Below are 57,671 nucleotides of genomic sequence, written 5' to 3' on the forward strand. Positions count from 1 at the left end.
GAGAGTCGTCTCATTAAACACGAACTACAGGGGTGTAGCTCCAATTGGCAGAGCAGCGGATTCCAAATCCGCGTGTTGGGAGTTCGAATCTCTCCACCCCTGCCATATTTAAAGCCTCAGTCGAAAGACTGGGGCTTTTTTACGTTTGTAAAATGGCAAAATTTATTCTTTGTGAACTCAAGTTCCCAAATAGGCGATTCTAGGCGCGTAGCTAATGGTAGCTAAGTCTGAACTGCCCTAATCTCTTATCTACTTTCCCTACATAAAGAACAGCAGATTTCCAGCGGGATTGATATCTAGCCGCTAGTGATCCCTTGTCGTTGAATGTCACTGATTGGAATCTCAAGCTCTTGTTGATATTTATTAGCGTTTTTCTGGGTATTTTTAAGAACGCGTCTAGTTGTTGTTGGGATGATTAGCGTTGTTGTTCCTGTTATCATCTTAGGACAATACAAATATAGGATTAACCTTATGCCACATCTACGATTTCGCGCTGTAGAACCTCAAGCAGTACAAGCTTTGTCAAAGCCACTGACTGACGAGCTCCAGCCACTAATGAATAGTCCACGAGAAGATTTTACTTTTGAGTACATCTACACAACTTTCTTTAGTGAGGGCGAGGTAAGTCCTGCTTATCCTTTTGTTGAAGTTTTGTGGTTTGATCGAGGACAAGAGACCCAAGACAAGGTGGCGAAAGTAATTACACAACAAGTTCGTGGTGTAGTCGGTGAAGATATTGATGTAGCAGTCATTTTTTCTGCACTATCGCCAAATGCCTACTATGATAATGGTGAACATTACTAAAGGGGATGTATGATGCGGCTGAGTCTTTCTTTTTATTTCAGTTTATTTGTCTCAGCTCCTCTTTATGCTACGCCATGGGAGCAAGTTAGTGCTCCCACTCATAATATGTCCTCTTCTATTGGTAGTTACGCGAACGGCTGCTTAGATGGGGCCTCCCCCCTGCCTTTAGAAGGTACAGGTTATCAAGTGTTACGTAGTCGAACGAATCGCTACTATGGGCACCCTAACACTATAGATTTTGTTGAAAGCCTAGCTTTAAAGGCGAATCAAAAGTTAAAAACTACTTTACTAATTGGCGACCTTTCTTTACCTCGTGGCGGCCGTTTTTCATCTGGTCATTCAAGCCATCAAACGGGGCTGGATATTGATATCTGGTTGCGTTTAGCTGACTCTCCTCTCTCCTATAACGAACTTCAATTGCCGAAACCGATGAGTGTGGTTGATCTGCAAGACTACTCGATATTAAATCATCGATGGGATAAGAGGCATTTTGAACTCATCCGTTATGCTGCTAAGAGCGATGAGGTGGCTCGTATCTTTGTTCACCCTGTTATCAAGGAGCAACTGTGTGCTCAGGAAGGGGGAAAAGATCGTTCTTGGCTACGTAAAGTTCGTCCTTGGTGGGGACATCATTATCATTTTCATGTGCGCTTATCATGCCCTGACTCAAGCTCTAATTGTGTCGATCAAGCACCTCCTCCTTCTGGTGATGGGTGTGGTTCGGAGTTAGCGAGTTGGAAGCCAAAAGCAGTTGTCCCTGCGAAGCCCCAGCCAGAAAAAGTAGCGGCTAAACCTAAAAAGAAAAAAGCGATTCCACCACAATGTCAGCCACTTATCGTCAGTAAATAACGTCTTATCTTTGTTCTTGTTTCGGCTCAGGTATCTCTTTTATGAAACTGGAGAAACATCATACTTTTGTCTACAGTGAATAATACCAATACAAAAACTAACCCAACTCGTTTGGGTGACATATTATAGAAATCTTAAATAAACAACGGGTTGTATGTATTGTTGAGTGGTAACGACTCTGTTTTGAAAGATCTTTCGTCACGATACTCTGATTTCTGAACAATATGTCTGTCGGTTGGTAAGTAAAATAGGCAACGCAGACAAGGTATTGAGGCGGGGTTGTGGAGTGACCTGCCGTAGAATGAATCAAGGACAAAACCATGACTATGATTTGTGCAAAAGAATTTGCAGAGTGGTTAAGACACAGATTTAGCAGTGATCCCAAGGGAGTTTTATTGACTCGTGAAGATGTTAATCACCTGACGGGACGTCAGCGTCTCGATCCGGGATTTGTTAATGATGTGCATTACGAGCTAATGCAATATGGAATGGCTTTCGTTACAGATACGAGCAGGGAAAACTTCTATTTAATTCCTGTATCTCAAGCTGAAAATTGGCGTGAAAGACTCGAGTATCACTTTGAGAAAGAGTTGTTTTGCAATATCTATCCAATCGAAAAATCAGGATAAAAAAAGGTTCAACTTTGTTCGCAAAGTTGAACCTCATTTTATTTAGGCGAGTCCCTGAATCACCACAAACTTTTCAAGCAATTGCTCTTCTGTCTCAATGTGGTTTGGATCAGTAATAATACATTTTGTTATTGGACAAACTGACTGACAGGTAGGCTTTTCGTAATGACCTTTGCACTCAGTACATAAGTTAGGGTCGATTTCGAAGATGCTGTCTCCCATGCTGATCGCGCCATTCGGGCATTCCGGATCACACATGTCGCAGTTAATGCATTTGTCAGTGATGAGTAACGCCATGATTACTTACCAGTAGGGTTACGAGTGTCCTGGCCTGCGTTTAGATTGCGCATCAACAGACCGTATTCTAGGTCCATGTCTTCAGGAACAGGAATGAATACGAAGTGGCCGTTACCTTTTGCGTCTTCAATTGACTCTGATTTGCGGTTTTCCATCGCTTCTAGAGTGAAAACAACGTTACCTTTTGGTGTCATTAACTCCAGGCTGTCACCTACAACGAATTTGTTTTTCACTTCAACTTCTGCCATGTCGCCACGACGTTTACCTGTGAACTCACCGACAAATTGTTGTGCGTCAGAGACTGAGTAACCGTAGTCGTAGTTTTGGTAAGTATCGTGTGTATGACGACGTAGGAAACCTTCTGTGTAACCACGGTGAGCTAGGCTTTCTAGTGTACCCATTAGGCTTTCATCGAATGGTTTACCTGCAACTGCGTCGTCGATCGCTTTACGGTAAACTTGCGCTGTACGTGCGCAGTAGTAGAACGACTTAGTGCGGCCTTCGATTTTTAGTGAGTGAACACCCATCTTAGTTAGACGCTCTACGTGCTGAACCGCGCGTAGGTCTTTTGAGTTCATGATGTAAGTGCCGTGTTCATCTTCGTAGGCAGCCATTTTTTCTTCTGGACGATGCGCTTCAGAAAGCAGAACCACTTCATCCGTTGGTTTACCACGACCGATAGTGGTTTCAGGGCGCTCGTCTTGAACTTCAACAGGCTGTGCTTCAGTTGGGTCAAACTTCTCAACGATGTCGCCAGCGTCGTTTTCTTTGCCTTCTTCAACTTTGTATTCCCAACGACATGCGTTAGTACATGTACCTTGGTTAGGGTCACGCTTGTTAATGTAACCAGAAAGTAGGCAACGACCAGAGTAAGCCATACATAGTGCACCGTGAACGAATACTTCTAGTTCAGTTTCAGGGCAATGCTCACGAATTTCTTCGATTTCTTCTAGAGAGAGCTCGCGAGAAACGATTACACGTTCAACGCCATTCGCTGCCCAGAACTTAACGGTTGCCCAGTTTACAGCGTTTGCTTGTACAGAAAGGTGAATTGGCATTTCTGGGAAAGCTTCACGAACCATCATGATTAGACCAGGATCTGACATGATCAACGCGTCAGGGCCCATCTCAACGACTGGTTTAAGGTCACGAATGAAGGTTTTTAGCTTCGAGTTATGTGGTTGGATGTTGCATACCACGTAAAGCTTTTTGCCTAGGGCATGTGCTTCATCGATACCGATTTTTAGGTTCTCGTGGTTAAACTCGTTGTTACGTACGCGAAGGCTGTAGCGAGGTTGGCCAGCGTAAACTGCATCTGCGCCGTAGGCGAATGCGTAACGCATATTTTTCAGGCTGCCCGCTGGAGACAGTAGCTCAGGTACGAATGCTTTCTCAGTTGTCATTGCTCAATTCTCTTTTATCTGATCACAAGTCAGGCCAATTCCACCTTATGGAAATGGGGCGCAAATTTTACGTCAAAATGTGAACTGTGACTAGGAGAATTGTGCTTTAGATGAACAAACGCCCTACAAAAAGTGAGGGCGTATTTATTAAAAAGTAGGGTTATCTTATGCGTTAGGGTTAGGCAGGCCGCCTAGCGCTTCATATAGATTTGGTAGGAAAGCGCTGAATTCACCGCACATTAGTGAGAAGTCAGCATCAAAGCGAGCCGCTTGATCTTCACGTGGGATATCGTCGTTTTGATCTTTCAACTCATCTGAGAATTTTAGACGTTTGATGCCGGAATCTTCAGCTATGATGAACTCGATTCGGTCTTGCCAGTTAAGTGCAAGTTTCGTCACGACTTTGTCAGCTGCGATGTGATTGCGGATTTCATCTGTGGTCAGCTCTTGCTTCTTACAGCGAATCACGCCACCTTCTTCAAGTACCGATTTTAACTCAGCTTCGTCCATCATGGTGATGCCTTGCGGTGTGTTACCTGTTTTAACCCATTCAGTTAGCGTGGTTTCAATTGCTACTTCTGGAATCGCAGGAACAACAGGTAAGCTACCCATGGTTTTACGCAGTAGCGCTAATACGTCTTCTGCTTTTTTGTAGCTGCTTGCATCGACAAGGATGAAGCCTTCTTTTGGCATAATCAACACGTGAGTGTGGCTGCTGCGGCTAAAGGCACGAGGCAGCAAGTCCATCACGATGTCATCTTTTAAGTTGTCTTTCTCTTTCTTCTTCAGAGGGCGACCTTCTTGCGCTTCCATAGCGTCTACTTTTGCATTCAGAGACTCTTTAATCACAGAAGCAGGCAGCATTTTCTCTTCTTTTTTTGCACAGATCAGAATGCGGTTTTCTGACACGTGCGTCATCATGTCGCCATGTCGACCCATAGCACTAACCCAACCAAACTTTTGTTTATCTTGGCTACCACAAGGGGTGAATCGAAACTCAGCGAGTTGAGTTTCTAGTTGATCGGCGTTGAAGTTAACCTCGCGGTTAACGCGATATACCAGACAGTTTTTAAACCACATAAATCTTCTCTAGGCTTGATGACAAGGGAGTAATCATAGGGAATTTTTGAGCTGATGTCTTAATAGAAATGAAAAATATCAGGATGAACCCCAAAAGAAAGTTATATGAAAATTTGTTTTCAAAGGTCACAAAAGTGTCATAATTGGTAGTGATAATGCTTATGCATCGAGGGGCGCTTTGTCTCTTAAATTCATTAGCTCAACAAACATAAGGTTACTCAATTATGTCTAGAAGGATTCTGGTTGTTGAAGACGAAGCTCCAATTCGTGAAATGCTTTGCTTCGTGCTTGAACAAAAAGGTTACCAGGCGGTAGAGGCGGAAGATTACGATACTGCTGTAACCAAACTGGCTGAACCCTTCCCTGATTTAGTATTACTGGATTGGATGTTACCTGGCGGTAGTGGCATTAACTTTATCAAACACATGAAACGTGAAGAGCTTACACGCAACATTCCTGTTGTGATGCTGACTGCTCGCGGTGAAGAAGAAGATAAAGTTCGCGGTTTAGAGGTTGGTGCAGATGACTACATTACCAAACCGTTTTCTCCTAAAGAGTTAGTTGCTCGCCTTAAAGCGGTTATTCGCCGTGTTACGCCGACCGCATTAGAAGATGTGATTGATGTTCAAGGTCTTAAACTCGATCCTGTTTCTCACCGTGTTACTGCGAATGATGAAGCGGTTGATATGGGGCCTACCGAGTTCAAGATGCTGCACTTCTTTATGACCCATCAAGAGCGTGTTTACAGCCGTGAGCAGCTGCTAAATAACGTGTGGGGCACCAATGTTTATGTTGAAGACCGTACTGTTGACGTTCATATCCGTCGTCTTCGTAAAGCACTGGAAGCTGCCGGTCACGACAAACTGATTCAAACCGTTCGTGGCGCTGGTTACCGCTTCTCAACAAAGGCTTAGATTTTTACGCAGCTTATCAATGCCATTTCTGGAGTAATGAGTGGTTGAAAGATTAACGTGGAAAAAGCTGGCCTGGGAGCTGGCTTTTTTTTACACCCCTTGGGTGATAGTGGGGTGGATATTCGGTTATATGCCGTGGTTGCTTTTGGCTGCCACGGCTTTACAGCTTGTGTGGCATTTGCATAACCAAGTGCGCTTGTCTTCTTGGTTATGGGATGAAAAACGCCTGACTCCGCCGTCTGGCAGTGGTAACTGGGAGTCTCTCTTTAACGGTCTCTATCGTTTGCAACAGCGCCAACGTCGTAAACGCAAAGAGCTCACCAATCTGATCCGTCGCTTTAGAAACGGTGCCGAATCATTGCCTGATGCCGTCGTAGTATTTCGCGCGGAAGGCAACATTGTTTGGTGTAACCGATTAGCTCAACACCTGTTAGGCTTCCATTGGCCAGAAGATTCCGGTCAACCTATCTCGAACCTGATTCGAACTCCAGATTTCATAAAGTACCTCAATAAAAAAGATTTCTCCGAACCGCTAGAAATGCGCTCGCCGTTGAATGTCGAACGTATGTTAGAACTGCGTATCGTGCCTTACACGGAAGGTGAACACCTGATGGTGGTGCGTGACGTGAGCCAACTTAAGCAACTCGAAGGAATGCGTCGTAACTTCTTCGCCAACGTTTCTCATGAGCTACGCACTCCGATGACCGTACTACAAGGTTATCTGGAGATGACGGAAGACCCAGACATGATCGTCGGCCCGATGTGGACTAAAGCGCATGGGGTGATGACGGAGCAGCTTAACCGCATGAACAGCTTAGTGAATCAACTTCTTACCTTATCTAAGATTGAAGCCGCGCCGATGCATGAGTTGGAAGATGTCGTTAATGTGCCAGCAATGCTTGAAGTCTTAGAGAAAGAAGCGATCAGCTTAAGTGGTGATGACCAACATAAACTCACGTTTGATGTCGATACTAGCCTTCGCGTGCTTGGAGATGATGACCAATTGCGCAGCGCGATCTCCAACCTTGTTTACAACGCAGTGAAGTACACTCCTCCGGGAGCCAATATTCATGTTCGTTGGTATCAAACCGCACAAGGTGCGTGCCTTGAAGTTGAAGACAGTGGTGATGGCATTGAGCCACAACACTTGCATCGACTGACTGAGCGTTTCTACCGAGTTGATAAAGCACGTTCACGCGATACGGGTGGCAGTGGTTTAGGATTGGCAATTGTGAAACATGCGTTGAGCCATCATGACTCACACCTGGAAATTCAAAGTGAAGTCGGTGTAGGCAGTAAGTTCTCGTTCGTACTTCCAAGTCGTTTGGTGGTGAAATAATGGGACGTCGAGTCAGTAGAGCCATCGCTTGTATCGCGCTTACTTGTTCGAGTATGGCGGTTGCTCAAGATAAGCCATTACCGAACTACCATAAAACCACTGGCATTGTTGGTAACTTGCTCTCGGTAGGCTCAGACACTTTGGCGGGGATGACCACACTTTGGGTGGAAGAGTTTAAATCCATTTACCCGAACATCAACGCGCAAGTTCAAGCTTCAGGTTCGTCAACGGCGCCACCTGCTTTAACAGAGCAAACGGCGCAGTTTGGTCCAATGAGCCGCCCGATGCGTTTGAAAGAAATCGAGGCGTTCGAGCGACAGCATGGCTACAAACCTACAGCATTGCGCGTTGCTATTGATGCTATTGGTATTTTTGTGCATCAAGACAATCCCATTCAAGGTTTGAACTTTAATCAATTGGACGCAATGTTTTCCGCTACGTTGCGTTGTGGAGAAAGTCAGTTCATCACTAACTGGCAGCAACTAGGTTTAAAAGCCGAATGGGCGAAGCGCAACTTGCAGTTGTTTGGGCGTAACTCTGTGTCCGGGACGTATGGTTACTTCAAAAGCAATGCGCTGTGTGGCGGTGACTTCAAAACCCGAGTGAATGAACAACCGGGCTCGGCTTCTGTGGTGCAATCTGTGGCATCGACCATCAGCGGAGTTGGTTATTCTGGCGTTGGTTATCGAGTGGCTGGCGTAAGGTTGGTTCCCATCGCTAAAAAGGGGGTTAACTATGTTAGCCCGACTCGTACAAATATTGTCTCAGGTAAGTACCCACTATCACGCTACCTTTATGTGTACGTGAACAAGCATCCTGATTACCCGTTGTCTCCAATAGAAGCCGAGTTTATTCGTTTTATGTTCTCTGCTCAGGGACAAGCGTTAGTCGAAAAAGATGGCTATGTGCCGATCACTGCAGATTTCGCAGCGGAAGAGTTAAAAAAAGTCGGCCTTTAAGCCGACTTTTTTCATTGTACCGAAAACTAAAAAGTGAGTGTCCACTTCGCACTTGCCCATCGATCTTGTTCTTCCAGCAAATCGGCATGCAGCAACTTATTATTATCTAACCATGCTTCATCGGTACAAGCGAGCATCCATTCATCGCCTTTGATCGATAAAGTGATGTCAGGTAGTGGGTCGTCGTTGCGTTGCCCATTAAGGACTATGGACAGACGAAGAATCTTAATCAGGCTTAACACATCACTTTGTTTGTAGAGGTTGAACTCTGGCAACTCATTGAGCCTTAGCGCTTTGCGTTGAAAGCGTGCAAGCGTCGCCAAGACGAGTTGTTGCTCACGGTTAAAACCTTGCAGGGTTGAATGCAGAAGAATATAAAACGAGTGGCGATGGAAGCTGCGTAGGTTGATGCTTAGCCCAACTTCATGCAACAGAGCGGCCCATTCTAATAAATCAAACAGTTCGCTTTTCTTTTTAATCCCAAGCTCAGAATGTACTTGTTCAAGCATCTCGCGTGCGTGACCTTTTACGCGTGCAGCGTGCTCGAGATCCACACGATGTTTTTGTGCTAGGTTTTCCGTGGTACGCATGCGAATGTCAGAGCGAGCAAACCGCTCTTCCATTTCATATAACAAGCCTTCTCTTAATGCTCCATCAGAGAAAAACATCTGGTCGATTTTTAGTGCCTGAAAAATCGCAGCTAAAATCGCCACACCAGCGGCAAATACCGGTTTACGTTCATCGGTCAAGCCAGTCAACTGAATATCATCAATTGATGCGAACTCGTTTAAAGTATCAATGAGCTTACTCAGACGCTTTGCTGTGATTAACCCGTCTTCAAAGCCCAGCCCAATCAATACCTCTTGAATCGCTTTGATGGTGCCTGATGAGCCGAGTGCAATATCCCAACCTTTCTTGCGGTATTTGGTCGCGATGGACTCTAGTTTTTGTTCGGCAGCGAGCATGGCTTTGCTGAAGTTTTTGCTCGATAACTTGCCATTTTTGAAGTACTGCTGTGTAAAGCTGACGCAGCCCATCTGTTTGCTATTAAGCAGTTCTGGTTCGAACTCTTGTCCGATGATCATCTCGGTGCTGCCACCGCCAATATCGACCACCAGTTTAGAGTTAGATTCCACTTGAGTGTGTGCGACACCCAAGTAAATTAGGCGCGCTTCTTCCTCACCCGGAATAATCTCTATCGGGAACGGCATGACTGCTTTTGCTCGTTGGATAAACAAATGCGCGTTTTTCGCTCTTCTTAGCGTGTGTGTAGCAGCAATGCGCACATTGGATTCCTCAAAGCCTTGCAGCCTCTCTGCGAACATCGCAAGACACTCCAACGCTCGCTCCATGGAGGCGTGACTTAAATTCAATTCACTGTCTAGGCCAGAGGCTAAACGAACCCTCTGTTTATGGCGACTGATGAGCTGTAGGTCGCTGCCGACCACTTTCGCCACCACCATGTGGAAGCTATTAGAGCCGAGATCGATCGCGGCAATATAGCGTTCATCTTGTTCAAGTATATGAGACATCTGACTTTTGTCTTCTTGTTTGCTTTTCTATATTTTTAAGATAGTCGTAGATGGCAACTTGTGAGCGAACTTTTTTACGGTTTCCGCGCGGTACATAGCTATTGCTCATCTCTTTGTCTATCAAACGTGCCTTTACTGTATCGGTAAAGTGGATGTTAGTTATATCAATAATTCTCTGTTTCAAACGTGGATCACGAACAGGAGCGGCAACTTCGATACGATGATCGATGTTTCGTGTCATCCAATCGGCAGATGAAATGTAGACTTGAGGATCCCCATCATTGTGCGTGATCACTACGCGTGGGTGTTCCAAAAAGCGATCAACGATACTGATGATTCGAATGTTTTCGCTGACGCCTTCAATTCCAGGAACCAACGCACACATGCCGCGGATGATCATGTTGATCTTTACCCCCGCGTTGCTTGCTGCGTAAAGACGGGTGACGATGCCTTTATCGACGAGGTTGTTGACCTTTATGGTTAATCCTGCCTTTTTGCCCGCCTTTGCATTGGCGATTTCATTGTCAATCAGGCGGTAAATTTGGGTGCGCGAATTACGCGGAGAAACCATCAAGTGATTGAACTTCACTGGGCGATAAGGGTTCTCAATGTATCCAAACACGTTGCGCACTTCATTGGTGATTTCTTGGTCTGCGGTGAGCAGCGAAAAGTCGGTATAGATTCGAGCGGTTTTTTCGTGGAAGTTACCCGTGCCAATGTGCGCGTAGCGAATAATATCGTCACCTTCACGGCGACTGATCATCAATAACTTTGAGTGAATCTTTAAACCGGGCGCACCAAAGATGACGTGCACGCCAGCTTCAGTCAGAACTTTTGACCATTCAATATTTGCTTCTTCATCAAATCGCGCCTGCAACTCAACGACAACAGTAACGTTTTTGCCGTTATGCACTGCATCAATCAAAGAGTTCATCAAGCGAGAGTCTTTGGCTACGCGGTAGATATTAATTTTGATGCTGAGCACTTTCGGGTCAAAGGATGCCTGGCGAACCAATTCACCAATATGGTCAAAGGTGTGATAAGGGTAGTAGAGCAGAATGTCTTTGGCTTTGATGGCTTCGAAACTGTTGGCGTAACCTTCAAAGTCTGCACACTTCATTGGTGGCATAGGTTTGTTTTCGAGGTATTCTCGCCCGACGTTTGGAAAAGCGATGAAATCTTTGAAGTTGTGGTAGCGTCCACCTGGAATTAGGTTGTCGTAATTGGAAATTCTTAGTTTGCTGCACAAGAAGTCGAGCATCTCTTGCGGCATTTCACGCTCATACACAAAGCGTACTGGCATGGCGGTTAAACGTTGGTTTACACCTGCTGACATTTGCTCTAGCAAGCTGTATTCGATTTCATTACGCAAGTCGTATTCTGCATCACGCGTCATTTTCATCGCGTAGCCTGCGAGCTCATCATAGTCGAAAAATCCTTTAAATAGCTCGTCTAAACAGTATCGGATGATGTTATCAAGCAGGATGATGGTCTTACGGCGTTTGCCTTTTTGCTCTGGCACCATCACGAAGCGTGGCAGGTGGTCGGTTGGAATTTCGATGAGAGCGTATTGAGAGTGGTCTTCTTTGCGCAGTTCGACGGCGATGTAAGCGTATTCGTCTTTGAGGAATTGCAGCACGTCGATTTCATCTTTCATCAACAAAGGCGTGATATGTGGCATGACTTCTTTGCGGAAGTATTTGGTGATCCACTTTTCCTGCGCTTCATCGAGTTGATGCTCATTGACCAAGAAAATGCGACGCCGTGCCATTTCTCTAATTAATTCACTGTAAAGTTCGTCGAATTGTTCGTTAAGCTTAAGGGCTTTGGCTTGCATCTTACTCAACAGACGCTTGGAGTTGTCACTCCCTCCTCGCTCTTGGTTGATCAAAATACGACGTTTCACATCAGCGAAGCGCACTTTGTAGAATTCGTCGAGGTTGTTGGAAAAGATCCCAAGAAAACGAATACGCTCGATCAACGGAACGGTTTTGTCGGCCGCTTCTTGTAACACTCGTTCATTGAAAGATAACCAACTAAGCTCTTTTTCTATATATAGTTTTTCTGCGCTCATAACCTTACCTAGCCTAAAGTGAAGTAATCGTACTGATCATGGGGATAAACAGACGAGTGAAAACATTATGAGATTTTTGTTACAGATATATTTCATACCACGCATTGCATAAGAGTTGTATTCTTTTCAGGTGTTTAATGTGATCTGTAATATAATTGTCATCTTAACGACATATTCTAGTACTAAGTCAAAAAAGGTAGAGAGATAAATGGCCCAAGCCGAGTTTTCATTGCAGGAAAAAGATAAGAAACGGCTGATTAAAGATCGTTTAGTTCGACTTGCAGTGACATCTGGTGGCGTGGGTGTGCTCGCTGCCCTTATTCTGATCTTCGTCTACCTTGCGATGGTGATCATTCCTCTGTTTTCTGATGCAGAGATCAAACCTAATCACGCGACTCGAACCACGCAAGTGGGCATGCCTCTGGCCATTTCTGTCGATGACTATTCACAACTTGCTTTCGTTTTAACGCAAAGTGGTGAGATTCAATATTTATCGATGGACGCACCTGACAAGCCCGCCATTTATACTCAACAGTTAGCGACTAACCCGGTATCTTTTTCTCAATCGGCTCCTGGCCTTGGTTGGTATGGATTAGTGGATGATCAAGGTCTAGCTCATATCTTCAAGCCAGAATTCAACGCGACGTTGAGAGAAAATACTCGCCCGCCAGAAGTGGTGGCGCTGTCGACGGATATGAATTTGACGCTCACCGACGCGCAAGATCCTGTGACTCAATTTGTCTTCAGTGCATCAACGCAAACTCCAACTATTGTTTGGCAGACTCGCAGCGGGAAAGTCAAAGCGCGTTGGCAAGAGAAGTCTGCGCTAGGCGTCGCTCCAACCACGATTGATTTCTCCTTTTCTGCGGGCTTTGACGCTCCCCAACAGATGCTCTTAACACCGGATGGTGAAACGCTTTATTTACGTGATGGTTCGGAGTTAATTGTTCTGACCAAAGCCGCTCAAAAGTTTACGGTGCGCGAAGTTATTGATCTTACTCAAGGGGATAAAAAGCATTCTGTAAGAACGATTGATTTGCTTGCGGGCGCATATTCCCTGTTGGTGACGCACAATGATGGTCGCGTTTCGCAATGGTTTGATACTTTGCAAAATGATAAGCGAACCTTAACTCATATTCGTGACTTCAAATTAGCGTCTGAACTTAAATACTTATTGCCGGATTCACACCGCAAAGGATTTTACAGTTTCTACACTAACGGTACACTTCAGAGTCATTACACGACCAGTGAAAAACTGGTGTTGTTTAAGCGAGCTTATAAACAAGCGCCTGCGATGGCGGCAATGTCGAACAATGAACGCTATCTGATTACTTGGAATGATGACTCGTTAAAGGTGGCGGAGGTCGATAACTCTTACCCTGAAGTCTCGCTTTCTTCACTGTGGCAGAAAGTGTGGTACGAAGGCTATCCAGAGCCTGAATTTGTATGGCAATCTACATCGGCCAGCGATAACTTTGAAGCCAAATTTAGCTTGGTGCCGATTGCGTTCGGCACGATAAAAGCGGCTATGTTTGCGATGCTGTTTTCAGTGCCTTTGGCGGTGCTAGGCGCTATTTATACGGCGTATTTTATGTCGCCACGCATGCGTCGAGTGGTTAAGCCGTCCATTGAATTGATGGAAGCACTGCCGACCGTCATCATCGGTTTCCTTGCCGGGTTATGGTTTGCTCCGATAGTCGAAGACCATCTGATTACTGTCGTGGTGATGTTGTTTGTGTTGCCATTGAGCACCATGGTCATGGGGGGCTTGTGGGCTCTGATACCTCAATTTCTGCGTAATCGTCTACCTAATGGATGGCATGCGCTGGTTCTTATGCCAGTGATTTTACTGTTGATTGGTATCGGAGTTTGGATTTCTCCAAGTATTGAACAAACCTTCTTTGGTGGCGACATGCGTTTGTTTTTGACCAATCACGGGATTGGTTTTGATCAGCGTAATTCTTTGGTGGTTGGCCTTGCGATGGGCTTTGCAGTGATTCCTACCATTTTTACCATTGCGGAAGATGCCATTTTCTCTGTACCAAAGCACTTGTCTGATGGTTCGTTAGCGCTTGGGACCACTCCTTGGCAAACCTTGATTTACGTCGTGCTCCTTACGGCCAGCCCAGGAATTTTTTCCGCCATTATGATGGGGCTTGGACGTGCGGTTGGTGAGACGATGATTGTCTTGATGGCGACTGGTAACACGCCTTTGATGGACTGGAACATTTTAGAAGGACTTCGCAGCTTATCGGCTACCATTGCGGTGGAGTTGCCAGAGTCTGAAGTTGGCAGTTCGCATTATCGTTTGTTGTTCCTCGCTGCGTTGATTTTGTTTGTCTTCACCTTTGCTGTGAACGCGTTGGCAGAGTTGGTACGTCAAAGATTGAGAGATAAATACCGTGCGTTGTAGTTTAGAACAGGAAAAAGAGCGAGTTACTGAATGTTAAATTGGATTCGTTCTGGCGCACCGTGGATATGGCTAACAGGCGGTGCGGTCAGCATCAGTTTGTTATCGGTGTTAGGGCTATTGCTCCTCATTGGTTGGAAAGGATTAACCTATTTCTGGCCTGCGCCATTATATCAATGGAACGTAACGTCGTTAACGCCGGTGCAAGGTGAAGTGCTGCATGAAAACACCATTTTGATTGGTCAGATTTACGAGCGCAGTTTTGTTCCGAGAAGCTATCTTCCAGTGGATGCCGTCAAGAAGTTAGACGAAGATGAGGACTTCGCGACTCGATTGAACATCAAAATTGCGAATCGCGAGTTATATCCGGCCGATTTTATTTCCGTATTGCAGATGCAGCTGGATGAGCCAACCACACCCAAAGAGTGGGCGGTGATTGAGCGCAGCAGCGGCGGATATTTTTTTGGTAAGCTGGTGGCGTTTCAAGATGGCGACAAGCTCTATCAAACTGATATCCAAACGGTGTTGAACAAAAAACTTGATGACGCAGAAACGCTGCGCCACGAGATTGATTCTTTGGTCGTCGACCAACTGAAAGACCTGGGTTGGAAGCTTGAGCAATTGCGTTTAGACAAGCGCAAACATGAGCTCAACAATACCCTAACGGAAGATTTTTTAGCGCAGAACTTGCAACAAAAAGAGCAAGTGGAACAAGAGCTGGCGAAGTTGGACTTACAACTGGATGGCTTGCGTTTACAGCTTTCTGGCTACGCACTAATTGTTGAGGACATGACGGGTTCTCATGTTTCGATTCCCCTTGAAGACATATTGGACTACTGGTACCCAAACCAAATGTCGTTACCTGACAAAGTGATGCATTGGGGTAAACAGGTCTGGAAATTCTTATCCGAAGATCCAAGAGAATCGAACTCTGAAGGCGGCGTTTTTCCTGCAATATTCGGAACCGTTTTCTTGGTGCTTATCATGTCGATTATCGTGATGCCGCTTGGGGTGGTTGCTGCGATTTATTTGCATGAATACGCGAAGAACAACGCACTTACGCGAATTATTCGAATTGCGGTCATCAACTTGGCGGGGGTTCCTTCGATCGTGTATGGCGTGTTCGGGTTGGGGTTCTTTGTCTATACCATCGGCGCATCCATCGATAACGTGTTTTATGCCGAGCGATTACCAGCGCCAACTTTCGGTACGCCGGGTTTGTTGTGGTCGGCTTTGACATTAGCAGTATTAACACTGCCCGTGGTTATTGTTACGACAGAGGAAGGCTTAACACGTATTCCGAGCTCAGTACGCCACGGCTCTTTGGCGCTTGGCGCGACGCAATTTGAAACGTTGTGGCGCGTGGTATTACCAATGGCAACGCCTGCGATTATCACTGGTTTGATTCTGGCGATTGCGCGTGCCGCAGGGGAAGTCGCGCCACTAATGCTAGTGGGGGTTGTGAAACTGGCGTCCAGTTTGCCTGTTGATGGTCAGTTCCCTTACGTGCATTTGGACAGAAAGTTCATGCACTTAGGTTTTCATATTTACGACGTTGGATTTCAAACCTCCAACATTGAAGCGGCGCGCCCGCTGGTGTATGCCACTTCCTTCTTACTCGTTACCGTGATTGTCGGACTAAACTTAACAGCAATCAGCATTCGCAATAATTTACGAGAAAAATACAGAACGTTAGGACAAGATTAAGTATGTTTAATTTCGATAATACATTAGGTTATGAGCCACCACTGGACGTCCATAACTTAACGGATGAGCAAACGGCGATCTCGATAGAGAACCTTAATCTTTTCTACGGTCAAGCGCAGGCATTACACGATATTTCGATGCGTATCCCAAAAGGGCGAGTGACAGCATTTATCGGCCCGTCTGGTTGTGGTAAATCGACATTGTTGCGCTGTATCAATCGTATGAACGACTTGGTGGAAGGATGTAAAGTCACCGGAAAAGTTCGTTTGCACGGTAAGAACGTCTATCACCCGAATGTCGATGTAGCAACGCTTAGGCGTCGCGTTGGAATGGTTTTTCAGCGTCCCAACCCATTTCCTAAGTCGATTTATGAGAATGTGGTTTATGGCTTACGCTTACAAGGTGTCAAGAACAGTCGCACATTAGATGATGCGGTTGAGCGTTCACTTCGCTCTGCTGCGTTGTGGGATGAAGTGAAAGATAGATTGCACGAAAACGCATTTGGACTTTCGGGTGGTCAGCAGCAACGTTTGGTTATTGCACGTGCGGTAGCAATTGAACCAGAAGTGCTGTTATTGGATGAGCCAACATCGGCACTGGATCCAATATCAACTTTAACTATTGAAGAACTTATCAACGAGCTTAAGACTCAATATACTGTCGTGATCGTTACCCACAACATGCAGCAAGCTGCGCGAGTGAGTGACCACACCGCATTTATTCACATGGGGAAGTTGATTGAATACTCCGACGCAGACTCAATCTTCACATCGCCAATGAAGAAACAGACAGAAGACTACATTACTGGTCGATACGGCTAAGGCTCGACCAAACACGGAATAAGGAAAATCATGCACTTTGGACGTCATATTTCAGGACAATTTAACGTAGAGCTAGAATCGATTCGTACTCATGTGTTGACCATGGGTGGCTTGGTGGAACAGCAGCTTTCGTATGCTATTCAAGCCTTGCATAAAGAAGACATTGAGCTCGCGCGAAAGGTTGTGCGTGACGATCATAAAGTGAATGCGATGGAAGTATCGATTGATGACGCGTGTACTCGAATCATCGCCAAACGTCAGCCGACCGCGAAAGATTTGCGCTTGATTATGGCGATCATCAAGACCATTACTGATCTTGAACGCATTGGGGATGTCGCGACACGCATTGCTTATGTCGCTATCGAAAGCCCGTCATCGAAAGAACGCCAATTCCAAGTTTCATTAGAACCTCTCTGCCGTCAGGCGATTCAAATGTTGCATCAGGTTTTGGATGCATTCGCTCGTATGGATGTTGAAGCCGCAGCAGAGGTTCACAAACTTGATGATAAGCTGGATGCCGAATACGAAGCGGTGATCCGTCAGCTCATGACTTACATGATGGAAGACCCAAAAAATATTCCGCATATTCTTCAGGTGATGTGGTCTGCTCGCGCTATTGAACGAGTAGGGGATCGTTGCCAAAACATTTGTGAATACATTATTTACTTTGTGAAAGGTAAGGACGTTCGTCACCTTGGTGATCAAAGCATTGATGATGCGTTGAAGTAATGCTTAGTATGAATGAAAAAGACCAGCGAACGCTGGTCTTTTGGATCTTAGAAGCCGAGATCAGTACTTATCCGGTACAAACGTTTGATCGTCTATTGGCGCTCTGACGTAGCCCTCTTTATTGATCTCTGGTAACTCAATTGGTGGGTACTCTAGCGCTTTGTATTCAATTTGGCTGAGTAGATGACTAATGCAATTTAAGCGCGCTTTTTGTTTTGAATCTGAAGGTACAACCCACCAAGGACAGTTTTTGGTGTCGGTGTAAGCGAACATCTTGTCTTTTGCTTCAGAATACTCAGCCCAGCGGTGTCGAGATTCTAGATCCATCGGGCTGAACTTCCAGCGCTTTATCGGCGTGTTGAGGCGCCCTAAGAAGCGTTTTTCCTGCTCCTCGTCGGAGACCGAAAACCAGTACTTGAGCAAAATAATGCCTGAGCGTTGCAGCATTCTCTCGAATTCAGGGCAAGAGCGTAGAAATTCTTCATATTCATCTGGCGTACAAAAGCCCATGACTTTTTCGACGCCAGCTCGGTTATACCAACTGCGGTCAAACAAGACGATTTCACCGGCGGATGGCAGGTGCGCGACATATCGTTGAAAGTACCATTGTGTCTTTTCTTTTTCAGTCGGGGCGGGCAATGCCACTACGCGGCAAACACGGTGATTTAACTTTTCCGTAATTCTCTTAATTACGCCGCCTTTGCCTGCGGCATCACGGCCTTCAAACAGAACGACGACTTTTAGTCCTTTGTGTTTAACCCATTCTTGCAGCTTTACCAATTCGACCTGCAGCTTTTTAAGCTCTTGTTCGTATTCCTTTTTCTTTAGCTTAGACATTATTCGTTCCTCACTCCTTGATGCTCAATATGTTAGCACTCAACGTAGGAAGTGGGGATTTCGAATGTGTTATTTGAGAGCTGCTGCGACGTTGGCGATGGCTTGAGTACTGGTAATAGGAATCGCAAAATCATCGACATCTGAAGCGCCCATTTTGCTTTGTTCAGCAATAAAGGTCATTTGGCTAGGGCGTGTGGTCTTGCCTGAAAGATGGACTTCTTGCACGTTCGTGTTTTTGACTAAATGACGGACGTTGTCTGCATTCACTCCCGCCCCGGCCATGATCGCAATGCGCCCTTGGGCTTGTTCCACAAGAGATTTAAGTACGCTCTCGCCTGCTGGTGCAGATGGAGCGAGGCCTGAAGTCAGAATACGTTCGCAACCTAAATGGATGATATCTTCCAACGCTTGTTCTGCATTGCGACATTGATCAAACGCACGATGAAACGTGATGCCAAGACCCAGTGCTTGTGCAAACTCGCACAATGCGGTGGCAAACGGCATGTGGATATCACCTTCTTGGGTCAGTACGCCTAGCACCACTCCATCTAAACCAGATTGATGGGCGGCTTCGATGTCCCAACGCATCATGTCTAGCTCCTCTTCGTTATAGAAAAAGTCGCCTTGGCGTGGACGAATCATGGCATACACTGGAACAGAAGATTGTTTGGCCGCTTGCTGCATAAAACCGTAGCTTGGCGTTAAGCCACCCAATGCGAGAGATGAGCAAAGCTCAATACGAGTTGCGCCACCAGCAATGGCGTAATGAAGAGATTCAATATTATCAATACAGACTTCTAGATGAGTAACCACTTTGATTCATCCTACTAACGTTACAGTAAGTGTTATGGCTAAGATATTAGCAGGGCCAACAGGCAGAATCTGTATGATGTCGATGGGAAATAGAGGTAAAGTTTTCGCTTAGGCGTTACCTCATTTGAGTGCATTTATTGAAGATAAAAGAAAGCCCAGAGCATATACTCTGGGCTTCGATAGGACTTTACTTAGACTGATTGGCGTTTGCGGTTTTCCCGCTATAGCTTTTTGCTTTATATATACATCCAACCATCACACCCGTTGAGCTTGGGTGAAGGTCTATTATTTTTTGCCTAGGTCAGCTGCGTGCTCAGATAGGAACGCTGCAACACCTTTTGGAGATGCGTCCATACCTGCTTTGCCTTCTTCCCATTGTGCAGGACATACTTCGCCGTGCTTCTGGTGGAAGTTTAGAGCATCAACCATACGTAGCATTTCGTCGATGTTACGGCCTAGAGGTAGGTCGTTAACTACTTGGTGACGTACAACGCCTTCTTCGTCGATTAGGAAAGAACCACGGAAAGCAACACCTGCTTCTGGGTGCTCAACGTCGTAAGCTTTACAGATTTCATGCTTAACGTCAGCAACTAGTGGGTACTTAACTTGACCGATACCGCCATCTTCGATAGCAGTGTTACGCCATGCGTTGTGAGAGAACTGAGAGTCGATAGAAACACCGATAACTTCAACACCTTTAGCTTGGAAATCAGCTAGACGGTTGTCGAATGCAATTAGCTCAGATGGGCAAACGAAAGTGAAATCTAGTGGGTAGAAGAAAACTACTGCTTTCTTACCTTTAGTGAACTCTGCAAAGTTGAAGTTTTCAACGATTTCACCGTTACCTAGAACAGCTGCTGCAGTAAAATCAGGGGCTTGACGACCTACTAGTACCATTTTTTTGCTCCTAAAAAGTATGGTTAGTTCCAAACCGAATACAGTAATGTCGGTTTGGTCCGTGTTTGTTCGAGACAAACTATAGTACAGATTGTAGTATTGAAAAAAGCGAAATAAATAGATTGAGTTAATCGAAAAAAGCGATAACAACAAAACTATTAACTCGATCACTGGAACAGCGGTAGATACAAATACAATTATGAATAAATGGCCCAGTCTGAAGCAGTTACATTATTTAGTGACACTGCATGAAACTCGACATTTTAGCGAGGCAGCAGAACGCTGCTTTGTCAGTCAATCAACGTTAAGTAAAGGGATTCAGAATCTTGAAGAGTTGATCGGTTGTCCGCTTTACGAAAAGAAAGACAAGAAAAGCCCGTTGGTTTTTACCCAGACGGGAGAAATGGTCGTAAAGCAAGGTCGAGAGCTATTGGCCAAAGGACAAGATTTAGTAGAACTTGGCCGATTATGCCAGGGCGATGATATGAAAGGCCAGTTGAAGGTTGGGTGTATTCCGACGATTGCGCCGTTCTTATTGTGTGACCTCGTCCAAGAGGTGAATTATCGATTCCCTCAACTAAACCTTCTATTAAGAGAAGACACCACCACCAATTTGTTGCAAGCACTGCGTCATGGTGAGTTAGATGTATTGATCTTAGCGTTGCCTGTTGAAATCGATGGTATGGAGAGTCGCGTCGTCGGCAAAGATCCGTTCCGTATGGTGATCAGTGCAAACCAAGTCGATTCGATTCCTGTACCGATCCGTTATGACGATCTGCCGGATGAGTCGGTGTTCCTATTAGAGAAAGAGCATTGTTTAACTGAACATGCAGTTTCAGCTTGTAAACTGACCGATAAAGAGAAAATTAACCCGTTTACGGCAACCAGCTTACATACCTTGGTGCAGATGGTCGCGAACGGCTTAGGTACCACTTTTATTCCTCAAATGGCAATCGAACACGGCTTGTTACACAACCAAAATTTGGTGGTGATCGACCCTCCTGGCCAGCAAGCGTATCGCGAAATTGGTTTGGTTTGGCGCCCTAGTTCATCAAGAACAAACACTTTTAACCAACTTGCAGATGTGGTTTCCGAACTGCTTTAGCTATTAGTATTAGCCTTTACTTCCTCACTATTTCTCTAAAAGCGCACTGGAAACGGTGCGCTTTCTAGTATTTTATTCTGTCGGTGAACTTTGACTTGTAAAATTTCACAGCTTTATTTTCGTGAAGCTTTCATAAAATTGTGAAATTTCACAATGTTAATTTTACACAATTGGCTGCGCATTGTGTTTAACCTCCGTTTAAATTCCTTACGCTAGACCTTATGAGTACAAGGTTTTCTCGCTTGCCTCTATATTCATACACCTGTTTTAAATCATATTTCATTGTAAAATTTAATGTAATTTAATTACGTAATAACTTACAAATTGGCATCCAAAATCAGTGCTTTGTTTGGTGCCGAATAAAACTTCGAATTTTGTGTTTTGTTTGTCTAGGGGGTTTCGTTAAACCCTTTGTTGATATAGCTTATTTAAAGGCTGCTAAGACTTATGTCTAGATTGAAAAAGCACTCAGGCTTAAGCAATCTATGAACACGGCCACACAGATTGAACACAAAGTTAAAGGATGTATTTTGTTGTTCATAACTTACAAATGTAGCTTTACGCTGACTGCCCAAGATAGATAAAGCGCGTTAAGGATGAATGATTATGCTTGCTCAGACAGAACAAAAAACACAACCATCACAGCAAACCCAAGGCATGCTTGAGGTGACTGGAGCACTTGCTCCGGAGCATCAAGCTATTTTCCCTGTTGAAGCCCAAACCTTTTTATCTCTGCTGTGTGAAAAATTTGCTGGGCGTGTTGAAGAGTTGTTGGAAGCGAGAGAAGAAAAGCAAGCACGCATCGACGCTGGGGAGTTGCCAGACTTCCTGCCTGACACGCAAGATATTCGTGAAGGTAGCTGGAAGATCTTAGGTATTCCTCAGGATCTACAAGATCGCCGTGTTGAGATTACAGGCCCAACGGATCGCAAAATGGTGATCAACGCTTTGAATGCAAATGTAAAAGTATTCATGGCGGATTTCGAAGACTCTATGTCGCCAGCTTGGGACAAGGTTCTCGATGGTCAAGTTAACTTGCGAGATGCCGTTAATGGCAACATTAGCTACACCAACCCTAGCAATGGCAAGCATTATCAGCTGGTGGACGACCCAGCGGTGTTGATCTGCCGTGTTCGCGGCCTTCACTTAAAAGAAAAACACGTGACGTGGCACGGTCAGATCATTCCAGGCGCGCTTTTTGATTTCGCACTGTATTTCTACAACAACCATAAAGCATTGCTTCAAAAAGGCAGCGGTCCATATTTCTATCTTCCTAAACTGCAGTCTCATCATGAGGCGAAGTGGTGGAGTGAAGTGTTCCATTTCACAGAAGAATATTTTGGTTTAGAGACTGGCACGATCAAAGCGACCGTGCTGATCGAAACGTTACCAGCTGTGTTTGAGATGGATGAGATTTTGTTCTCACTTAAAGAGCATATCGTAGGGCTGAATTGTGGTCGTTGGGATTACATTTTCAGTTACATCAAAACACTGAAGAAACACCCAGATCGTGTTCTGCCGGATCGCCAAGTCGTCACCATGGACAAACCATTTTTGAACGCCTATTCGCGTTTGCTGGTTCGTACTTGTCACAAGCGTGGTGCTTTCGCGATGGGAGGAATGGCCGCCTTTATTCCCGCGAAAGACCCGCAAGAAAACCAGAAAGTGTTGGATAAAATTCACAACGATAAGTCACTTGAAGCGAATAACGGTCACGACGGTACGTGGGTTGCTCACCCGGGGCTCGCCGATACTGCTATGGAAGTATTCAGTGCGGCACTTGGAGAGCGAACAAATCAACTAGATGTTAGTCGCTCCGAAGATGCGCCAATTACCGCAGCCGAGTTGCTAGAACCGTGTGACGGTGAACGTACAGAAGAAGGCATGCGCCACAACATTCGCGTTGCGCTGCAATACATCGAAGCTTGGATTTCTGGAAACGGCTGTGTACCAATCTACGGATTAATGGAAGATGCTGCGACTGCTGAGATTTCTCGCGCCTCAATCTGGCAATGGATTCAGCACGGTAAGTCACTCGACAATGGTCAACAGGTGACAAAAGCGCTGTTCGAAACCTACTTGCAAGAAGAAGTAGAAGTAGTGAAACAAGAAGTGGGCGAAGAACGTTATCAAGCCGGGCGTTTTGAAGAAGCCGCACAATTGATGGCGAAGCTAACAACTAGCGATGAGCTAACCAACTTCTTAACCGTTCCTGGTTATGACTACCTAGACTAAGAATTCTTAACTGTAATACCAATAACGTGAAAACTTTCGAGGCAGATAGGGATGTACTGCCTGAGAACGGAAACTCAACGCACAAACAAAAGTGCAAATAATAAAGAGGGATAGACCAATGACATTGACTCGCCGCCAACAAATTGAAGCTCTGGAAAAAGACTGGGCAACGAATCCACGCTGGAAAAACGTAAAGCGTACTTATACTGCAGAAGAAGTCGTAGAACTGCGTGGCTCGATGGTACCAGCAAATACAATCGCACAACGTGGTGCTGATAAGCTGTGGTCACTGGTCAACGGCAGTGCGAAAAAAGGTTATGTAAACTGTCTTGGTGCACTGACAGGTGGTCAAGCCGTACAACAAGCGAAAGCGGGTATCGAAGCGATTTACCTATCAGGCTGGCAGGTAGCGGCAGATAACAACACTGCATCGACTATGTACCCGGATCAGTCGCTATACCCAGTGGACTCAGTGCCTTCAGTGGTTAAGCGCATCAACAACTCTTTCCGTCGTGCTGACCAAATTCAGTGGGCGAATGGCAAGTCTCCTGAAGATGAAGGTGGTATTGATTACTTCCTACCAATCGTAGCGGACGCAGAGGCGGGCTTTGGTGGCGTGCTAAACGCATATGAACTGATGAAGTCGATGATCGAAGCCGGTGCTGCTGGTGTTCACTTTGAAGACCAACTCGCTTCGGTTAAAAAATGTGGTCACATGGGCGGTAAAGTACTGGTTCCGACGCAAGAAGCGGTACAAAAACTGGTAGCTGCGCGTCTTGCTGCAGACGTTTCTGGCACAACAACGCTAGTTATTGCACGTACTGATGCGAACGCGGCAGATCTGCTAACTTCAGATTGTGACCCATACGATAAAGACTTTATTGAAGGTGAGCGTACTCAAGAAGGCTTCTACCGTGTACGTGCAGGTATCGACCAAGCGATTTCTCGTGGTTTGGCTTACGCACCATATGCAGACTTGATTTGGTGTGAAACTGCAACGCCGTGTCTAGAAGAGGCGCGTAAGTTCGCAGAAGCGATTCACGCTGAGTACCCAGATCAACTGCTGGCATACAACTGTTCGCCATCGTTCAACTGGGAGAAAAATCTCGATGCAGAAACCATTGCGAAGTTCCAGCAAGAGCTTTCAGACATGGGCTACAAGTACCAGTTCATCACGCTAGCGGGTATCCACAACATGTGGTTTAACATGTTTGAATTGGCACACGCTTATGCGCAAGGTGAAGGTATGCGTCATTACGTTGAGAAAGTTCAACGTCCTGAATTCCAAGCTGCAGAGAAAGGCTACACCTTTGTGGCTCACCAACAAGAAGTAGGTACAGGTTACTTCGATAGAATGACGAACACCATCCAAGGTGGTAACTCATCTGTCACTGCGCTTACCGGTTCGACCGAAGAAGACCAATTCTAATTGGCACTGCAACACTTCCTTAATCAGCGTCAGTAATGGCATATTTTGAGCGGCATCCCGGCCGCTCTTTTTTCATCTTTATAACGCTTCTTCATCCGGTTCAATTTCTTCTGGCTCAACCTCTTCTTGCAGTTCAAGCAAGTTGATCGCGATCGTAACGAAGTCCGTGTCAGTAATGATTCCAACCAGATGCCCTTTATGCACGATAGGCAAGCAGCCCACTTTGTGCTTTTGCATGTAAATGGCGCTCTCTTTTAGACCTGCTCTTGGCTCTGCAGTCATGATGTTAGTGTGCATCATTTCGTAGAGAGGCGTATCGAGGGTAAAAGATTGCTCAGCGTCATCTGGGTGCAAACAGGATTCTTGAGCAGCAAGAATATCACGTTGAGTCACCAAGCCTTGTAAGTGATGATTGGCGTCAACAACCGGAATATGTCGAATATCCAACGCGTCCATCATGCTCTTTGCATCGCGCAAGGTATGCGTGCGTAGCAAGGTATGAGGGTTGCGAGTCATCATGTCTTCAACCTTGATCATAGAGACCTCCAGCGGCATTGTCCTTTCTTTAAATATAGAGAATATTTTGCCGTATATCTGGGAGCCAACTCGTTTTTCATCAATTAAATAGCACAATGCTCTTGCACCTCTTTTTTACTGCGTAATCTGTGTGTTATCGATGTTTTTATTAATTTGAATAAGTCGGTTTGCGTGCGAGTCAGTTGGCATTTTTGATTGATATTGAATGTGTACCCAAGGTAATCCAATGAATTGAATCGCACATTTTTATTCGTTGGATTTTCCAAGATTCGTCTCTCGAAGAAGATACGCTCAGGCTTACCAAATTGAAGACGATTATGTACAAAAAATTATTTGCACTGATGGCTGCTGCAATGAGTGTCCAATCCGCTCAGGCCATCGTTTTGGGCAGTGTGGAGTCAAACCCTGCAGATCGCGTTGCGATTCGAGCCAGTAACATGGCGGAATTTCAAAACTGTGGCGGCACTATGGTCACTGACCAGTGGGTAATGACTGCGGCCCACTGTGTCGTAATGGGGCAAGGTTCGAACGAAGCGAGCTATTACGTTACCCAACCGGGTGAACTGTCTATCACCGCTCGTGTACATAATCTTCACGATACGAGTATCGACAACTACTACACCGTTTCGCATGTCGTCGTGCATCCAAACTACACTCGTATCTCGAAAGCGGATGTTGACAGCAAGGGGAATGTGAAGCCTATTCAAACGGCGCTCGATAATGACATTGCGCTGCTTTACCTTACTCGCCCAGTTACTGGGGTGAATGTGGCTGACCTCGCCACGAAAGAAGACATGATCAGCATTGAGGCACGATTAGCTGCGGATTGGAACGATAACTACGACACCAACCAGCGAACTGAAAATGTTCAGGTTTATGGATGGGGAACAACAACGCCAATGGCATCGGAGGCTTCTCCTTTGTTACAAACCACTCAGATCGGTTTTCTTCCGATAGACAAGTGTTATGAGCGTCTGGAAATTGGCAATAGCTATCCGGGGTTGATTAACTCTAGAACCAACGCGACTAAGATCTGTACAGTGCCCACATTCAATAGGATTTTAGAGCCAAGCAGCAGCACTCAATATGGTAACTCTGCTTGTAAAGGGGACAGCGGTGGCCCGCTGCTGGACATTGCGACAGGCAAGCAAATTGGGGTCGTGAGTGGTGGTCCTTTGGTATTGCCGACTTGTGGCTCGCTGACCATTCCAAGTTTTTACACGAAGGTCAGTAACTACTACGATTGGGTTCAGTCTTACATTACTGCCGACACACCACCAAACCGTTACATCACTGAACCAAATTTTATCATCAATGCTAGAGAAGAAGCGGGCAAAGAGTGTCACGATGGTATTGCAACCAATAATTGTGATTTCAAAGGTTCCGATGACGATGGCGGCAGTCTAAATCTCTGGTTGTTGGCTCTGTTCGCTCCTTTAGCATGGTGGCGCAGACGCGAAGCGTAATCACGTTAACGATGTTGAAAGAAACGAGCAGCGCACGTCGCTGCTCGTTTTATTGTTAGGTCGGTGCTGTATAAATGGCGATGAGTGCGTCGTCAAAATGAATGTCCTTACGCCATGTAAGAATATTGCCAAGTGATCGCGGATTTTCACGTTTTATTACACTCTTCACCATGGCTTTTACAGCGATATTCTGGGGATTTGCTTGCTATTGCAGCATGTAAACATATACTAGTCTGCTGCGAAAAACTCGTCGCAATTTAATCGTCTTCTTTGACGTGATTTGACCAATATATAAGACAAGTAACATGCAAGTATCAGATTTCCATTTCGACCTTCCAGATGAACTCATCGCTCGTTACCCTCAACCAGAGCGTACCGCAAGCCGACTACTACAAATGGACGGCAATACTGGCGAGCTTATAGATGGCACATTTACCGATGTGTTAAACCAAGTTCAAGCTGGTGACTTAGTGGTTTTCAATAATACCCGTGTTATTCCAGCGCGTATGTTTGGTCGTAAAGAATCTGGCGGTAAGTTAGAGGTGCTAGTGGAGCGCATGCTAGATGAGAAAAGCATTCTTGCGCACGTTCGCTGCTCTAAATCACCAAAACCAGGCACTACTATTATTGTGGGCGAGAATGACGAATACTCAGCGGAAATGGTGGCTCGTCACGACGCCCTATTCGAACTGAAATTTAACTCTGATAAGACGGTATTAGAAATCCTTGAAGAAATTGGCCACATGCCACTTCCTCCATACATTGACCGCCCAGATGAAGACGCAGATAAAGAGCGTTACCAAACTGTATATAACCAAAAACCAGGCGCAGTAGCAGCACCGACTGCTGGCCTGCACTTTGATGACGTTCTTTTAGATAAGATCAAAGCCAAAGGCGCTGAGTTTGCTTACGTTACACTACACGTCGGTGCAGGTACGTTCCAACCAGTAAAAGTAGATAACATCAACGATCACCACATGCATGCAGAGTATGTAGAAGTACCGCAAGAAGTGGTGGATGCCATCAATGCAACCAAAGCTCGCGGTGGTCGTATCATCGCAGTGGGTACAACATCAGTACGTTCACTCGAAAGTGCTGCGCAAGATGCATTGAAGAAAGGCACAGAATTGGTTCCATTCTTCGGCGATACTGAAATTTTTATCTACCCTGGTTACGAATACCAGCTGGTGGATTGCTTGATCACGAACTTCCACTTACCAGAATCAACATTGATCATGTTGGTGAGTGCGTTTGCTGGCTACGAGAACACCATGAATGCTTACAAGCATGCGGTGGAAAACAAATACCGCTTCTTCTCGTACGGTGACTCAATGTTCATCAAAAAGAAAACGATTTAGTAAAAAATAAGATTTACGAGTGCTAGCAGTAAGCTAGGAAATAAAGCATTCATTGCTTTGTCTCTCGCAAGGAAAAGCGACCGCTCCTTAAAGTAGGGCAAAGCCCTAAACACTCAGTCAGACTGTTTCTCTGACATTCGGAGGCATCGTGAAATTAAAATTCGATCTTAAGAAGAAAAACGGCAATGCGCGTCGTGGTCAACTGACTTTCGAACGCGGCACTGTCCAAACTCCAGCGTTCATGCCAGTCGGAACCTACGGTACGGTTAAAGGCATGACACCAGAAGAAGTAAAAGGCACAGGGGCAGAAATTCTGCTAGGCAACACGTTCCACTTGTGGCTGCGTCCTGGTCAAGAAGTGATGAAAATGCACGGTGACCTGCACGATTTCATGAACTGGCACGGTCCTATTCTTACCGATTCAGGCGGTTTCCAAGTATTCAGCCTAGGTAAGATGCGTACTATCACAGAGAAAGGTGTTCACTTCCGTAACCCTGTGAATGGCGACAAGATTTTCATGGATGCAGAAAAGTCGATGGAAATTCAAAAAGATCTAGGCTCTGACATCGTAATGATTTTCGACGAGTGTACGCCATACCCTGCGACACATAACGAAGCGAAAAAATCGATGGAAATGTCGCTACGTTGGGCTCAACGCTCACGTGATCACTTCGATAAGCTAGAAAACCCGAACAACCTATTTGGTATTGTTCAAGGTGGTGTTTACGAAGACCTTCGTGATGTATCGGTAAAAGGCCTAACTGAGATCGGTTTTGACGGCTACGCAGTGGGTGGTTTGGCGGTTGGTGAGCCAAAAGAAGACATGCACCGTATTCTTGAGCACACTTGTCCACAACTTCCAGAAGATAAGCCACGCTACCTAATGGGCGTAGGTAAACCGGAAGACTTGGTAGAAGGCGTTCGTCGCGGTATCGACATGTTTGACTGTGTAATGCCTACGCGTAACGCACGTAACGGCCACCTATTTGTGACTGGTGGTGTGATCAAGATCCGTAATGCGAAACATAAAACGGATACAACGCCGTTAGATCCGCATTGTGACTGTTACACTTGTCAGAACTACAGCAAGTCGTACCTTCACCACCTAGAGCGTTGTAACGAAATTCTAGGTGCTCGTCTGAATACGATCCACAACCTGCGTTACTACCAGCGTCTGATGGAAAGCATTCGCAAGGCGATTGATGAAGACCGTTTCGATGAGTTTGTTCAAGAGTTTTACGCTCGTCGTGACCGCGAAGTGCCACCACTAAGCAAAGCTTAAAAGAATTAAAGCCTTTGGCATGTCGCCAGAGGCTTTTGCTAATAAAGTAGGCTAACGCACGTTATTTTTGAGAGAGCGATCTCTATTAGTCACTCTCAGACTTGAATCTAAATTGCGAAAGCCCAACTTGTTGGATTATCAATAAAATATAATGAGGATGTTTTAATGTTTATTTCTCAGGCTCACGCAGCAGCAGAAGGCGCGCCAGCTGGCGGTGGTTTCGAAATGCTAATCATGCTTGGCATGTTCGCAGTGATTTTCTACTTCATGATTTACCGCCCACAAGCGAAACGTGTTAAAGAACACAAGAACCTAATGTCTTCTATGGGCAAAGGTGATGAAGTTCTGACCAGCGGCGGTCTAGTGGGTAAAATCACTAAAATCGCTGAAGACAACGACTACATTTCAATTGAGCTTAATGCGAACAATGAAGTTGTAATCAAGAAAGACTTCATCACTGCAGTGCTGCCAAAAGGTACGCTTAAGTCTCTATAAAACAGCTAAAGGGTCCTCGCTGTGCTAAACCGTTACCCATTATGGAAGTACTTGATGGTGTTTTTTGCCATCATCACCGCTGCATTGTATGCACTTCCAAATATCTACGGTGAAGATCCGGCTATTCAAGTTACAGGGGCGCGTGGCGCCTCTGTAGATATGTCAACGCTGGATGCTGTCACCACTGCTCTTGATAAAGAGCATCTCTCTCATAAATCCATTGCTCTCGAGAATGGATCAATTCTTGTTCGTTTCAATGACACTGATACTCAAATTAGTGCTCGTGATGTCATCAGCGAAGCGCTTGGCAAAGACAAAATTGTTGCACTTAACCTTGCTCCTTCTACTCCAGATTGGCTAGAAGCAATTGGTGCGTCGCCACTTAAACTAGGTCTTGACCTACGTGGTGGTGTTCACTTCTTGATGGAAGTGGATATGGACGCAGCAATGGAAAAGCTTGTTGGTCAACAAGAGGAAGCTTTCCGTAGTGAACTTCGTGACGCTAAGATTCGTTACCGTGCAATCCGTCCTTCTGGCAAAGAAGGGGTGGAAGTGCTGCTACGTGACGAAGAGCAACTGGCTGAAGCGAAGCGCACGCTAACGAAGAATCATCCTGACATGAACTTTGTCGAGTCTGATTCGAATGGTCGTTACGCTCTTATCGCCACTTTTACTGAGCAACGTTTGCAAGAGATTCGTAACTACGCTGTAGAACAAAACATCACGATTCTACGTAACCGTGTAAACGAGCTGGGTGTTGCTGAGCCGCTTGTGCAACGTCAAGGCGCTAGCCGCATCGTTGTTGAGCTGCCAGGTGTTCAAGACACAGCTCGTGCGAAAGAAATTCTCGGTGCTACGGCAACTCTTGAATTCCGTGAAGTTGATGATAAAGCTGATTTAGCTGCGGCGGCGAATGGCCGTGCACCTGCGGGCAGTGAAATCAAACAAGATCGCGATGGTCGTCCTGTTGTACTTAAAAAGCGTGTCATCCTAAGCGGCGCTAGCATCACGGATGCAAGTTCTAGTGTGGATGAATACGGTCGCCCTCAAGTTAACATCTCGCTAGACAGCGAGGGTGGTAACAAGATGTCGGCGTTCTCGAAGAAAAACATTGGTAAGTTAATGGCTACCGTGTTTGCTGAGTACAAAGATAGCGGTCGTAAAACGCCTGAAGGCAAAGTTATCCTGACTAAGCACGAAGAAGTGATTAACCAAGCAACGATTCAATCTGCACTTGGCCGTAACTTCCGTATTACAGGTATCGACTCTGCTGCTGAAGCGCACAACCTCGCACTTCTATTACGTGCTGGTGCACTTATCGCACCGATCTCTATCGTTGAAGAACGTACCATTGGTCCGTCAATGGGTCAGCAAAACATCGACATGGGTATCCAAGCGTGTGTTTGGGGTATGGTAGCTGTAATGCTATTTACTCTGCTTTACTACCGCGGCTTTGGTCTGATTGCCAATATTGCGTTGATGGCTAACTTAGTGTTGATCATTGGTGTGATGTCGATGATTCCAGGGGCAACGATGACGCTGCCAGGTATTGCCGGTATCGTATTGACTGTGGGTATGGCCGTCGATGCTAACGTACTGATCTTTGAACGTATCCGTGAAGAGCTGCGAGATGGACGTAGTCCACAACAAGCGATTCACCAAGGTTACGCCAACGCATTTAGTACCATTGCCGATGCGAACATCACGACGCTTATCACTGCAATCATTCTGTTTGCTGTTGGTACAGGTGCAGTGAAAGGTTTCGCAGTTACTCTATCTATCGGTATCTTAACTTCAATGTTCACCGCCATCATTGGTACACGTTGTATCGTGAACCTACTGTACGGTGGCAAACGCGTTGATAAATTGTCGATCTAAGGCTGGGAATTAATATGTTTCAAATTCTAAAAGCAGAGAAGTCGATCGGCTTTATGCGTTGGTCAAAAGTGGCGTTCGTATTCTCAATCTTTATGATTGCCGCTTCTATCTTCACATTATCAACCAAATGGCTGAACTGGGGTCTAGACTTCACGGGCGGTACGCTAATCGAAGTTGGTTTTGAAAAACCAGCTAACCTTGAAGAAATCCGTACAGCACTTGATGCAAAAGGTTTCGGAGATGCGACAGTACAGAACTTTGGTAGTGCTCGCGATGTGATGGTGCGTCTTCGTCCTCGTGACGACGTTTCTGGCGAAACGCTAGGTAACCAAATTATCGGTGCGATCAAAGAAGGTACTGGTGAAAGCGTAGAAATGCGCCGTATTGAGTTTGTTGGTCCAAACGTTGGTGATGAACTAACTGAAGCCGGCGGTCTGGCGATCCTAGTGTCGCTCATCTGTATCCTGATTTACGTATCAATGCGATTTGAATGGCGTCTAGCGGCAGGTGCTGTAATGGCGTTGGCGCACGATATTATTATCACGCTGGGTGTATTCTCATTCCTACAGATTGAAGTGGACCTAACTATCGTGGCTGCGTTGCTAACGGTTGTTGGTTACTCGCTCAACGATACCATCGTAGTATTCGACCGTATTCGTGAAAATTTCCGCAAGATGCGTAAAGGTGATCCTGCGGACATCATGGATGCTTCGATTACACAAACATTGAGCCGTACGTTGATTACTTCTGGTACAACGTTGTTTGTAGTTATTGCACTGTTTGTACAGGGCGGGGCAATGATCCACGGTTTTGCAACGGCACTGTTGTTAGGTATCACGGTTGGTACTTACTCTTCTATCTACGTAGCATCTGCACTTGCTCTAAAACTGGGTATCCAGAAAGAGCACTTGATGCCACCGCAAGTAGAAAAAGAAGGCGCAGAATTCGACGAGATGCCATAAGGCTGATTGAGAATCGAAAACAAAAACCGCTGAACTCTCAGCGGTTTTTTGTATCTAGACTTTGAGCAAAGAAGTAGAGTGTTTTGCGGCCATCAAGTTTTTATAATCTAGCCCAAGTAGCCCAAGTAGCCCAAGTTTTTAGAATCTAAACAATGTGGGTTTGGATACAAAAAAGCCCCGCTCGTTGAGCGGGGCTTCTTAAAGTCATCAGCGTGACGGGCTAAATTGACTTTTAAATCTTACTTAAGGATCGCGCTGTTACCATTTTCGCGAATATGCTTAAGCATAGATTTCACGCCACGAGCGCTTGAAGCAACAATGTTACCAGACTTCATGTACTCAGTGCCGCCAGCAAAGTCAGTTAGGATTGCGCCAGCTTCACGAGCAATAAGCTCACCTGCAGCCATATCCCAAGGTTTTAGACCTAGCTCGAAGTAACCATCAACACGGCCAGCAGCCACGTAACATAGGTCAAGAGCAGCAGAGCCGCTACGACGGAAGTCAGCACATTCAGTGAATAGAGAACCAACGATCTTAATGTAAGACTCTGAGTGTTGCTTCTGCTTGAATGGGAAACCTGTTGCTAGAACAGTACCTTGAAGGTCTTTCAGCGGAGTAACACGAATACGTGCACTGTTTAGCTGAGCACCAGCACCGCGTTGTGCAGTAAATAGTTCGTTTTGCATTGGATCGTAAACACAAGCAACTTCAGTTTTGCCTTTGATACGAACAGCGATAGAAACCGCGAAGTGTGGGTAACCTTTTACAAAGTTAGTAGTGCCATCCAGTGGGTCGATGATCCATTGTACGTCTTTATCTTTACCTTCGATAAGACCTTGTTCTTCAGCAACGATGCAGTGCTCTGGGTAAGACTGCTTGATAGTATCGATGATGATGTATTCTGCTTCTTTGTCTACGTTAGTGACAAAGTCATTAGTGCCTTTAAGTGTAGATTCTACTTTATCAGTGTTTTCTAATGATTTAGCAATATGATTGCCTGCTTTTCGCGCAGCGCGAATAGCAATGTTTAGCATTGGATGCATACAAATTTCCCAACGGATGTTAAAGAACGAATAAAAGCGGCGGCGAGTATACCAAAGATAAACGAAAAAGGAAGTGGTTATTTTTTAGACGTTAATGAATGGTGTCATCTTTGATATCGCGTCATACAACACAACAATTGATGAGAATGCGAATAGAAGTCAGCTTCTCCCTAGGGTGTGTTAAAAAACTATGGTAACATCCTGCGGTTTTAATTTAGGTAGCAATCATAGATGTTGGATCAAGTAAAAGTCGTACTCGTAGGTACCTCACATTCTGGCAATATTGGCTCAGCAGCCCGAGCAATGAAAGTGATGGGTTTAAGCCAACTTGTATTGGTCGATCCACAATGTGAAGTGGATGAACAAACGCTAGCACTGGCCGCTGGTGCCGCTGATATCGCTCAGAATGCTCAAGTCGTAAGCACACTGGAAGAAGCTATTGAAGACTGTGGTCTTGTGGTAGGTTCAAGTGCTCGCTCTCGCACATTAGAATGGCCAATGCTTGAGCCACGTGAATGTGGTGAAAAGTTTGCAGTTGAAGGCCAAAAACATCCGGTAGCTTTAGTGTTTGGGCGTGAAAGAACAGGCCTAACTAACGAAGAGCTACAAAAGTGCCACTATCATGTATGCATTCCTGCTAACCCTGAATACAGTTCCTTGAACTTAGCGATGGCGGTTCAAACGCTAAGCTATGAAGTTCGTGTTGCTCATCTTAATCTTGAGCAGAAACAATTCTCACCAGTTGAAGTCGAAGAGTACCCTCGTCATAAAGAGCTAGAAATGTTCTTTGACCATCTTGAAAAGGTCATCGTAGAGACCCAGTTTATAAACAAAGAACAACCTGGCCAGGTGATGAATAAATTGCGTCGTCTTTTCTCTCGAGCACGACCAGAGACTCAAGAGTTGAATATTCTTCGCGGTATTTTGACCTCGATTGAAAAGAAGCTCTGAATAAAGAATAACCTTTTTAGGTGTAAGGATGAATACCTGAGTAATTTAGTCAAATAAATACTTGACCATTTTACTCGGGTATGGAAAAATCTTAACCATTACAAACCATGTGGATACGGTGTGGTATGAAACTTACATCTAAAGGAAGATATGCGGTGACAGCCATGCTGGATGTGGCACTGCATTCGCAACAAAACCCTGTACCTCTTGCTGATATTTCAGAACGTCAGGGGATCTCGCTCTCTTACTTAGAGCAGCTTTTTTCTAAATTGCGTAAAGCAGGTCTCGTTGCCAGCGTTCGTGGTCCTGGTGGTGGTTACCGACTTGGTGCCGACGCACATAGTATCGCTATCGGTACTGTGATTGCGGCCGTTGATGAGTCAGTTGACGCAACCAAATGTCAGGGCAAAGGAGATTGCCAAGGCGGGACTCGTTGCTTAACTCATACGCTATGGCGTGACCTAAGTTCTCGCATTAGTGACTTCTTGAATAACATCACTCTTGGTGAGTTGATGACAGACAATGAAGTGCTAGAAATTTCTGATCGTCAGGATATTGATCTGGCGGTAACTCATGGGCTTTCAAACAAAAATACAACCGCCGCGCCCATCGGTGTAAACGTCCGCTCTTAGCGGTCAGCATTTTACATTGGAGTAGAGAATGAAACTGCCGATTTATCTTGATTATTCCGCTACATGTCCAGTTGATCCACGTGTTGCTGAAAAAATGGTTCAGTACATGACAATGGATGGCACATTTGGCAACCCAGCTTCACGTTCGCACCGTTACGGCTGGCAGGCAGAAGAAGCGGTAGATACTGCTCGTGAGCAAATTGCTGACCTTCTAAATGCAGATCCTCGCGAAATCGTATTCACATCTGGTGCGACAGAGTCTGACAACCTTGCGATTAAAGGTGCTGCGCACTTTTACTCGAAAAAAGGCAAGCACGTAATCACGTGTAAAACAGAGCATAAAGCGGTGCTTGACCCATGTCGTCAGCTAGAACGCGAAGGCTTTGAAGTGACTTACCTAGAGCCTGAATCAAATGGCCTTATCGATCTTGAGAAGCTGAAAGCGGCAATGCGTGATGACACAGTGCTTGTGTCTATTATGCACGTAAACAACGAAATTGGTGTAATTCAAGACATCGCAGCAATCGGCGAACTATGTCGTGAGCGCAAGATCGTGTTCCACGTGGATGCAGCTCAGTCTGCTGGTAAATTGCCAATCGACGTTCAAGAAATGAAAGTTGATTTGATTTCATTGTCAGCGCATAAGATTTACGGTCCAAAAGGTATCGGTGCACTTTACGTACGTCGTAAACCTCGTATCCGCCTTGAAGCACAAATGCACGGTGGCGGCCATGAGCGTGGTTTCCGTTCTGGTACGTTAGCAACTCACCAAATCGTAGGTATGGGTGAAGCTTTCCGCATTGCAAAAGAAGAGATGCAGAAAGATTACGACCACGCACTAGCACTTCGTAACCGCCTTCTTAATGGTGTGAAAGACCTTGAAGCGGTCACAGTGAACGGTGACCTAGAGCAGCGTGTACCACAAAACCTAAACATCAGTTTTGCTTTCGTAGAAGGTGAATCTCTGCTGATGTCGCTAAAAGATCTAGCGGTATCTTCAGGTAGTGCATGTACTTCTGCGAGTCTAGAGCCTTCTTACGTACTTCGTGCCCTAGGCATGGATGATGAGTTGGCTCACAGCTCGGTTCGTTTCTCATTCGGTCGTTTCACGACAGAAGAAGAAATTGATTACGCAATTGAACAAATCCGCGTTGCAGTGACTAAGCTACGCGACATGTCTCCTCTATGGGATATGTACAAGGAAGGGGTTGATCTGAGCACTGTTGAATGGGCTCACCATTAATCTCACGGACTGAATAGAGGATTCGAGGTAATTTATCATGGCATACAGCGAAAAAGTAATTGATCACTACGAGAACCCGCGTAACGTTGGTTCATTTGACAAAGAAGACCCATCAGTAGGTAGCGGCATGGTTGGCGCTCCAGCTTGTGGTGACGTAATGAAACTGCAAATCAAAGTGACACCGGAAGGTATCATCGAAGATGCGAAGTTCAAAACTTACGGTTGTGGTAGTGCAATCGCGTCAAGCTCACTAGTAACAGAGTGGGTAAAAGGCAAATCAATTGATGAAGCGGCTGCAATTAAGAACTCTGAAATTGCAGAAGAGCTAGAACTTCCACCTGTGAAAGTTCACTGTTCAATTCTTGCTGAAGACGCAATCAAAGCAGCGGTTGCTGACTACAAGAAAAAACACCAAGAATAATTATTCCGTAATATAATGGGAGCCTTTAACGCTCCCATTCCAATCGTAATTTAGACAGACTAAGGTGCAGTATGGCCATCACAATGACAGAAACAGCGGCAAGTCGCGTAAAAGCATTCCTAGATAACCGAGGCAAAGGTATCGGTTTACGTCTTGGAGTGAAGACGACAGGTTGTTCCGGCATGGCTTACGTACTTGAGTTTGTTGACGAGCTAAACGAAGAAGATGAAGTGTTTGATTTCTCAGGCGTGAAAATCATCATCGACAAGAAAAGCTTGGTGTACTTAGACGGTACCGAATTGGATTACGTGAAAGAAGGGTTGAATGAAGGTTTTGAATTCAACAACCCTAATGCAAAAAGTGAATGTGGTTGTGGTGAAAGCTTCAACGTCTAATTGATTGTCCTTCTGGGCAAGCGAGTCCGGAAGGCTTTACTAGGACCCGATCTTAATGAATCACTTTGAATTATTTGGGCTACCAAGTCAGTTTCAGCTGGATGGTAGCCTTCTTTCTTCTAAGTTCCGAGAACTACAAAAGCGCTTCCACCCGGACAACTTTGCTACCGCTTCTGAGCGAGACCGCTTGATGTCGGTGCAAAAGGCTGCGCAAATTAACGATGCGTACCAAGTCCTCAAACATCCTATCTCTCGTGCGGAGTACATCTTGGCAGAGCAGGGAATGGAAATCCGTGGTGAGCAACAAACCATGCAAGATCCGATGTTCCTGATGGAACAAATGGAACTGCGCGAAGAACTAGAAGATATTGCTGACTGCTCTGATCCTGAATCGGCGCTTTTTGACTTCGATTCTAAGGTCAGCAAAATGTATAAGCAGCATTTGGCAAGCGTTGAGCAAGAGCTTAACGATGGTCTTTGGGCTGAAGCCGCAGACCGAGTTCGTAAATTGAAATTCATTGCCAAACTAAAGAACGAAATTGAACTGGTCGAAGATAAGCTTCTCGGCTAGTTAGCGTGACAAGGACCAATCATGGCACTACTTCAAATCGCAGAACCGGGCCAAAGCTCGGCACCTCATGAGCATAAGTTAGCGGCTGGTATCGACTTAGGTACTACCAACTCTTTGGTCGCTTCTGTACGCAGTGGCGATGCCACCACATTAAATGATGAGCAAGGTCGTAGCATTTTGCCATCGGTGGTGAATTACTCAGCAGAATCAACAGTGGTTGGTTACGATGCGAAAGCCAAAGCAGAGTTTGAACCTGAGAACACCATTATCTCAGTGAAACGCTTGATTGGCCGCTCGCTAAAAGACATTCAATCTCGCTACCCATCATTACCTTACCGTTTTAAAGAGAGTGATAATGGCTTACCAGTACTGCAAACTGCTCAAGGGGATAAAAACCCGATTGAAGTTTCTGCAGATATTCTAAAAGCGCTAGGTAAACGCGCAGAAGAAACTCTAGGTGGAGAGCTTGCGGGCGTGGTAATTACCGTTCCTGCATACTTCGATGACGCGCAACGCGCGGGAACTAAAGATGCGGCTAAGCTAGCGGGTTTACATGTACTGCGTCTTCTTAATGAGCCAACGGCAGCGGCGATTGCCTACGGTCTGGATTCAGGTCAAGAGGGCGTGATTGCAGTTTACGATTTAGGTGGCGGTACGTTCGATATCTCTATCCTACGTTTGTCGAAAGGCGTATTTGAAGTATTAGCAACAGGCGGCGACTCTGCACTTGGCGGTGATGACTTTGACCACCTATTAGCGGATTACCTAATGGAGCAAGCTGGCCTAGAAGCGCCGCTTTCTGCTGAGAAAAACCGTGCATTACTGAACATTGCAACGGCGACCAAAATTGCTTTCTCTGAGCAAGACAGCGTAGAAGTTGACGTGTTTGGCTGGAAAGGCACTGTAACACGCGAGCAGTTCGAAGATCTGATTCGCCCACTCGTGAAGAAAACTCTGATGTCTTGTCGTCGTGCACTGAAAGATGCTGACGTAGAAGCGGAGGAAGTACTTGAAGTGGTGATGGTTGGTGGCTCAACTCGTACCTTGCTTGTCCGTGAAATGGTAGGCGAATTCTTTGGCCGCACACCACTCACTAGCATCAACCCTGATGAAGTGGTGGCTATTGGTGCGGGTATCCAAGCAGATATTCTTGCTGGTAACAAGCCTGACTCTGAAATGCTGCTGCTTGACGTGATTCCATTATCATTGGGTATTGAAACCATGGGTGGGTTGGTTGAGAAAATCATTCCGCGCAACACCACGATTCCTGTTGCTCGCGCGCAAGAGTTTACCACCTTCAAAGATGGTCAAACGGCGATGAGCGTGCACGTTGTGCAAGGTGAGCGCGAGATGGTGGATGATTGTCGTTCACTTGCGCGTTTCTCACTAAAAGGTATTCCTCCTATGGCGGCAGGTGCTGCGCACATCCGAGTGACGTACCAAGTTGATGCTGACGGTTTACTATCTGTGACTGCAATGGAAAAGAGCACTGGTGTTCAGTCCGAAATTCAAGTGAAACCTTCTTACGGTTTAAGCGATAACGAAGTTGCGAACATGCTGCGTGATTCGATGACTCACGCCAAAGAAGACATGCAAGCTCGTGCGTTAGCTGAGCAACGCGTTGAAGCCGACCGGGTGATTGAAGGTTTGATCGCTGCAATGCAAGCTGATGGTGATGAACTACTATCAGAGCAAGAAAAACAAGATCTATTAAAAGCCATTGAAGCACTGATTGAGCTGCGTAATGGTGATGATGCAAATGCCATTGAGCAAGGCATCAAAGATACAGACAAAGCTAGCCAAGACTTTGCGTCGCGCCGTATGGATAAATCGATTCGAGCTGCATTGTCAGGTCAATCAGTAGACGATATATAAGAGAAAGTAGTTATGCCTAAGATTATTGTATTACCACACGAAGATTTGTGCCCAGAAGGCGCAGTGTTGGAAGCGAAGACGGGTGAAACCGTTCTAGACGTAGCACTAAAAAACGGTATTGGTATTGAACACGCGTGTGAAAAATCGTGTGCTTGTACTACTTGCCACGTGATCATTCGTGAAGGTTTTGATTCTCTTGAAGAGAGCGAAGAGCTAGAAGATGACATGCTAGACAAAGCATGGGGTCTTGAGCCTGAGTCTCGTCTTGGTTGTCAGGCGAAAGTTGCGGATGAAGACTTGGTTGTTGAAATTCCAAAATACACGCTAAACCACGCGTCAGAAGATCATTAATACTATCGCTCCAAAATAGGGGCGAAGAAAAAGGAAGATGAGCAATGAAATGGACAGATTCTCGCGATATCGCGATTGAGCTTTGTGACAAGTTTCCAGATGTGGATCCACAAACCGTGCGTTTTACCGATCTTCATCAATGGATCATGGAGTTAGATGAGTTTGACGATGAGCCAAACCATTGTAACGAAAAGATCCTAGAAGCGGTCATCATGTGCTGGATGGACGAAGCAGACTGATGCTCAATTCGGCGGTAAAACGCAGCCGAGTTAACAATTCTTACTAAAAAAAGCGGACCTCTAGGTCCGTTTTTTTATCAAGTTGACATTTTTACCCTACATAATGCTAACATCCGTGAGTTATTAAAAAGAAGCGGCGTAGGCTACGCCGATATAAGACAAGGAGAAACCATGTCTACACAGATGTCTGTATTTTTAAGTCAAGATTCTGCTGCTCCACACTGGGGTGAGAAAGCACTACTTTCATTCTCTGAAAACGGTGCGACGATTCATCTAGGTGAAGGTCATGATCTTGGTGCAATTCAGCGTGCAGCTCGTCAGCTAGATGGCCAAGGAATTCATTCAGTTCTACTTTCTGGTGAACATTGGGATTTGGAAAGCATCTGGGCTTTCCATCAAGGTTACCGCAACCCGAAAAAACACGGTTTACTAGAATGGACGGCGCTTTCTGAAGAAGACCAAACTGAACTTCAAGCTCGCATTAAAGCGACCGATTTTACGCGCGATATCATCAACAAAACGGCGGAAGAAGTTGCACCTCGTCAACTTGCTACGATGGCGGCTGAGTTCATCAAATCTGTCGCACCAGAAGGCACAGTAACGGCTCGTATTGTTAAAGATAAAGATCTACTAGCGGAAGGTTGGGAAGGTATCTATGCGGTTGGTCGCGGTTCGGATCGCACATCAGCAATGCTGCAATTGGATTACAACCCGACTGGCGATGAAAACGCACCAGTATTCGCGTGTCTAGTAGGTAAAGGCATTACGTTTGATTCAGGCGGTTACAGCCTTAAACCTTCAAACTTTATGAGTGCAATGAAAGCCGATATGGGCGGTTCAGGTACGATTACTGGCGGTTTGGGGTTAGCTATTTTGCGTGGTTTGAACAAGCGCGTAAAACTGATCTTATGTTGTGCTGAGAATATGGTTTCTGGTCGTGCGCTTAAGCTTGGCGACATCATCACCTACAAAAACGGTAAGACTGTTGAGATCATGAACACCGATGCAGAAGGTCGTTTGGTACTTGCCGATGGTCTTATCTATGCAAGCGAGCATAACCCTGAGTTGATCATCGACTGCGCAACGTTAACCGGCGCGGCGAAAAACGCATTGGGTAACGACTACCACGCGTTAATGAGCTTTGATGATGAACTTTCTCATCAAGCGCTAACCGCAGCAAACAAAGAGAAAGAAGGCCTGTGGCCACTGCCTCTGGCTGATTTCCACCGTGGTATGTTGCCGTCAAACTTCGCTGATTTATCGAACATCAGCTCTGGAGACTACAGTCCAGGCGCAAGTACCGCTGCTGCATTTTTGTCTTACTTTGTTGAAGACTACAAGAAAGGCTGGTTGCACTTCGATTGTGCTGGTACTTACCGTAAGTCTGCATCAGACAAGTGGGCGGCTGGCGCTACTGGTATGGGTGTCCGCACTCTTGCTCGCCTTCTTAATGAGCAAGCAGAAAAATAATATTTATGGTGGCGTCAGTTAGGCGCTGCCGTAGTCAAGTAAGTCACTTTTAAACACTATTATTACAAGTACAAAAAGGAAACTTTATGGCTCTAGAAAGAACGTTTTCCATTGTTAAGCCTGACGCTGTGGAAAGAAACCTGATCGGTGAAATCTACAATCGAATCGAGAAGGCAGGCCTACGTATTATTGCTGCGAAAATGGTTCACCTGACTGAAGAGCAGGCGAGCGGCTTTTACGCAGAACATGAAGGTAAAGAATTCTTCCAACCTCTAAAAGAGTTCATGACGTCTGGCCCTATTATGGTTCAAGTGTTGGAAGGCGAAAATGCGATTGCACGTTACCGCGAATTGATGGGTAAAACCAACCCAGAAGAAGCGGCAGCAGGCACACTTCGCGCAGATTACGCGCTAAGCATGCGTTATAACTCTGTTCATGGTTCAGATAGTCCTGAATCAGCGGCTCGTGAGATCGAGTTCTTCTTCCCTGAGTCCGAAATTTGCCCTCGCTAATCGGTAGTTAGTTTGTGCTCGTAAAGATAGTTAGCCTCGGATAATTCCGGGGCTTTTTATTATCGAAACAGTTCGAAGACGCATTGGTGAGGTTGTTTAATATTTAACCGATGTGTTTTTAATGCCTTAGCAAAGACAGGGTTTTAGACCTCTTGTTGTAGCTGCATAAAGGCTGTACAATTCGCGCCCTTATTCTTGTTTCAGTCATTGAGAGGCAACATGACTACTGAAAAAATCAATCTACTCGACTTTGATCGCAAAGGCATGCGTCAGTTTTTCGCGGAAGAACTAGGCGAGAAAGCGTTTCGTGCTGATCAGGTTATGAAGTGGATCTACCATTTCGGTGTTGATGACTTCGACAACATGACGAACATCAACAAGAAACTACGTGAAAAACTGCAGCACAAGTGCGAAATTAAAGCCCCAACGGTTGCAGAAGCTCAGCACTCTTCAGACGGCACGATTAAGTGGGCAATGAAGGTGGGTGACCAAGACGTAGAAACGGTTTACATCCCAGAAGAGGATCGCGCGACGTTGTGTGTATCTTCTCAGGTAGGTTGTGCGTTGGAATGTAAGTTCTGTTCGACCGCTCAACAGGGCTTCAACCGTAACCTAAAAGTATCTGAAATCATCGGTCAGGTGTGGCGTGCTGCACGTGAAATCGGTTTGCAAAAAGAAACTGGTCGTCGTCCAATCACTAACGTCGTAATGATGGGTATGGGTGAGCCTCTTCTTAACATGAAGAACTTGATCCCTGCGCTAGAAATCATGTTAGATGATCTTGGTTTTGGCCTGTCTAAGCGTCGCGTTACTGTATCAACTTCAGGTGTGGTTTCTGGTCTTGATCAGATGACAGGTAAGATTGACGTCGCATTGGCGATCTCCCTACATGCGCCAAACGATAAGCTACGTAGTGAAATCATGCCAATCAACGATCGTTGGGATATTCAAGACTTCTTAGCGTCAGTTCGTCGTTACATCGCATCTTCGAACGCAAACCGTGGCAAAGTAACAGTCGAGTACGTGTTGCTTGATCATGTGAACGATGACATGGATCACGCACGCGAGCTGGCTGAGCTGATGAAAGACACACCATGTAAGATCAACCTGATTCCGTTTAACCCGTATCCAGGTTCTCCGTACAAGAAGCCAAGCAACTCACGTATTGACCGATTCCAAAAAACATTGATGCAATACGAGCATACGGTGACGGTTCGTAAAACACGTGGTGATGATATTGATGCGGCATGTGGTCAGTTAGTCGGTGACGTTATTGACCGTACTAAACGTACTGCGGCTTTAAAAGCTGCGCGCGGTGCAGAAACCATCGACGTAAAAGCGGTATAATTTGCCCCAAATTAAAAATAGCCAGAGCCTTTGCTCTGGCTATTTTGTTTGTTGTATTTGTAAAGTAACTCCTGAAATTGAATGGTTTTGGCGTTTATTTCAATTTACTGTGTCAAAGTTTGGACAAAAGCTTGAGCTATCTGTTAGTTTGAGTGGAAAGAGTTTTTGTCTTCGTTATACATTCGCTTATCATGGTGAAGAACATTCATGAAGACACCGATTATTCTCAACATTTTTTCTCATACGCTTTGCTGATTTTTGCAAAACGGGTATTCACACTCAATTGTTGAGAATTTCTTAAAAATATAATTTTGGTTAACGCGAACAGGCTAGCTATCTTTAAGTGAGGCTTAAGAACAACAACGAAAATAAATAACCGTGTTAGCCACTAAAACAGATTAAATACCACCATTATGACAGAACACGAAAATACCAATGAAGTACCGCTTTCGATTGAAGCGGGCACATTACTCAAAAACAAACGCGAATCTTTAGGTATGACTCAAAAGCAAGTTGCTGATCGCCTGAGACTTCGCGTTTCTGTTATTGAAGATATTGAAAACAACCGATTTGAATCTCAACAAGTAGCGACATTCACTCGCGGCTATTTGCGTTCTTACGCAAAGTTTGTCGGGCTAGATGAGAAAGTGGTGCTGGTTGCTCTAGAACAGACGGCAGATGTAAAGCCAAAAGAGCAAGAAATCGAAATGCAAAGCTTTTCTCGTAAAACCAAACACGAGAAACACAACAGCCGAATTATGTTGCTGACTTGGGTAATAGCCATTGTCATCATCGGTATCTCAGCAGCTTGGTGGTGGCAAAATCAGCAAGAAAATAGTCTCGCTCAAGTTGTAGCAGAGGCTAATGTTGAAACAAGCCAACCAAGTGCCGATGAAATTGCTGATATTGATCTAATGACCGAAGAAGAGCTGATCGCAAGTACTCCAGCAGAACTAGCGGCATCAAACAATACAGCATCAGAATCATCCATCAATGCAGCGCAAACTGATGAAGTGGTACCTGCAGAAACAGAAGAGTCGACAACAGAAGCAACTCAAGAGCCAGTTGCTGTGATTGAAGCAGCAGAAGAGGTTCAAGAAGCATCTCCTGTAGTGCCAGAAGGTATGACTCTGCTCACCATGAAATTTAAAGCAGATTGCTGGATCCAAGTAAAAGATACAAACGGCAAAACGCTCGTAAGTGGCACTCAGAAACCGGGTCAAGACGTGGAACTTACCGGAAAAGCGCCATTTAAAGTGATATTAGGCGCACCGGAAGGTGTAACAATGACATTTGCAAGTGAACCTGTCGACCTTTCTGGGTATACTTCAGGCAAAGTAGCTAGATTCACTCTACCGTTATAAAAAATTATGCAACACGAATCTCCAATTATTCGTCGTAAATCGACGCGTATTTATGTGGGTGATGTGCCAATTGGTGATGGTGCGCCAATTGCCGTACAGTCAATGACTAACACTCGCACGACTGATGTGGAAGCGACAGTCGCACAAATCCGAGCACTAGAAAAAGTCGGCGCAGACATCGTCCGTGTTTCAGTACCAACGATGGAAGCAGCAGAAGCATTTAAGCTGATCAAACAGCAAGTATCTGTTCCTCTGGTTGCTGATATTCACTTTGACTACCGTATCGCACTGAAAGTCGCGGAATACGGCGTCGATTGTTTGCGTATCAACCCAGGTAACATTGGTAACGAAGAGCGTATTCGCTCGGTTGTTGATTGTGCGCGTGATAAGAATATCCCGATCCGTATTGGCGTTAATGGCGGCTCTTTGGAAAAAGATCTGCAGATGAAATACGGTGAACCAACGCCTGAAGCCCTAGTTGAATCAGCGATGCGTCATGTGGATCATCTCGATCGTCTTAACTTTGATCAGTTCAAAGTCAGCGTTAAAGCATCGGATGTATTCCTCGCGGTTGATTCTTACCGCTTGTTGGCGAAGAAAATCGACCAGCCGCTTCACTTAGGTATTACTGAAGCTGGTGGTGCGCGCGCAGGTGCTGTGAAGTCAGCAGTTGGCTTGGGCATGCTTTTATCGGAAGGTATTGGTGATACGTTACGTATCTCTTTAGCTGCTGATCCAGTCGAAGAAATCAAAGTCGGTTTCGATATTCTGAAATCTTTGCGTATTCGCTCTCGTGGCATCAACTTTATTGCTTGTCCAAGTTGTTCACGCCAAGAATTCGATGTTATTGGTACCGTAAATGCGCTTGAGCAGCGTTTAGAAGACATCATCACACCAATGGATGTGTCTATTATTGGCTGTGTGGTAAATGGTCCTGGTGAAGCTGAGGTTTCCCATTTGGGTCTTGCGGGTAGCAACAAGAAGAGTGCGTTCTATGAAGACGGAAAACGTCAAAAAGAGCGTTTCGATAACAATGACCTTGTGAATCAGCTAGAAGCAAAGATCCGTGCGAAAGCGTCTATGATGGATAGCGAAAATCGCATTGAAATAAAAGTACAAGATTAATCTCAACGAGTATTACGGTAAGTATTGTGGCAAAAACAATCCAAGCAATCCGAGGCATGAACGATTGTCTCCCAACTCAATCTCCACTGTGGCAGAAACTTGAAAACACAGTGAAAAATGTAATTAGCGCATACGGTTATAACGAAGTGCGCATGCCAATCGTTGAAGAAACAAACCTATTCAGCCGCGCTGTTGGTGAAGAGACAGACGTCGTTTCAAAAGAAATGTACACCTTTGATGATCGTAATGGAGACAGCCTAACACTTCGCCCTGAAGGTACTGCGGGTTGTGTACGTTCATGTATTCAAAATAGCCTGATCAACCGTGACGAACAGCGTCTGTGGTACATGGGGCCTATGTTCCGCCATGAGCGTCCGCAGAAAGGTCGTTACCGTCAATTCCACCAATGTGGTGTGGAAGTGTTTGGTCTAAATGGCCCTGACGTTGACGCCGAGCTTATCATGATGACTGCTCGTCTATGGCGTGAATTAGGCATCGACAAGCACGTTCGTCTTGAACTGAACTCAATCGGTTCTCAAGAAGATCGCGCAGACTACCGCACAGCACTGGTTGCCTTCCTTGAACAACATATCGATGTGCTAGACGAAGATTGTAAGCGCCGCATGCACACTAACCCACTGCGTGTTCTGGATACGAAGAACCCTGACATTCAGGCTATTTTAGGTGATGCACCGCGTCTTTCTGAGTACTTAGGTGAAGAATCTAAAGCACACTTCGCAGGTCTATGTGAACTTTTAGACGCAGCAGGTATCGAATACACAGTTAACGAACGTCTTGTTCGTGGTCTGGATTACTACAACCGCACAGTGTTTGAGTGGATCACGGAAAGCCTAGGTGCTCAAGGCACTGTGTGTGGCGGTGGTCGCTACGACGGTCTTGTAGAGCAACTTGGTGGCAAACCAACACCAGCAGTTGGCTTTGCAATGGGTCTAGAGCGTCTAGTTCTTATGTTGGAAACTTTAGAGCTTACAGACGTACGTCGCAGTGTGGATGTTTACGTAGTAACTGCAGGTGAAGGCACCATGATGGCAGGTATGAAGCTAGCAGAGCAGCTTCGTGAAGCTATTTCAGGCGTTCGCGTGATGAATCACTTCGGTGGCGGTAACTTCAAGAAACAGTTTAAACGCGCAGATAAAGTAGGTGCTGTTGTAGCATTGGTTCTGGGTGAAAACGAAGTTGCCGACAATACCGTTGTACTAAAAGACTTAGTTGGTGGTGAGCAAGAGACTTACAACCAAGCTGAAGTTGCTGAGAAGATCGCAGCACTGATTTAAGTCTTTTAATAAGCTAAAGATTAAATCCTAGTTTGTAACAATAAGGCTCCCCAAATCGGAGCCTTTCGACGAAATAGGAGCAATGGCAGCTTTGCTGCCATTTACATGTTTTAAGAGGACAGGAAGTGGAACTTTACGATACTGAAGAACAACAAGTTGAAGCTATTAAAGACTGGTGGAAGGAAAACGGTAAAGCCGTCATCATCGGTGCTGTTGTTGGCTTAGGTGGTCTATTTGGCTGGCGTTACTACCAGGATACTGTGATTCAGGCGAGTGAAACAGCTTCGCAAAGCTACACAACCGCAATGAATACGCTGCAAGAAAAAGGCGTAGATGCACAATCAGATGTGCAAGCTTTTATCGAATCGAACGAAGTTAAAGAATATTCAGTATTGGCTGCTCTGCAACTAGCAAAAGCACAAGTCGAAGCGAAAGACTTTGCTGCTGCTCTTGAGCAACTTAAATGGGCTCAAAGCAATACGAAAGATGCTGCATTATCTCCACTAATTAGCTACCGCATCGCTCGTATCGAGACAGAAATGGGTAACTTTGATGCTGCAAACACTGAGCTAGGTAAAGTGACAGATACAGCATGGGCTGGTCGCATTGCTGAATTGCGTGGTGATATTGCACTTCGTCAAGGTGACAAAGATGCAGCTTACGCGGCTTACACAGAAGCGCAGCAAGCAGCAGATGCAAGCCCAACACTGCAAATGAAATTGGACGACTTGGCGAAATAATAAGGACCGCATTGGATGAAAAGAGTCTTTAAGAAAGCCTTGTTAGGGGCATTAACGGTGGGCATCTTGGCTGGTTGTGCTGGCGAGGAAGATACCATCGTTATGGCACCACTACCGCAGGTAGATAGTCAGTTTACGACCAAGAGTGAATGGAGCACATCGATTGGTGATGGTGTTGGTCATTACTTCTCAAAGCTTTCTCCTGTCTACGCAAACGACATGTTGTTTGTCGCGAGCCGTGATGGTTTGGTGAAAGCGCTTGATCCAGAAAATGGTAAGCAATTATGGCAAACCGATCTGGAAGAAGACGTGATTGCTCGTCTGTCTGGCGGTATTACTGCGGCGTACGAACATCTTTACATCGGTTCTGAAAATGGTGAAGTGATTGCACTAAGCCAAGAAACTGGTGAAATCATTTGGCGCATTAAAGTCGGTGGTGAAGTTCTGGCGAAACCCGTTGCGGATTCAGGCTTGATCATCGTAAATACCAGCCGTGGTATGTTGATTGCTTTGGATGAAAGCACTGGTGAGCAGCGCTGGGCACTAAGTACTGAAGTTCCAAACCTGACACTACGCGGAGACAGCACTCCAACTGCGATTGGTGGTGGTGTTTTCTGGGGTACGGCAAATGGTCGACTAGCCGCAGCGATTGTGGAGCGCGGTCAGCTTATTTGGCAACAACCAGTAGGCACACCGAAAGGCGCTACGGAAATTGACCGTCTGGTTGACGTTGACTCTTCTCCTATTGTACTGGGCGGAACTCTTTTCACCATTGGATACAATGGTCAGTTGATCGCTATTGATTTGCGTTCGGCTAACCCAATCTGGAAGCGTAATTATTCGTCAGCGAACGATATCGCAACGGATGGCAGTCGTATCTTTGTGATCACCGAAAAAGATCACGTGGTCGCAGTTGATGCTCGAAGCGGTACTGAACTGTGGGAAAATAGCCTATTAGAACACCGTCAGTTAACTGCGCCAGTTATCGTCGGTAACTATTTAGTTTTAGGTGATACCCTAGGTTACCTGCACTGGTTAGATCGTTCGACGGGTGAGTTCGTAGCTCAACAATTCGTTGATGACAGTGGTTTTGCGGTTGGTCCGACTCTATTGTCTGATGGTTATGTCATTACAACTCGCAACGGCGATGTAAAGAAACTAACCATTAACGAATAATATCGTGATATAATTCACATTCGGCTCCTGGCTGGTGACAGTTAGGAGCCGTTTTGTTGTTTGAAATTTTTAACCCTGACGTGGTTATAGGTAAAAAGCTGGCTTGATTTGGCATCGGGCAAGTCGTTACCTATAACTACAGAAGAAAGATGATTGTAGAGGTTGTTATGGTACCTGTTGTTGCTCTAGTAGGGCGTCCGAACGTAGGTAAATCTACACTATTTAACCGATTGACACGCACACGTGACGCGTTGGTTGCGGACTTTCCAGGCCTAACGCGAGACCGTAAATACGGCCAAGCTCGTCTTGATGAAGAGCACGAATTCATTGTCATTGATACTGGCGGTATTGATGGCACAGAAGAAGGCGTGGAAACCAAAATGGCAGAGCAGTCGCTAGCAGCGATTGATGAAGCTGACGTCGTGCTATTCCTTGTTGACGGTCGTGCTGGTCTTACATCTGCTGATGAAGCGATTGCGGCGCATCTGCGTAAAATTGAAAAACCAGCGATGCTGGTGGTAAACAAAATTGATGGTATTGATGCTGACGCTGCGTGTGCTGATTTCTGGCAGCTTGGTGTTGATGACATGTACCAAATCGCGGCTGCACACGGTCGTGGTGTTACAGCATTGCTTGAGCGTGCGCTAGCTCCATTCTTTGATGATTTACTAACAAGTGAATCAGAAGAAGGTGAGATTGAAGATCTGACAGAATTTGAAGACGCTGAAATTGCACCAGACGAATACACTGAAGAAGAAGCGGAAGCGGAGTTCCAACGTCTACAAGAACAGCCAATCAAACTGGCAATCATTGGTCGTCCAAACGTTGGTAAGTCGACTTTAACCAACCGTATTCTTGGTGAAGAACGTGTTGTGGTATACGACATGCCAGGCACAACTCGTGACTCAATCTACATTCCTATGGAACGTGATGGCCGTGAGTATGTAATCATTGATACTGCGGGTGTACGTCGTCGTGGTCGTATTAACGAAACGGTTGAGAAATTCTCCGTTGTTAAAACGTTGAAAGCCGTCGAAGACGCAAACGTAGTGCTATTGGTTATCGACGCACGTGAAAACATCTCTGACCAAGACTTGAGCCTGCTAGGTTTTGCATTGAACGCCGGTCGTTCAATCGTATTAGCGGTAAACAAGTGGGATGGTCTAGATAACGAAGTAAAAGAGAACGTGAAGAAAGAGCTAGACCGCCGCCTAGGTTTCGTTGACTTTGCTCGTATTCACTTTATTTCTGCACTGCACGGTACTGGTGTTGGTCACTTATTTGAGTCTATCCAAGAAGCGTACAAGTCGGCAACGACACGTGTTGGTACCTCTGTTTTGACTCGTATCATGAAGATGGCGACTGATGATCACCAACCGCCAATGGTTCGTGGCCGTCGTATCAAGCTAAAATACGCGCACGCAGGTGGTTACAACCCACCAATCGTCGTGATTCACGGTAACATGGTTCGTGAACTTCCGGATTCATACAAGCGTTACTTGATGAATTACTTCCGCAAGTCACTGGAAATTATGGGGACGCCAATTCGTATCAACTTCCAGAATAGCGAAAACCCGTTTGAGAATCGTGCGAACAAGCTAACCTTGTCTCAAGAGCGTAAGCGTAAACGTATGATGTCTGTGGTTAAAAACCGCAAAAAATAATTTAAGCATTTGAAGATACCCAAGTTTTTACTTGGGTATTTTTTTATCTGTTTTTTGCAACCTCTAAAAGTGATGTGAGATGTGTCCTTTTCTAAACCTTACTTTCATCATTATCACAATGTTCTTCTGCGCGGTTTTTCTCTAGTGGTATTAGTGATGACGTGCAGATTCCTGTATCTTCAAATGCTCAGCACATAACCTTAACTTCTTACATTCACAAAGATAAGCAAAGCATGACGATTACCGCGACACAAACCCGTTTCTGCCATCAAACTTGGCAGTTGGACGCTCAGATTCAACTCGTTCAAAACCACAATGAAGTGACCTACGTAGTCACCGACGTGACTCCGTTTCATCCCGTTAGCCATATCTGGCCTGATCATCCCGCGGATAAAGGCATCTTAGTATTTAATGATCAACAATTTGAAGTGATTGATTGTCAAGTTGGTGCCATTGAAGTGGCAACCGGAGAGCTATTTGTTGGAGCGGCAATCCCTGTAAAGCGCGATACAGAAGGCTGGTTATTTGTTGTCGTACATGTATTAGCACTTGTTGACACTCTATCTCAAGGTACACGAGTGACGCTGAAAGTGGATAAAGAGTACCAACAAGCATTGAGTCGTGGACACAGTGCAGGTCATCTCGCCTACTTAGCCCTGAACAAAGTCCTCGCTGCCAGTTACTGGCGTAAAGATGCTGATCGTAAAGACCCACATGGCAACTATGATTTTAATAGTTATGCCCAAGAAGCCAGCTTTGTAACACCAGACAAGTGCCTAGATACTTACCGTTTAGGTAAAACACTCCGTAAAAGAGGCCTAAACAGCGCAGAAATGCTGTCAGACTTAGAGAAAATAGAGAGTCAGGTGAATGCACAATTGAAGCTTTGGCTGGAAAGAGACGCGGCGATCATTATGGACTGCCATGGTGACAACTTGACCGATTCGCGTTATTGGAAATGTGACTTGGGAGAGGGAGAATTGGCCGTGATCCCTTGTGGAGGAACGCACGCAGAGCATTTGAGTGACTTTGGCTCGATACACGTCAAGTTGGTCGAAATGGATTCACAAACGATTGAAATGCACACCGATGTAATAGCTTGCTTTTCCAATTAGATCTTTTTATTAAATTCTGTTTTTTCTTTTTTTTAATTTAATTTCGGTGTTTTATGCTTCTTTAAATTGGAATACAGAATATGTAACTTATGCTTTCGGTGTGTGGTTATATAAATATTCTTTTAGGGGGTGATCGCTGATCAAATGGTAAATATCCGATGATCAGAATAAGATCTTTCTTAAAGTAAGCTTCTCGTGAAGTAAACCCATTACCTTGCATAAGGTGATATACATCAAGGTTAGCGGTTAGAAAATGTGAATACTGGAGCGAGTGAAACAGTAAGGTGAGAGATATGCAACAGAACAAATGTCCAGATTGCGAAGTAGAACTAGAATGGACTGGCCAATACCATTGTGGCCAATGTGAATCCGATTTCAAAAAAGTAGGTTTTTGTCCGGACTGTGGTGCTGAGTTAGAAAAGCTTCAGGCTTGTGGGGCTGCGAATTATTTCTGCAATACCTGTAATGAACTCAAATCCAAATCTCGTGTGCGATTTGAGTTTCAAAAAATCAGCTGATTAAGCTCATTTTAAAATCGGCTAACTAACGGTAGAGTGAATCTCACCATTAGCCAAACGGGTGACTAAAAGGTCGCCCGTTTTTACATCATCTGCGCTTGTAACGACCTTACCTTGATCCGTTTGCGTGATGGAGTAACCACGCTTGAGTGTCGCTAGGGGACTGACGGTATCTAACTTTTCTGCCGCAATCGCTAACTGATGACGCATCGTCAGTAGTTTTCGATCCATTGCGTCCATTAGCTTGTGCTCAACACGTTCAAGCCTCGACTTTTGTTGTGCTAAGTGTTTAATAGGAGAGTTTAATTGCAGACGATGGTGTTTACGCTCAACGGCTTGTTGGCGTGTATCGATGAAGCGCTGCATAGCTCTACGCAAACGCATATCCAGCTCATCGAGTTGCTGTGCCTGACGCTGCAACTGATAACTTGGATGTTGGCGTTCTAAGCGATGCAGAAGTTGCGCAGATTGCTGTTTTTGCTGTGCTAAGTAGTAGCGCATCGCACTAGCTAGTTTATGCTGTTTCGCTACAAGCGATTGATCTTTATGGCTGTTGTCACGGCTAACCAGTTCAGCGGCAGCTGATGGAGTAGGAGCTCGCACATCGGCAACAAAATCGGCAATCGTCATGTCAACTTCATGGCCCACAGCACTAATGATCGGGATTTGACTTGCAGCAATAGTGCGAGCAAGGATCTCATTGTTAAAGCACCATAAGTCTTCTAGAGAGCCGCCGCCACGACCAACAATCAATACATCACATTCATTTCGGCTATTAGCACGACCGATTGCTTGGGCAATTTGAATGGCTGCGTCATCACCTTGGACCATGGTCGGATAAATCACCACGGGTAGGGAAGGATCACGGCGTTTTAAAACGTCCAATATGTCGTAAAGCGCAGCACCTGTTTTAGAAGTGATGATACCAACACGCTTTGGATGCTCTGGTAGTGGCAGTTTGTTGGTTTGAGCGAACAAACCTTCCGCTGCCAACTTCATCTTAAGCTCTTCAAACTCTTGTTGCAGACGACCATCGCCTTCAGGCTGCATGCTTTCGATGATCAATTGGTAGTCACCACGTGGCTCATACAGAGACAGACGGGCTTTAACTAAAACTTGATTGCCGTTTGCAGGTTTGAAAGTAACGCGACGATTGTTACCACGGAACATGGCACATTTTACTTGAGCACGAGAATCTTTAAGGGTGAGGTACCAGTGACCGGAAACAGGAGCAGAGAAGTTGGATATCTCTCCGACAAGCCAAACGATCCCCATTTCGTTTTCAAGGAGTAAACGAACTTCTGCGTTGAGACGAGAAACAGTGAAGATGTTCTGATTGGTCTTGGAGAGCACAGCTAATCTCTTAGACGTGAGTATGGAAATTAGCGGCAATATAATACATAGCAAGGGGGTAATTGCAAGAAAAAAATTAAAAAACTTGTAGTCAAGCGATTGCGTTGAACGTATAATCCCTCCGCAATATCTAATCCAAATGTAACTTGTTACCTAAAACCAGTTACCCTCATTATGCGAAACGATGAGATTGGATTGTTCTTTTTACTCCTCTAATTGTGAGATATTGCAAATGCTAAGAATTGCCAAAGAAGCGCTGACATTCGATGACGTACTACTTGTGCCAGCACACTCCACCGTTCTCCCAAACACAGCTGATCTTCGCACTCAGTTGACGAAAAACATCAGTCTGAACATCCCTATGATTTCTGCGTCGATGGACACCGTGACGGAAGCCCGTCTAGCTATCGCTCTTGCGCAGGAAGGTGGCATTGGCTTTATCCACAAGAACATGTCTATTGAGCAGCAAGCGGCAGAAGTTCGTAAAGTTAAGAAGTTCGAAGCTGGTGTGGTAACAGACCCTGTGACTGTGAATCCTGATGCAACCATCGCCGATGTAGTCGCTCTGACTGAAAAGCACGGTTTTGCAGGTTTCCCTGTAGTAACAGAGCACAACGAGCTAGTGGGTATCATCACTGGTCGTGACGTACGCTTTGTGACTGACCTATCTAAGAAAGTGTCTGCGGTAATGACGCCTAAAGAGCGTCTAGCTTCTGTAAAAGAAGGTGCAACTCGTGAAGAAGTTCAAGAGAAAATGCACGAAGCACGCGTTGAAAAAGTACTGGTAGTGAACGATGAGTTCAAACTAACCGGTATGATCACGGCTAAAGACTTCCATAAAGCAGAACGTAAACCAAACGCATGTAAAGATGAGCGCGGTCGTCTACGTGTTGGCGCTGCTGTTGGTGCTGGTGCGGGTAACGAAGAACGTGTTGCTGCACTTGTAGAAGCGGGCGTTGACGTACTACTTATCGACTCTTCTCACGGTCATTCAGAAGGCGTTCTACAACGTATTCGTGACACTCGTGCTGCGTACCCAGATCTAGACATCATCGGCGGTAACGTCGCAACAGGTGCTGGCGCGAAAGCACTGATCGAAGCTGGCGTGAGCGCAGTGAAAGTCGGTATTGGCCCTGGTTCTATCTGTACGACTCGCATCGTAACGGGTGTTGGTGTTCCTCAAATCACTGCAATCGCTGACGCGGCTGAAGTGGCTAACGAATACGGCATCCCAGTAATTGCTGACGGCGGTATCCGTTTCTCTGGTGATATCTGTAAAGCAATCGTAGCAGGCGCATCATGTGTGATGGTTGGTTCTATGTTCGCAGGTACAGAAGAAGCGCCGGGCGAAGTGATTCTTTACAACGGCCGTTCTTACAAAGCTTACCGTGGTATGGGTTCTCTTGGCGCGATGTCTCAAGGTTCTTCTGACCGTTACTTCCAATCTGATAACGCAGCAGACAAGCTTGTACCAGAAGGCATTGAAGGTCGTATCGCATACAAAGGCCGCCTAAAAGAGATCGTACACCAACAAATGGGTGGTCTACGTTCAAGCATGGGTCTAACGGGTTCTGCAACTATCGAAGATATGCGTACTAAAGCTGAATTTGTACGTATTTCTGGTGCGGGTATGCAAGAATCTCACGTACACGACGTTCAGATTACTAAGGAAGCGCCAAACTACCGTCTAGGTAACTAATAGCCTAACGTAAACGTTTGCTTTTTCCTTGAAGCATTAAGAAGAGGCGAGTACACTCGCCTCGGTTTTAATCACTTAGCCTTAAAAGACTGCTCAAAATGACTAAAAATATCCATGACCAACGTATTCTGATCTTGGACTTCGGTTCTCAGTACACTCAATTAGTTGCGCGTCGCGTACGCGAAATCGGCGTTTACTGTGAGCTATGGAGCTGGGACGTAGAAGAAGCGGATATTCGCGAATTCAACCCAGATGGCATTATCCTTTCTGGTGGCCCAGAAAGCGTTACAGAAGAAAACTCTCCTCGCGCTCCTCAATATGTATTTGACTCAGGTGTTCCTGTACTTGGCGTATGTTACGGCATGCAAACCATGGCAGAACAGCTAGGTGGTAAAGTAGCTGGCTCAAACGAACGTGAATTTGGCTACGCACAAGTAAAAGTTTCTGGCGAATCTGCGATCTTCAAAGATCTTGAAGCGACTCAAGACGTTTGGATGAGCCACGGCGACAAAGTTGTAGAAATTCCAGCAGACTTCGTAAAAGTCGGTGAGACAGACACTTGTCCTTACGCGGCAATGGCGAACGAAGAGAAGAAATACTATGGCGTTCAGTTCCACCCAGAAGTAACGCACACGAAAGGTGGCCTACAAATGCTAGAGAACTTCGTTCTTGGCGTGTGTGGCTGTGAGCGTCTATGGACCTCTGAATCTATCATCGAAGACGCTGTTGCTCGTATTAAAGAGCAAGTGGGTGACGATGAAGTTATTCTAGGTCTTTCTGGTGGTGTAGATTCATCCGTTGTTGCTATGCTGGTTCACCGTGCAATTGGCGACAAGCTTACATGTGTATTCGTGGATAACGGCCTGCTTCGTCTAAACGAAGGTCAGCAAGTAATGGATATGTTCGGCGATAAGTTCGGCCTAAACATCATCAAAGTTGACGCAGAAGAGCGTTTCCTTGAAGCGCTGAAAGGCAAGTCTGACCCAGAAGAAAAACGTAAGACTATCGGTCACGTGTTCGTAGACGTATTCGATGAAGAATCGAAGAAGCTGAAAAACGCAAAATGGCTTGCTCAGGGTACTATCTACCCAGACGTAATCGAGTCTGCTGCATCTAAAACTGGTAAAGCGCACGTGATCAAATCACACCACAACGTGGGCGGTCTACCTGACGATATGGAAATGGGTCTAGTTGAGCCACTACGTGAATTGTTCAAAGATGAAGTTCGTAAGATTGGTCTAGAGCTAGGTCTTCCATACAACATGCTTTACCGCCATCCATTCCCAGGTCCTGGTTTAGGTGTTCGTGTTCTTGGCGAGATCAAGAAAGAGTACTGTGACTTGCTACGTCGTGCTGACGCTATCTTTATTGAAGAGCTTCACGCAGCAGACCTATACGACAAAGTATCTCAAGCGTTCACGGTATTCCTACCAGTTCGTTCTGTAGGCGTAATGGGCGACGGTCGTAAATACGATTGGGTGGTATCACTGCGTGCAGTTGAAACTATCGACTTTATGACAGCGCATTGGGCACACCTACCATACGACTTCCTAGGTAAGGTATCTAACCGTATTATCAACGAAGTTGAAGGTATTTCACGAGTTGTTTACGACATTTCTGGTAAGCCACCAGCGACAATCGAGTGGGAATAATGCTCCTTTAAGAAAGGTCTGGCATTAACAGGCACCAAATCATACTTAAGTCCGCGTAATTGCGGACTTTTTTTGCTTT

Annotated in this window: 52 protein-coding genes and 1 tRNA gene; 42 read left to right on the top strand and 11 right to left on the bottom strand. The window is 45.5% G+C overall.

Going from position 1 to position 57,671, the window contains the following annotated elements:
• Positions 1 to 28 precede the first annotated feature (28 nt).
• The 4 genes from ACF8OV_RS11815 (at position 29) to ACF8OV_RS11830 (ending at position 2,282) form a co-directional block, all read left to right on the top strand.
• A tRNA-Trp gene (locus ACF8OV_RS11815) sits at positions 29 to 105 on the top strand.
• A gap of 366 nt (positions 106 to 471) precedes the next feature.
• Positions 472 to 804, top strand: a complete 333-nt coding sequence (locus tag ACF8OV_RS11820; RefSeq protein ID WP_005483015.1) for a DUF1904 domain-containing protein — start codon at positions 472 to 474, stop codon at positions 802 to 804.
• 12 nt (positions 805 to 816) lie between these two features.
• A complete protein-coding gene (gene mepA / locus ACF8OV_RS11825) occupies positions 817 to 1,653 on the top strand; it encodes a penicillin-insensitive murein endopeptidase (protein WP_015296273.1) in 837 nt (278 codons plus the stop codon).
• A 320-nt stretch (positions 1,654 to 1,973) separates the two neighbouring features.
• Positions 1,974 to 2,282, top strand: a complete 309-nt coding sequence (locus ACF8OV_RS11830; protein WP_005496359.1) for a hypothetical protein — start codon at positions 1,974 to 1,976, stop codon at positions 2,280 to 2,282.
• Between the two features lie 42 nt (positions 2,283 to 2,324).
• Here the strand turns inward: ACF8OV_RS11830 and ACF8OV_RS11835 are convergent, their stop codons facing one another.
• From ACF8OV_RS11835 to rdgC, 3 genes are all read right to left on the bottom strand, one after another.
• On the bottom strand, positions 2,325 to 2,579 hold the full coding sequence (locus ACF8OV_RS11835; RefSeq protein ID WP_005460170.1) for a YfhL family 4Fe-4S dicluster ferredoxin: 255 nt from the start codon (positions 2,577 to 2,579) through the stop codon (positions 2,325 to 2,327).
• A gap of 2 nt (positions 2,580 to 2,581) precedes the next feature.
• On the bottom strand, positions 2,582 to 3,982 hold the full coding sequence (gene yegQ, locus ACF8OV_RS11840) for a tRNA 5-hydroxyuridine modification protein YegQ (protein WP_005496358.1): 1,401 nt from the start codon (positions 3,980 to 3,982) through the stop codon (positions 2,582 to 2,584).
• Positions 3,983 to 4,147: 165 nt separating this feature from the next.
• Complete coding sequence (gene rdgC, locus ACF8OV_RS11845; protein WP_140282422.1) at positions 4,148 to 5,062, bottom strand: recombination-associated protein RdgC; 915 nt, start codon at positions 5,060 to 5,062, stop codon at positions 4,148 to 4,150.
• 224 nt (positions 5,063 to 5,286) lie between these two features.
• Here rdgC and phoB point away from each other — a divergent pair, with 224 nt between their 5' ends.
• The 3 genes from phoB to ACF8OV_RS11860 are packed head-to-tail and all read left to right on the top strand — an operon-like array spanning position 5,287 to position 8,274.
• Positions 5,287 to 5,976 (top strand): phosphate regulon transcriptional regulator PhoB, encoded by a 690-nt coding sequence (gene phoB, locus ACF8OV_RS11850; RefSeq protein WP_005460184.1) that lies wholly within the window; start codon positions 5,287 to 5,289, stop codon positions 5,974 to 5,976.
• 40 nt (positions 5,977 to 6,016) lie between these two features.
• Positions 6,017 to 7,315 carry a phosphate regulon sensor histidine kinase PhoR gene (phoR, locus tag ACF8OV_RS11855; RefSeq protein ID WP_025542575.1) on the top strand — a complete coding sequence of 433 codons (1,299 nt, stop codon included), beginning with the start codon at positions 6,017 to 6,019 and terminating at the stop codon, positions 7,313 to 7,315.
• The gene (locus tag ACF8OV_RS11860; protein ID WP_029835759.1) at positions 7,315 to 8,274 is read left to right on the top strand and encodes a PstS family phosphate ABC transporter substrate-binding protein; all 960 of its coding nucleotides are present in this window, start codon (positions 7,315 to 7,317) and stop codon (positions 8,272 to 8,274) included. The genes phoR and ACF8OV_RS11860 overlap by 1 nt, the downstream gene beginning before the upstream one ends.
• Before the next feature lie 26 nt (positions 8,275 to 8,300).
• On the opposite strand, the gene ppx is transcribed toward ACF8OV_RS11860, so the two are convergent.
• A complete protein-coding gene (ppx, locus tag ACF8OV_RS11865) occupies positions 8,301 to 9,806 on the bottom strand; it encodes an exopolyphosphatase (protein ID WP_203504931.1) in 1,506 nt (501 codons plus the stop codon).
• Positions 9,790 to 11,880, bottom strand: a complete 2,091-nt coding sequence (gene ppk1 / locus ACF8OV_RS11870; protein WP_140145530.1) for a polyphosphate kinase 1 — start codon at positions 11,878 to 11,880, stop codon at positions 9,790 to 9,792. The genes ppx and ppk1 overlap by 17 nt, the downstream gene beginning before the upstream one ends.
• Before the next feature lie 208 nt (positions 11,881 to 12,088).
• Between ppk1 and ACF8OV_RS11875 the strand changes: the two genes are divergently transcribed.
• The 4 genes from ACF8OV_RS11875 to phoU are packed head-to-tail and all read left to right on the top strand — an operon-like array spanning position 12,089 to position 17,547.
• Positions 12,089 to 14,293 carry an ABC transporter permease subunit gene (locus ACF8OV_RS11875; RefSeq protein ID WP_392404360.1) on the top strand — a complete coding sequence of 735 codons (2,205 nt, stop codon included), beginning with the start codon at positions 12,089 to 12,091 and terminating at the stop codon, positions 14,291 to 14,293.
• Between the two features lie 30 nt (positions 14,294 to 14,323).
• On the top strand, positions 14,324 to 15,997 hold the full coding sequence (gene pstA, locus ACF8OV_RS11880; RefSeq protein WP_020904187.1) for a phosphate ABC transporter permease PstA: 1,674 nt from the start codon (positions 14,324 to 14,326) through the stop codon (positions 15,995 to 15,997).
• Between the two features lie 2 nt (positions 15,998 to 15,999).
• Entirely contained in the window at positions 16,000 to 16,818 is an 819-nt protein-coding gene (pstB, locus tag ACF8OV_RS11885; RefSeq protein ID WP_005460191.1) for a phosphate ABC transporter ATP-binding protein PstB, read from the top strand.
• 30 nt (positions 16,819 to 16,848) lie between these two features.
• The gene (gene phoU, locus ACF8OV_RS11890) at positions 16,849 to 17,547 is read left to right on the top strand and encodes a phosphate signaling complex protein PhoU (protein WP_203504927.1); all 699 of its coding nucleotides are present in this window, start codon (positions 16,849 to 16,851) and stop codon (positions 17,545 to 17,547) included.
• 60 nt (positions 17,548 to 17,607) lie between these two features.
• Here phoU and ppk2 read toward each other — a convergent pair whose 3' ends face one another.
• From ppk2 to ACF8OV_RS11905, 3 genes are all read right to left on the bottom strand, one after another.
• Positions 17,608 to 18,384, bottom strand: a complete 777-nt coding sequence (gene ppk2 / locus ACF8OV_RS11895; protein WP_317675877.1) for a polyphosphate kinase 2 — start codon at positions 18,382 to 18,384, stop codon at positions 17,608 to 17,610.
• Between the two features lie 69 nt (positions 18,385 to 18,453).
• The gene (locus ACF8OV_RS11900) at positions 18,454 to 19,197 is read right to left on the bottom strand and encodes a copper homeostasis protein CutC (protein ID WP_005488290.1); all 744 of its coding nucleotides are present in this window, start codon (positions 19,195 to 19,197) and stop codon (positions 18,454 to 18,456) included.
• 285 nt (positions 19,198 to 19,482) lie between these two features.
• On the bottom strand, positions 19,483 to 20,094 hold the full coding sequence (locus ACF8OV_RS11905) for a peroxiredoxin C (RefSeq protein WP_005381738.1): 612 nt from the start codon (positions 20,092 to 20,094) through the stop codon (positions 19,483 to 19,485).
• A gap of 199 nt (positions 20,095 to 20,293) precedes the next feature.
• Here ACF8OV_RS11905 and ACF8OV_RS11910 point away from each other — a divergent pair, with 199 nt between their 5' ends.
• From ACF8OV_RS11910 to aceA, 3 genes are all read left to right on the top strand, one after another.
• Entirely contained in the window at positions 20,294 to 21,199 is a 906-nt protein-coding gene (locus tag ACF8OV_RS11910; protein WP_005460156.1) for a hydrogen peroxide-inducible genes activator, read from the top strand.
• 606 nt (positions 21,200 to 21,805) lie between these two features.
• The gene (gene aceB / locus ACF8OV_RS11915) at positions 21,806 to 23,434 is read left to right on the top strand and encodes a malate synthase A (RefSeq protein WP_020840129.1); all 1,629 of its coding nucleotides are present in this window, start codon (positions 21,806 to 21,808) and stop codon (positions 23,432 to 23,434) included.
• 118 nt (positions 23,435 to 23,552) lie between these two features.
• On the top strand, positions 23,553 to 24,863 hold the full coding sequence (gene aceA / locus ACF8OV_RS11920; RefSeq protein WP_005460165.1) for an isocitrate lyase: 1,311 nt from the start codon (positions 23,553 to 23,555) through the stop codon (positions 24,861 to 24,863).
• Positions 24,864 to 24,941: 78 nt separating this feature from the next.
• Here the strand turns inward: aceA and ACF8OV_RS11925 are convergent, their stop codons facing one another.
• A complete protein-coding gene (locus ACF8OV_RS11925; RefSeq protein ID WP_005460159.1) occupies positions 24,942 to 25,400 on the bottom strand; it encodes a CBS domain-containing protein in 459 nt (152 codons plus the stop codon).
• A 317-nt stretch (positions 25,401 to 25,717) separates the two neighbouring features.
• Between ACF8OV_RS11925 and ACF8OV_RS11930 the strand changes: the two genes are divergently transcribed.
• The 6 genes from ACF8OV_RS11930 to secF all read left to right on the top strand — a co-directional run bounded on the left by ACF8OV_RS11930 (position 25,718) and on the right by secF (position 32,841).
• The gene (locus ACF8OV_RS11930; protein WP_029786958.1) at positions 25,718 to 26,866 is read left to right on the top strand and encodes a trypsin-like serine protease; all 1,149 of its coding nucleotides are present in this window, start codon (positions 25,718 to 25,720) and stop codon (positions 26,864 to 26,866) included.
• A 305-nt stretch (positions 26,867 to 27,171) separates the two neighbouring features.
• Complete coding sequence (queA, locus tag ACF8OV_RS11935) at positions 27,172 to 28,224, top strand: tRNA preQ1(34) S-adenosylmethionine ribosyltransferase-isomerase QueA (RefSeq protein WP_005460177.1); 1,053 nt, start codon at positions 27,172 to 27,174, stop codon at positions 28,222 to 28,224.
• 148 nt (positions 28,225 to 28,372) lie between these two features.
• The gene (gene tgt / locus ACF8OV_RS11940) at positions 28,373 to 29,506 is read left to right on the top strand and encodes a tRNA guanosine(34) transglycosylase Tgt (protein WP_005460199.1); all 1,134 of its coding nucleotides are present in this window, start codon (positions 28,373 to 28,375) and stop codon (positions 29,504 to 29,506) included.
• Between the two features lie 165 nt (positions 29,507 to 29,671).
• Positions 29,672 to 30,001, top strand: a complete 330-nt coding sequence (gene yajC / locus ACF8OV_RS11945) for a preprotein translocase subunit YajC (RefSeq protein WP_005460204.1) — start codon at positions 29,672 to 29,674, stop codon at positions 29,999 to 30,001.
• 21 nt (positions 30,002 to 30,022) lie between these two features.
• Entirely contained in the window at positions 30,023 to 31,879 is a 1,857-nt protein-coding gene (secD, locus tag ACF8OV_RS11950) for a protein translocase subunit SecD (RefSeq protein ID WP_005460193.1), read from the top strand.
• A 14-nt stretch (positions 31,880 to 31,893) separates the two neighbouring features.
• A complete protein-coding gene (secF, locus tag ACF8OV_RS11955) occupies positions 31,894 to 32,841 on the top strand; it encodes a protein translocase subunit SecF (RefSeq protein WP_005460198.1) in 948 nt (315 codons plus the stop codon).
• Between the two features lie 239 nt (positions 32,842 to 33,080).
• Here secF and suhB read toward each other — a convergent pair whose 3' ends face one another.
• Positions 33,081 to 33,884, bottom strand: a complete 804-nt coding sequence (gene suhB, locus ACF8OV_RS11960; RefSeq protein ID WP_005460178.1) for an inositol-1-monophosphatase — start codon at positions 33,882 to 33,884, stop codon at positions 33,081 to 33,083.
• Positions 33,885 to 34,115: 231 nt separating this feature from the next.
• On the opposite strand from suhB, the gene trmJ reads away from it, so the two are divergent.
• The 20 genes from trmJ to ACF8OV_RS12060 all read left to right on the top strand — a co-directional run bounded on the left by trmJ (position 34,116) and on the right by ACF8OV_RS12060 (position 52,888).
• Positions 34,116 to 34,835, top strand: coding sequence for a tRNA (cytosine(32)/uridine(32)-2'-O)-methyltransferase TrmJ (trmJ, locus tag ACF8OV_RS11965; RefSeq protein WP_005460175.1), 720 nt, complete (start codon positions 34,116 to 34,118; stop codon positions 34,833 to 34,835).
• Between the two features lie 125 nt (positions 34,836 to 34,960).
• On the top strand, positions 34,961 to 35,467 hold the full coding sequence (iscR, locus tag ACF8OV_RS11970) for a Fe-S cluster assembly transcriptional regulator IscR (RefSeq protein WP_005381720.1): 507 nt from the start codon (positions 34,961 to 34,963) through the stop codon (positions 35,465 to 35,467).
• Positions 35,468 to 35,495: 28 nt separating this feature from the next.
• Positions 35,496 to 36,710, top strand: coding sequence for an IscS subfamily cysteine desulfurase (locus ACF8OV_RS11975; protein ID WP_005483767.1), 1,215 nt, complete (start codon positions 35,496 to 35,498; stop codon positions 36,708 to 36,710).
• A 37-nt stretch (positions 36,711 to 36,747) separates the two neighbouring features.
• Entirely contained in the window at positions 36,748 to 37,131 is a 384-nt protein-coding gene (gene iscU, locus ACF8OV_RS11980; protein ID WP_005483070.1) for a Fe-S cluster assembly scaffold IscU, read from the top strand.
• Between the two features lie 71 nt (positions 37,132 to 37,202).
• Positions 37,203 to 37,526 carry an iron-sulfur cluster assembly protein IscA gene (gene iscA, locus ACF8OV_RS11985; RefSeq protein ID WP_005482998.1) on the top strand — a complete coding sequence of 108 codons (324 nt, stop codon included), beginning with the start codon at positions 37,203 to 37,205 and terminating at the stop codon, positions 37,524 to 37,526.
• Between the two features lie 55 nt (positions 37,527 to 37,581).
• A complete protein-coding gene (hscB, locus tag ACF8OV_RS11990) occupies positions 37,582 to 38,097 on the top strand; it encodes a co-chaperone HscB (protein WP_005460241.1) in 516 nt (171 codons plus the stop codon).
• A 21-nt stretch (positions 38,098 to 38,118) separates the two neighbouring features.
• On the top strand, positions 38,119 to 39,972 hold the full coding sequence (gene hscA, locus ACF8OV_RS11995) for a Fe-S protein assembly chaperone HscA (protein ID WP_015296286.1): 1,854 nt from the start codon (positions 38,119 to 38,121) through the stop codon (positions 39,970 to 39,972).
• Between the two features lie 12 nt (positions 39,973 to 39,984).
• Positions 39,985 to 40,323 (top strand): ISC system 2Fe-2S type ferredoxin, encoded by a 339-nt coding sequence (gene fdx / locus ACF8OV_RS12000; protein WP_005460237.1) that lies wholly within the window; start codon positions 39,985 to 39,987, stop codon positions 40,321 to 40,323.
• 44 nt (positions 40,324 to 40,367) lie between these two features.
• Positions 40,368 to 40,562 (top strand): Fe-S cluster assembly protein IscX, encoded by a 195-nt coding sequence (iscX, locus tag ACF8OV_RS12005; protein ID WP_005460231.1) that lies wholly within the window; start codon positions 40,368 to 40,370, stop codon positions 40,560 to 40,562.
• Positions 40,563 to 40,733: 171 nt separating this feature from the next.
• On the top strand, positions 40,734 to 42,032 hold the full coding sequence (gene pepB / locus ACF8OV_RS12010) for an aminopeptidase PepB (RefSeq protein WP_021453899.1): 1,299 nt from the start codon (positions 40,734 to 40,736) through the stop codon (positions 42,030 to 42,032).
• Positions 42,033 to 42,118: 86 nt separating this feature from the next.
• Positions 42,119 to 42,544, top strand: a complete 426-nt coding sequence (ndk, locus tag ACF8OV_RS12015) for a nucleoside-diphosphate kinase (RefSeq protein WP_020840136.1) — start codon at positions 42,119 to 42,121, stop codon at positions 42,542 to 42,544.
• Between the two features lie 219 nt (positions 42,545 to 42,763).
• Positions 42,764 to 43,891 carry a bifunctional tRNA (adenosine(37)-C2)-methyltransferase TrmG/ribosomal RNA large subunit methyltransferase RlmN gene (locus ACF8OV_RS12020; protein ID WP_015296287.1) on the top strand — a complete coding sequence of 376 codons (1,128 nt, stop codon included), beginning with the start codon at positions 42,764 to 42,766 and terminating at the stop codon, positions 43,889 to 43,891.
• 413 nt (positions 43,892 to 44,304) lie between these two features.
• Positions 44,305 to 45,255 (top strand): cytoskeleton protein RodZ, encoded by a 951-nt coding sequence (rodZ, locus tag ACF8OV_RS12025; protein WP_020840137.1) that lies wholly within the window; start codon positions 44,305 to 44,307, stop codon positions 45,253 to 45,255.
• A 6-nt stretch (positions 45,256 to 45,261) separates the two neighbouring features.
• The gene (gene ispG / locus ACF8OV_RS12030) at positions 45,262 to 46,380 is read left to right on the top strand and encodes a flavodoxin-dependent (E)-4-hydroxy-3-methylbut-2-enyl-diphosphate synthase (RefSeq protein ID WP_005460234.1); all 1,119 of its coding nucleotides are present in this window, start codon (positions 45,262 to 45,264) and stop codon (positions 46,378 to 46,380) included.
• A gap of 26 nt (positions 46,381 to 46,406) precedes the next feature.
• Positions 46,407 to 47,675 carry a histidine--tRNA ligase gene (gene hisS / locus ACF8OV_RS12035; protein WP_005460225.1) on the top strand — a complete coding sequence of 423 codons (1,269 nt, stop codon included), beginning with the start codon at positions 46,407 to 46,409 and terminating at the stop codon, positions 47,673 to 47,675.
• Positions 47,676 to 47,800: 125 nt separating this feature from the next.
• Positions 47,801 to 48,415 (top strand): YfgM family protein, encoded by a 615-nt coding sequence (locus tag ACF8OV_RS12040; protein WP_005460236.1) that lies wholly within the window; start codon positions 47,801 to 47,803, stop codon positions 48,413 to 48,415.
• Between the two features lie 15 nt (positions 48,416 to 48,430).
• Positions 48,431 to 49,591: an outer membrane protein assembly factor BamB gene (gene bamB / locus ACF8OV_RS12045; RefSeq protein WP_025522654.1), complete on the top strand. Its 1,161-nt coding sequence runs from the start codon at positions 48,431 to 48,433 to the stop codon at positions 49,589 to 49,591.
• Positions 49,592 to 49,758: 167 nt separating this feature from the next.
• Positions 49,759 to 51,255 (top strand): ribosome biogenesis GTPase Der, encoded by a 1,497-nt coding sequence (der, locus tag ACF8OV_RS12050; RefSeq protein ID WP_005496319.1) that lies wholly within the window; start codon positions 49,759 to 49,761, stop codon positions 51,253 to 51,255.
• Positions 51,256 to 51,488: 233 nt separating this feature from the next.
• Positions 51,489 to 52,370: an alanyl-tRNA editing protein gene (locus ACF8OV_RS12055; protein WP_062851233.1), complete on the top strand. Its 882-nt coding sequence runs from the start codon at positions 51,489 to 51,491 to the stop codon at positions 52,368 to 52,370.
• A gap of 293 nt (positions 52,371 to 52,663) precedes the next feature.
• Positions 52,664 to 52,888, top strand: coding sequence for a zinc ribbon domain-containing protein (locus ACF8OV_RS12060; protein ID WP_005460239.1), 225 nt, complete (start codon positions 52,664 to 52,666; stop codon positions 52,886 to 52,888).
• 21 nt (positions 52,889 to 52,909) lie between these two features.
• Here the strand turns inward: ACF8OV_RS12060 and xseA are convergent, their stop codons facing one another.
• Positions 52,910 to 54,241 (bottom strand): exodeoxyribonuclease VII large subunit, encoded by a 1,332-nt coding sequence (gene xseA, locus ACF8OV_RS12065; protein ID WP_317675876.1) that lies wholly within the window; start codon positions 54,239 to 54,241, stop codon positions 52,910 to 52,912.
• Between the two features lie 232 nt (positions 54,242 to 54,473).
• On the opposite strand from xseA, the gene guaB reads away from it, so the two are divergent.
• On the top strand, positions 54,474 to 55,940 hold the full coding sequence (gene guaB, locus ACF8OV_RS12070; RefSeq protein WP_005460229.1) for an IMP dehydrogenase: 1,467 nt from the start codon (positions 54,474 to 54,476) through the stop codon (positions 55,938 to 55,940).
• Between the two features lie 98 nt (positions 55,941 to 56,038).
• The gene (guaA, locus tag ACF8OV_RS12075) at positions 56,039 to 57,592 is read left to right on the top strand and encodes a glutamine-hydrolyzing GMP synthase (protein WP_005460250.1); all 1,554 of its coding nucleotides are present in this window, start codon (positions 56,039 to 56,041) and stop codon (positions 57,590 to 57,592) included.
• The last annotated feature ends 79 nt before the right edge of the window (positions 57,593 to 57,671 follow it).

The sequence above is a fragment of the Vibrio sp. GLN_1 genome, from assembly GCF_043106015.1.
In the GTDB taxonomy this organism is placed as follows: domain Bacteria; phylum Pseudomonadota; class Gammaproteobacteria; order Enterobacterales; family Vibrionaceae; genus Vibrio; species Vibrio parahaemolyticus.

Coding starts and splice junctions, on each gene's coding strand:
- ACF8OV_RS11820 (WP_005483015.1), top strand. CDS start 472: ATGCCACATCTACGATTTCGCGCTGTAGAACCTCAAGCAGTACAAGCT.
- mepA (WP_015296273.1), top strand. CDS start 817: ATGCGGCTGAGTCTTTCTTTTTATTTCAGTTTATTTGTCTCAGCTCCT.
- ACF8OV_RS11830 (WP_005496359.1), top strand. CDS start 1,974: ATGACTATGATTTGTGCAAAAGAATTTGCAGAGTGGTTAAGACACAGA.
- ACF8OV_RS11835 (WP_005460170.1), bottom strand. CDS start 2,579: ATGGCGTTACTCATCACTGACAAATGCATTAACTGCGACATGTGTGAT.
- yegQ (WP_005496358.1), bottom strand. CDS start 3,982: ATGACAACTGAGAAAGCATTCGTACCTGAGCTACTGTCTCCAGCGGGC.
- rdgC (WP_140282422.1), bottom strand. CDS start 5,062: ATGTGGTTTAAAAACTGTCTGGTATATCGCGTTAACCGCGAGGTTAAC.
- phoB (WP_005460184.1), top strand. CDS start 5,287: ATGTCTAGAAGGATTCTGGTTGTTGAAGACGAAGCTCCAATTCGTGAA.
- ACF8OV_RS11860 (WP_029835759.1), top strand. CDS start 7,315: ATGGGACGTCGAGTCAGTAGAGCCATCGCTTGTATCGCGCTTACTTGT.
- ppx (WP_203504931.1), bottom strand. CDS start 9,806: ATGTCTCATATACTTGAACAAGATGAACGCTATATTGCCGCGATCGAT.
- ppk1 (WP_140145530.1), bottom strand. CDS start 11,880: ATGAGCGCAGAAAAACTATATATAGAAAAAGAGCTTAGTTGGTTATCT.
- ACF8OV_RS11875 (WP_392404360.1), top strand. CDS start 12,089: ATGGCCCAAGCCGAGTTTTCATTGCAGGAAAAAGATAAGAAACGGCTG.
- pstA (WP_020904187.1), top strand. CDS start 14,324: ATGTTAAATTGGATTCGTTCTGGCGCACCGTGGATATGGCTAACAGGC.
- pstB (WP_005460191.1), top strand. CDS start 16,000: ATGTTTAATTTCGATAATACATTAGGTTATGAGCCACCACTGGACGTC.
- phoU (WP_203504927.1), top strand. CDS start 16,849: ATGCACTTTGGACGTCATATTTCAGGACAATTTAACGTAGAGCTAGAA.
- ppk2 (WP_317675877.1), bottom strand. CDS start 18,384: ATGTCTAAGCTAAAGAAAAAGGAATACGAACAAGAGCTTAAAAAGCTG.
- ACF8OV_RS11905 (WP_005381738.1), bottom strand. CDS start 20,094: ATGGTACTAGTAGGTCGTCAAGCCCCTGATTTTACTGCAGCAGCTGTT.
- ACF8OV_RS11910 (WP_005460156.1), top strand. CDS start 20,294: ATGAATAAATGGCCCAGTCTGAAGCAGTTACATTATTTAGTGACACTG.
- aceB (WP_020840129.1), top strand. CDS start 21,806: ATGCTTGCTCAGACAGAACAAAAAACACAACCATCACAGCAAACCCAA.
- aceA (WP_005460165.1), top strand. CDS start 23,553: ATGACATTGACTCGCCGCCAACAAATTGAAGCTCTGGAAAAAGACTGG.
- ACF8OV_RS11925 (WP_005460159.1), bottom strand. CDS start 25,400: ATGATCAAGGTTGAAGACATGATGACTCGCAACCCTCATACCTTGCTA.
- ACF8OV_RS11930 (WP_029786958.1), top strand. CDS start 25,718: ATGTACAAAAAATTATTTGCACTGATGGCTGCTGCAATGAGTGTCCAA.
- queA (WP_005460177.1), top strand. CDS start 27,172: ATGCAAGTATCAGATTTCCATTTCGACCTTCCAGATGAACTCATCGCT.
- yajC (WP_005460204.1), top strand. CDS start 29,672: ATGTTTATTTCTCAGGCTCACGCAGCAGCAGAAGGCGCGCCAGCTGGC.
- secF (WP_005460198.1), top strand. CDS start 31,894: ATGTTTCAAATTCTAAAAGCAGAGAAGTCGATCGGCTTTATGCGTTGG.
- suhB (WP_005460178.1), bottom strand. CDS start 33,884: ATGCATCCAATGCTAAACATTGCTATTCGCGCTGCGCGAAAAGCAGGC.
- trmJ (WP_005460175.1), top strand. CDS start 34,116: ATGTTGGATCAAGTAAAAGTCGTACTCGTAGGTACCTCACATTCTGGC.
- iscR (WP_005381720.1), top strand. CDS start 34,961: ATGAAACTTACATCTAAAGGAAGATATGCGGTGACAGCCATGCTGGAT.
- ACF8OV_RS11975 (WP_005483767.1), top strand. CDS start 35,496: ATGAAACTGCCGATTTATCTTGATTATTCCGCTACATGTCCAGTTGAT.
- iscU (WP_005483070.1), top strand. CDS start 36,748: ATGGCATACAGCGAAAAAGTAATTGATCACTACGAGAACCCGCGTAAC.
- iscA (WP_005482998.1), top strand. CDS start 37,203: ATGGCCATCACAATGACAGAAACAGCGGCAAGTCGCGTAAAAGCATTC.
- hscB (WP_005460241.1), top strand. CDS start 37,582: ATGAATCACTTTGAATTATTTGGGCTACCAAGTCAGTTTCAGCTGGAT.
- hscA (WP_015296286.1), top strand. CDS start 38,119: ATGGCACTACTTCAAATCGCAGAACCGGGCCAAAGCTCGGCACCTCAT.
- fdx (WP_005460237.1), top strand. CDS start 39,985: ATGCCTAAGATTATTGTATTACCACACGAAGATTTGTGCCCAGAAGGC.
- iscX (WP_005460231.1), top strand. CDS start 40,368: ATGAAATGGACAGATTCTCGCGATATCGCGATTGAGCTTTGTGACAAG.
- pepB (WP_021453899.1), top strand. CDS start 40,734: ATGTCTACACAGATGTCTGTATTTTTAAGTCAAGATTCTGCTGCTCCA.
- ndk (WP_020840136.1), top strand. CDS start 42,119: ATGGCTCTAGAAAGAACGTTTTCCATTGTTAAGCCTGACGCTGTGGAA.
- ACF8OV_RS12020 (WP_015296287.1), top strand. CDS start 42,764: ATGACTACTGAAAAAATCAATCTACTCGACTTTGATCGCAAAGGCATG.
- rodZ (WP_020840137.1), top strand. CDS start 44,305: ATGACAGAACACGAAAATACCAATGAAGTACCGCTTTCGATTGAAGCG.
- ispG (WP_005460234.1), top strand. CDS start 45,262: ATGCAACACGAATCTCCAATTATTCGTCGTAAATCGACGCGTATTTAT.
- bamB (WP_025522654.1), top strand. CDS start 48,431: ATGAAAAGAGTCTTTAAGAAAGCCTTGTTAGGGGCATTAACGGTGGGC.
- der (WP_005496319.1), top strand. CDS start 49,759: ATGGTACCTGTTGTTGCTCTAGTAGGGCGTCCGAACGTAGGTAAATCT.
- ACF8OV_RS12055 (WP_062851233.1), top strand. CDS start 51,489: ATGACGATTACCGCGACACAAACCCGTTTCTGCCATCAAACTTGGCAG.
- ACF8OV_RS12060 (WP_005460239.1), top strand. CDS start 52,664: ATGCAACAGAACAAATGTCCAGATTGCGAAGTAGAACTAGAATGGACT.
- guaB (WP_005460229.1), top strand. CDS start 54,474: ATGCTAAGAATTGCCAAAGAAGCGCTGACATTCGATGACGTACTACTT.
- guaA (WP_005460250.1), top strand. CDS start 56,039: ATGACTAAAAATATCCATGACCAACGTATTCTGATCTTGGACTTCGGT.